The 57,671-nt window shown below is 63.8% G+C and carries 45 protein-coding genes and 1 pseudogene; 21 read left to right on the top strand and 25 right to left on the bottom strand.

Annotated features, from left to right (window positions below; translation table 11 throughout):
• Positions 1–49 precede the first annotated feature (49 nt).
• From C2R25_RS03190 to C2R25_RS03175, 4 genes and pseudogenes are all read left to right on the top strand, one after another.
• A pseudogene (locus tag C2R25_RS03190) lies at positions 50–1,172 on the top strand (IS3 family transposase).
• Between the two features lie 85 nt (positions 1,173–1,257).
• Positions 1,258–1,377 carry an acetate--CoA ligase family protein gene (locus C2R25_RS21260; RefSeq protein ID WP_103727851.1) on the top strand — a complete coding sequence of 40 codons (120 nt, stop codon included), beginning with the start codon at positions 1,258–1,260 and terminating at the stop codon, positions 1,375–1,377.
• A gap of 473 nt (positions 1,378–1,850) precedes the next feature.
• Positions 1,851–2,084, top strand: coding sequence for a hypothetical protein (locus tag C2R25_RS03180; RefSeq protein WP_103727843.1), 234 nt, complete (start codon positions 1,851–1,853; stop codon positions 2,082–2,084).
• Between the two features lie 69 nt (positions 2,085–2,153).
• Positions 2,154–3,770, top strand: coding sequence for a phospholipase D family protein (locus tag C2R25_RS03175; protein ID WP_103727842.1), 1,617 nt, complete (start codon positions 2,154–2,156; stop codon positions 3,768–3,770).
• A 40-nt stretch (positions 3,771–3,810) separates the two neighbouring features.
• Here the strand turns inward: C2R25_RS03175 and C2R25_RS03170 are convergent, their stop codons facing one another.
• Genes C2R25_RS03170 through C2R25_RS03145 form a run of 6 tightly spaced genes read right to left on the bottom strand, consistent with a single transcriptional unit; the run spans position 3,811 to position 11,626 of the window.
• Positions 3,811–4,848, bottom strand: a complete 1,038-nt coding sequence (locus C2R25_RS03170) for a c-type cytochrome (RefSeq protein WP_103727841.1) — start codon at positions 4,846–4,848, stop codon at positions 3,811–3,813.
• Positions 4,845–5,435, bottom strand: coding sequence for a cytochrome c oxidase assembly protein (locus C2R25_RS03165; protein WP_103727840.1), 591 nt, complete (start codon positions 5,433–5,435; stop codon positions 4,845–4,847). Before C2R25_RS03165 ends, C2R25_RS03170 begins: the two co-directional genes overlap by 4 nt.
• Positions 5,432–5,812 (bottom strand): hypothetical protein, encoded by a 381-nt coding sequence (locus C2R25_RS03160; RefSeq protein WP_103727839.1) that lies wholly within the window; start codon positions 5,810–5,812, stop codon positions 5,432–5,434. The genes C2R25_RS03165 and C2R25_RS03160 overlap by 4 nt, the downstream gene beginning before the upstream one ends.
• Positions 5,809–8,331 (bottom strand): cytochrome c oxidase subunit I, encoded by a 2,523-nt coding sequence (gene ctaD, locus C2R25_RS03155; protein ID WP_103727838.1) that lies wholly within the window; start codon positions 8,329–8,331, stop codon positions 5,809–5,811. The genes C2R25_RS03160 and ctaD overlap by 4 nt, the downstream gene beginning before the upstream one ends.
• Positions 8,328–9,317: a cytochrome c oxidase subunit II gene (gene coxB / locus C2R25_RS03150; RefSeq protein ID WP_103727837.1), complete on the bottom strand. Its 990-nt coding sequence runs from the start codon at positions 9,315–9,317 to the stop codon at positions 8,328–8,330. The genes ctaD and coxB overlap by 4 nt, the downstream gene beginning before the upstream one ends.
• Before the next feature lie 47 nt (positions 9,318–9,364).
• Positions 9,365–11,626: an acyl-CoA dehydrogenase gene (locus C2R25_RS03145; protein WP_103727836.1), complete on the bottom strand. Its 2,262-nt coding sequence runs from the start codon at positions 11,624–11,626 to the stop codon at positions 9,365–9,367.
• A gap of 227 nt (positions 11,627–11,853) precedes the next feature.
• Between C2R25_RS03145 and C2R25_RS03140 the strand changes: the two genes are divergently transcribed.
• From C2R25_RS03140 to C2R25_RS03130, 3 genes are read left to right on the top strand one after another with little or no spacing between them, the layout of a single operon-like run.
• Positions 11,854–12,387 carry a nuclear transport factor 2 family protein gene (locus tag C2R25_RS03140; RefSeq protein ID WP_199183752.1) on the top strand — a complete coding sequence of 178 codons (534 nt, stop codon included), beginning with the start codon at positions 11,854–11,856 and terminating at the stop codon, positions 12,385–12,387.
• Positions 12,384–13,280, top strand: coding sequence for an SDR family NAD(P)-dependent oxidoreductase (locus C2R25_RS03135; RefSeq protein WP_103727835.1), 897 nt, complete (start codon positions 12,384–12,386; stop codon positions 13,278–13,280). The genes C2R25_RS03140 and C2R25_RS03135 overlap by 4 nt, the downstream gene beginning before the upstream one ends.
• Complete coding sequence (locus tag C2R25_RS03130) at positions 13,270–13,824, top strand: nuclear transport factor 2 family protein (RefSeq protein ID WP_103727834.1); 555 nt, start codon at positions 13,270–13,272, stop codon at positions 13,822–13,824. The genes C2R25_RS03135 and C2R25_RS03130 overlap by 11 nt, the downstream gene beginning before the upstream one ends.
• A 29-nt stretch (positions 13,825–13,853) precedes the next feature.
• Here C2R25_RS03130 and C2R25_RS03125 read toward each other — a convergent pair whose 3' ends face one another.
• The 3 genes from C2R25_RS03125 to C2R25_RS03115 all read right to left on the bottom strand — a co-directional run bounded on the left by C2R25_RS03125 (position 13,854) and on the right by C2R25_RS03115 (position 17,779).
• The gene (locus C2R25_RS03125; RefSeq protein ID WP_103727833.1) at positions 13,854–14,708 is read right to left on the bottom strand and encodes an SMP-30/gluconolactonase/LRE family protein; all 855 of its coding nucleotides are present in this window, start codon (positions 14,706–14,708) and stop codon (positions 13,854–13,856) included.
• An 85-nt stretch (positions 14,709–14,793) separates the two neighbouring features.
• On the bottom strand, positions 14,794–16,602 hold the full coding sequence (locus C2R25_RS03120) for an IlvD/Edd family dehydratase (protein WP_103727832.1): 1,809 nt from the start codon (positions 16,600–16,602) through the stop codon (positions 14,794–14,796).
• Between the two features lie 22 nt (positions 16,603–16,624).
• Positions 16,625–17,779: an aldose epimerase family protein gene (locus tag C2R25_RS03115; protein ID WP_103727831.1), complete on the bottom strand. Its 1,155-nt coding sequence runs from the start codon at positions 17,777–17,779 to the stop codon at positions 16,625–16,627.
• Between the two features lie 175 nt (positions 17,780–17,954).
• Between C2R25_RS03115 and C2R25_RS03110 the strand changes: the two genes are divergently transcribed.
• Entirely contained in the window at positions 17,955–19,265 is a 1,311-nt protein-coding gene (locus C2R25_RS03110; RefSeq protein ID WP_103727830.1) for a sugar MFS transporter, read from the top strand.
• Between the two features lie 105 nt (positions 19,266–19,370).
• On the opposite strand, the gene C2R25_RS03105 is transcribed toward C2R25_RS03110, so the two are convergent.
• Complete coding sequence (locus C2R25_RS03105; RefSeq protein ID WP_199183751.1) at positions 19,371–20,090, bottom strand: FadR/GntR family transcriptional regulator; 720 nt, start codon at positions 20,088–20,090, stop codon at positions 19,371–19,373.
• 148 nt (positions 20,091–20,238) lie between these two features.
• Between C2R25_RS03105 and C2R25_RS03100 the strand changes: the two genes are divergently transcribed.
• The 8 genes from C2R25_RS03100 (at position 20,239) to C2R25_RS03065 (ending at position 33,064) form a co-directional block, all read left to right on the top strand.
• The gene (locus C2R25_RS03100; protein ID WP_103727829.1) at positions 20,239–21,768 is read left to right on the top strand and encodes an aldehyde dehydrogenase (NADP(+)); all 1,530 of its coding nucleotides are present in this window, start codon (positions 20,239–20,241) and stop codon (positions 21,766–21,768) included.
• A gap of 55 nt (positions 21,769–21,823) precedes the next feature.
• Positions 21,824–22,819: an AraD1 family protein gene (gene araD1, locus C2R25_RS03095; RefSeq protein ID WP_103727828.1), complete on the top strand. Its 996-nt coding sequence runs from the start codon at positions 21,824–21,826 to the stop codon at positions 22,817–22,819.
• A gap of 3 nt (positions 22,820–22,822) precedes the next feature.
• Positions 22,823–23,749, top strand: a complete 927-nt coding sequence (locus tag C2R25_RS03090) for a Gfo/Idh/MocA family protein (protein WP_103727827.1) — start codon at positions 22,823–22,825, stop codon at positions 23,747–23,749.
• A gap of 23 nt (positions 23,750–23,772) precedes the next feature.
• A complete protein-coding gene (locus C2R25_RS03085) occupies positions 23,773–25,338 on the top strand; it encodes an alpha-N-arabinofuranosidase (protein WP_103727826.1) in 1,566 nt (521 codons plus the stop codon).
• Entirely contained in the window at positions 25,335–26,342 is a 1,008-nt protein-coding gene (locus C2R25_RS03080) for an arabinan endo-1,5-alpha-L-arabinosidase (RefSeq protein ID WP_103727825.1), read from the top strand. Before C2R25_RS03085 ends, C2R25_RS03080 begins: the two co-directional genes overlap by 4 nt.
• A 66-nt stretch (positions 26,343–26,408) precedes the next feature.
• Complete coding sequence (locus tag C2R25_RS03075; protein WP_103727824.1) at positions 26,409–27,857, top strand: glycoside hydrolase family 43 protein; 1,449 nt, start codon at positions 26,409–26,411, stop codon at positions 27,855–27,857.
• A 187-nt stretch (positions 27,858–28,044) separates the two neighbouring features.
• The gene (locus C2R25_RS03070) at positions 28,045–30,876 is read left to right on the top strand and encodes a TonB-dependent receptor (RefSeq protein ID WP_103727823.1); all 2,832 of its coding nucleotides are present in this window, start codon (positions 28,045–28,047) and stop codon (positions 30,874–30,876) included.
• Positions 30,877–31,015: 139 nt separating this feature from the next.
• Positions 31,016–33,064, top strand: a complete 2,049-nt coding sequence (locus C2R25_RS03065) for a glycosyl hydrolase family 65 protein (protein WP_233203736.1) — start codon at positions 31,016–31,018, stop codon at positions 33,062–33,064.
• Positions 33,065–33,079: 15 nt separating this feature from the next.
• Here C2R25_RS03065 and fahA read toward each other — a convergent pair whose 3' ends face one another.
• From fahA to C2R25_RS03005, 13 genes are all read right to left on the bottom strand, one after another.
• Positions 33,080–34,381, bottom strand: a complete 1,302-nt coding sequence (fahA, locus tag C2R25_RS03060; protein WP_199183750.1) for a fumarylacetoacetase — start codon at positions 34,379–34,381, stop codon at positions 33,080–33,082.
• Between the two features lie 94 nt (positions 34,382–34,475).
• On the bottom strand, positions 34,476–35,777 hold the full coding sequence (locus C2R25_RS03055) for a HAMP domain-containing sensor histidine kinase (RefSeq protein WP_103727822.1): 1,302 nt from the start codon (positions 35,775–35,777) through the stop codon (positions 34,476–34,478).
• Positions 35,778–36,044: 267 nt separating this feature from the next.
• Positions 36,045–39,251 carry an autotransporter outer membrane beta-barrel domain-containing protein gene (locus C2R25_RS03050; RefSeq protein WP_103727846.1) on the bottom strand — a complete coding sequence of 1,069 codons (3,207 nt, stop codon included), beginning with the start codon at positions 39,249–39,251 and terminating at the stop codon, positions 36,045–36,047.
• Between the two features lie 83 nt (positions 39,252–39,334).
• Positions 39,335–41,755, bottom strand: a complete 2,421-nt coding sequence (locus C2R25_RS03045) for a TonB-dependent receptor (RefSeq protein WP_103727821.1) — start codon at positions 41,753–41,755, stop codon at positions 39,335–39,337.
• Between the two features lie 4 nt (positions 41,756–41,759).
• A complete protein-coding gene (locus C2R25_RS03040) occupies positions 41,760–42,713 on the bottom strand; it encodes a FecR domain-containing protein (protein WP_233203735.1) in 954 nt (317 codons plus the stop codon).
• 57 nt (positions 42,714–42,770) lie between these two features.
• Complete coding sequence (locus C2R25_RS03035) at positions 42,771–43,295, bottom strand: RNA polymerase sigma factor (protein WP_103727820.1); 525 nt, start codon at positions 43,293–43,295, stop codon at positions 42,771–42,773.
• Positions 43,296–43,403: 108 nt separating this feature from the next.
• Entirely contained in the window at positions 43,404–43,664 is a 261-nt protein-coding gene (locus C2R25_RS03030; RefSeq protein WP_103727819.1) for a hypothetical protein, read from the bottom strand.
• 64 nt (positions 43,665–43,728) lie between these two features.
• On the bottom strand, positions 43,729–46,254 hold the full coding sequence (gene ligD, locus C2R25_RS03025; protein WP_103727818.1) for a DNA ligase D: 2,526 nt from the start codon (positions 46,252–46,254) through the stop codon (positions 43,729–43,731).
• On the bottom strand, positions 46,251–46,403 hold the full coding sequence (locus C2R25_RS20345; protein WP_158250606.1) for a hypothetical protein: 153 nt from the start codon (positions 46,401–46,403) through the stop codon (positions 46,251–46,253). Before C2R25_RS20345 ends, ligD begins: the two co-directional genes overlap by 4 nt.
• A gap of 3 nt (positions 46,404–46,406) precedes the next feature.
• Entirely contained in the window at positions 46,407–47,330 is a 924-nt protein-coding gene (locus C2R25_RS03020; RefSeq protein ID WP_103727817.1) for a Ku protein, read from the bottom strand.
• Positions 47,331–47,436: 106 nt separating this feature from the next.
• Positions 47,437–48,843: a UdgX family uracil-DNA binding protein gene (locus tag C2R25_RS03015; RefSeq protein ID WP_103727816.1), complete on the bottom strand. Its 1,407-nt coding sequence runs from the start codon at positions 48,841–48,843 to the stop codon at positions 47,437–47,439.
• Complete coding sequence (locus tag C2R25_RS03010) at positions 48,840–50,081, bottom strand: putative DNA modification/repair radical SAM protein (protein WP_103727815.1); 1,242 nt, start codon at positions 50,079–50,081, stop codon at positions 48,840–48,842. The genes C2R25_RS03015 and C2R25_RS03010 overlap by 4 nt, the downstream gene beginning before the upstream one ends.
• A gap of 348 nt (positions 50,082–50,429) precedes the next feature.
• Positions 50,430–51,089 carry a response regulator transcription factor gene (locus C2R25_RS03005; protein WP_103727814.1) on the bottom strand — a complete coding sequence of 220 codons (660 nt, stop codon included), beginning with the start codon at positions 51,087–51,089 and terminating at the stop codon, positions 50,430–50,432.
• A gap of 288 nt (positions 51,090–51,377) precedes the next feature.
• On the opposite strand from C2R25_RS03005, the gene C2R25_RS21125 reads away from it, so the two are divergent.
• Complete coding sequence (locus tag C2R25_RS21125; RefSeq protein WP_103727813.1) at positions 51,378–51,740, top strand: DUF1622 domain-containing protein; 363 nt, start codon at positions 51,378–51,380, stop codon at positions 51,738–51,740.
• Between the two features lie 927 nt (positions 51,741–52,667).
• Here the strand turns inward: C2R25_RS21125 and C2R25_RS02990 are convergent.
• A complete protein-coding gene (locus tag C2R25_RS02990) occupies positions 52,668–53,477 on the bottom strand; it encodes a DUF2092 domain-containing protein (protein WP_103727811.1) in 810 nt (269 codons plus the stop codon).
• A gap of 437 nt (positions 53,478–53,914) precedes the next feature.
• On the opposite strand from C2R25_RS02990, the gene C2R25_RS02985 reads away from it, so the two are divergent.
• The 3 genes from C2R25_RS02985 to C2R25_RS02975 are packed head-to-tail and all read left to right on the top strand — an operon-like array spanning position 53,915 to position 56,000.
• Positions 53,915–54,388 carry a DUF4136 domain-containing protein gene (locus C2R25_RS02985; protein ID WP_233203734.1) on the top strand — a complete coding sequence of 158 codons (474 nt, stop codon included), beginning with the start codon at positions 53,915–53,917 and terminating at the stop codon, positions 54,386–54,388.
• Positions 54,385–55,041: a YidH family protein gene (locus C2R25_RS02980; protein ID WP_103727809.1), complete on the top strand. Its 657-nt coding sequence runs from the start codon at positions 54,385–54,387 to the stop codon at positions 55,039–55,041. The genes C2R25_RS02985 and C2R25_RS02980 overlap by 4 nt, the downstream gene beginning before the upstream one ends.
• A 38-nt stretch (positions 55,042–55,079) precedes the next feature.
• Positions 55,080–56,000 carry a formylglycine-generating enzyme family protein gene (locus C2R25_RS02975; RefSeq protein WP_199183753.1) on the top strand — a complete coding sequence of 307 codons (921 nt, stop codon included), beginning with the start codon at positions 55,080–55,082 and terminating at the stop codon, positions 55,998–56,000.
• On the opposite strand, the gene C2R25_RS02970 is transcribed toward C2R25_RS02975, so the two are convergent.
• Positions 55,991–56,866, bottom strand: coding sequence for a Na+-dependent transporter (locus C2R25_RS02970; RefSeq protein ID WP_103727807.1), 876 nt, complete (start codon positions 56,864–56,866; stop codon positions 55,991–55,993). The genes C2R25_RS02975 and C2R25_RS02970 overlap by 10 nt on opposite strands.
• A gap of 238 nt (positions 56,867–57,104) precedes the next feature.
• On the opposite strand from C2R25_RS02970, the gene C2R25_RS02965 reads away from it, so the two are divergent.
• Positions 57,105–57,671 (top strand): DUF3313 family protein (locus C2R25_RS02965; protein WP_103727806.1); only part of this gene is annotated, 567 nt, incomplete at its 3' end.

The raw sequence follows: 57,671 nt of genomic DNA, 5'->3' as shown, positions 1-57,671 counted from the left end.
TGCAAAGTTAGTATGTCCGGCGAATTTCCGAATGAAAGGAGATACGTCGATGAAGAGAAAACGGTTTTCTACAGAGCAGATTGTGGCGGTGTTGAAGCAGGCGGAACTGGGGCTGCCGGTGGCGGATCTGATCCGCCAGGTCGGGATCACCGAACAGACATTCTACAGGTGGAAGCGGCAGTATGGCGGTCTGGAATCGGATCAGGTCCGCGAACTGAAGCAGGTGACCGAGGAGAATACCCGGCTCAAGAGACTGGTCGCCGAGCTGAGCCTCGACAAGGCCGTTTTGCAGGATGTATTGTCAAAAAAGTTCCCCGGCCAGCGCTCATGAAGGATGTTGTAGCCTACGTCGTGTCATCACACGGCTACAGCGAGCGCCGGGCCTGTCAGGTGACGCGGCAACATCGCTCGACCCAGCGCAAGCCGAGTACGCGAGATCCAAGGACCGAGCTGCGCCAACGCATGCACGAGATCGTGGCGACGCGGATCCGCTACGGCTATCGACGGGTCCACATCCTGCTCAGGCGCGAAGGCTGGCAGGTCGGCCGCAATGTCGTCTACCGACTGTACCGCGAGGAAGGCCTTGCGCTGCGCACGAAGCAGCCGAGGCGGCGCAAGATGGTGGTGCACCGCCAGGTCCGGTGTCAGCCACAGGCACCTAACGAGGCCTGGAGTCTGGATTTTGTCCATGACCAGCTGAGCATCGGGCAGAAGTTCCGCATGCTGACGGTAGTTGACGTGTTCAGCCGCGAAGCGCTGGCGATCGAGGTGGGCCAGCGCCTTCGCGGCGAACACGTCGTGGAGGTTCTCAACCGCCTGGCCTGTCGTCGCGGACCACCGAAGTATCTTTTTGCGGACAACGGCTCGGAGTTTACCGGGCACCTGGTCGATCTGTGGGCGTACCACCATGGTGTCCGGATCGACTTCAGCCGCCCCGGCAAACCGACCGACAATGCGCATATCGAGACGTTCAACGGTCGCTGAGGGATGAGTGCCGCAACGTCCACTGGTTCGCCTCGCTCTCCGAGGCGAAGCGACTGATCGAGGCCTGGAGGCAGGACTACAACGTTAGTCGCCCTCACATGGGTCTTGGCAATCTGACGCCGGCGGAATATCTAGCCGGATCAGGATATTGTCCGACCACACCAGGGGCCGGACAAGCCGGAAACTAACCGTGGATCTGGACCACCAATCCCAAGCGCTTCAAACCGCCGGAACTCTAACTTAACCGGTGGACCACCCTAATGGGGCAGGTCACTGGTTCACCTACTGCCCGACATCAGTGAGCTCGACATCAACCCTCTGCTGGCAGACGCTGAGGGCGTGATCGCCTTGGACGCCCGGATAATTGTCCATCCGGAACCCCTGGCTCCCTAATGCGCGGTCACCACTAATCAGTTGAATCCGTAGATTTCTCCTATCGACGCAAGTTTGGGGCGTTTCGCCGCATTCCTGCGGAGCAGGGGGTATTGCTGGTGGTATTTCTTATTCTGCAAAAAAGTTTTTACTTTAAAAACAAAGCGAAGGATGTTCAGGAAAGATCCCTCCTCCGCTACCACCTTTCAAGTAATCTGCAGAATAGGGATGGCCGCTTACTGGTGCTTGGGCGCTGGGTGATGTGGCATTCTCTTCGGGTTTTCCTGCGGTCTGGCGTGGCGCTGTCGCCGCCGACATCAGGGGGGGGCGCCGGATTCGGGGCTCCGGGGCTTTCGCCGTGCGCTGCTCAGCCTCTTGCTGAGGAAGGGGCGTAGAAACATTTTCTTTTTCCACCTGCGAAGCCGCTGGTGGTGGAGAAAGGCTTACCGCCCTGATAGTAGCGCAGTATCGCAAGGCTGTGGCATGGAGTCAGGATGCCCGTTTACCAGTTCAAGCGCTTGAGCGCCGACGGCAGAGCCGACACCCGCGCCCTGGAACTTGAGGATGCCTCTCAGGCGCGCGCCGTCGCCCTGCGCTACTTCGCGGGGGAGGTAACCGGATTGGTCCGACATGACCCGGAATGCGATGATCTTCGCGTCCAGGTGACCGAGGGATCGAGACGCACGCTCTTCACGATCCAATTGACCGTGGTCGAGGGGGCAGGGTGACCGATCACCACTTCCTTCATTCGTTCGCTTACCGCCGTCCAGGCGTGTGACACGTCTACGGGAGTGAGGATGCCAGGACTGCGGCGATGGCAGATGACGCTGCTCGGATGCGGGGGCGTAATTGGCGCCGCTTATGGTCTCATGCGGGCAAATCGGCTGCCGCGTCGGAAGGAGGGGCCAGCCACGCCTCCACCGGCTTGTGGTGACACGACTCTGTCGCGGGTCGTGGCGGACCGTGCGGCGCTTCATCCCGGTCTCTCGGGTGTCCACCTTCTTGCCGATGCGGTCGACGCGTTTGCAGCCCGGCTGCTGCTGGTGCAGGCCGCGGAGTGCACGATCGACCTGCAGTACTACATTTGGCACGGCGACCGCACGGGCACTCTCTTGCTGGAAGCCGTCCATGAGGCGGCCGAGCGAGGGGTGCGGGTCCGGCTCCTGCTGGATGACAACGGTATCGCCGGTCTGGACGGTGTGCTGGCGGCCTTGAACGCACATGCGAACATTGAGGTGCGTCTCTTCAACCCGTTCCGGATCCGCTACCCGAAGTCGATCGGCTTCCTGCTCGATTTCGGCCGTCTCAATCGTCGCATGCACAACAAGAGCTTCACCGTCGATGGGGCGCTTACCATCGTCGGCGGCCGGAACATTGGCGACGAATACTTCGGGGCAGGCGACGGTGCGCTCTTCTCTGACCTTGATGTCCTGGCGATCGGGCCGGTCGCACGCGAGGTAGAGGCCGATTTCGAACGCTACTGGACCTGCGATTCAGCTTATCCGGCCCGGCAGATACTACCGCTGCTCGGTCGCCGGAAGAGAGCGAAACTGCGCTCGCGCGCGTCGGTGGTGCAAAGGGACGCATCGGCCCAGCGCTATGTCCGGCGCCTCCAGAACCTGCCGCTGCTGCGCCAGCTCATGGAAGGCCGCATGAGTTTCGAATGGGCGCAGGTACGCATGATCAGCGACGATCCCGCCAAGATCGTGCGCGACATGGAATACGAGAACCTCCTCGCCGGCAAGTTGGACGGTGCTATCGGCAAGCCGAAGCGGGAGATGACGGTGGTGTCCGGCTACTTTGTGCCGGGCGAGGAGGGTTGCCGCCAACTGGGAAATTATGCGCGTTCCGGCGTGCGCGTGGCCGTCCTGACTAACGGCTATTCCGCCACGGACGTCGCTCTCGTCCACGCGGGCTATGTGCCCTGGCGCAAGCGGCTGCTGAAGGCGGGGGTGCGACTTTACGAAACCGCAGCACAGGTGCGCGACGTGCCTTCGAAGAAGCAGCGGCGGGAAGGCGCGAAGCTCGGCATCGGCAGCCGGCTGCGGGCAACGGGGAGCGGGTCCTTCGCCGCCCTGCGCTCGGGCGCCTCGACCATTCACGCCAAGACGATCACCGCCGATAGGGAGCGGCTGTTCGTCGGCTCCTTTAACTTCGACCCGCGCTCGCTCCGTCTGAATACGGAACTGGGCTTCGTGATCTTCAGCCCCCGTCTGGCGCGACAGGTCGCAGAGGCGTTCGAGACGATCATTCCCGCAGCAGCCTACGAGGTCGTGCTCGAGGGTGAGGAACTGCGCTGGCTGGCGGGCCCGCCTGGTTCGGAGGCGCCGCTGGCCCGGGAGCCGGGCATGAGTTTGTTCGATCGCCTGATGATCGGCCTTGCGTCCCGCCTGCCGATCGGCTGGCTGCTGTGATCCGCCGAAAGCCCCGCTAGCCCGCGGGGAAGGCTCCCGGTCAGGGTGCCTTGACCGGCGCAGATCCGCCCTGCGCCAGCGATGTCGCTATGGCGTCGATCTCGTCTTCGGGAATCCGACGGGCAATCACGGCCATGGGATCCTGAGGTTTGCGCACGTCGACGACGGTCTCATCTCCCCGCCAGGCGCGCAGCCGCTCGGCAAGGTAGCCCGCGCGCTGCCCCTCGAGGAGCGGTCCCGGCCGGCCTGGTGTGTGGCAGTTGCGACAGGCGGGAAGTTGGTCGCCGGGCAGGCCGTTCTGCACGATCGGATGCGGAGCGACCGGCGGGGCATCCTTAAGCCCCGGCATCGCGGCGAAATGATCGGCTGCGGCTTGCAACTGCGGGTCCGACATGCCGGAAACGGCGGTCTGCATGATCGCGCTGAAGCTCTTGCGCGCCGCGTGCAGGCGCAGGGCATGAAGAAGGTAGTCGCGCTTCTGGCCCGCGATCACCGGCACGTCCTGCTGTCCGCGGCCGAGGCCATCGGTGCCGTGACACCCGGTGCAACGGGCGAAAGGACCGGGTTCCGTCGCCTGTGTCAGGGCGCGGTACTGCTGCGGACTCATCGTAGGCAGCTGCCGGACGAAGCTCACCATCCGGCGCACCTCGTCGTCGCGTCCGGTCTCCGGCCATGCGGGCATGCCGGTGTATTTGATGCCGTGCCGGATGATCCAGAACAGTTCGCGGTCGGTGTACTCAGCCGCTGTCCCTGCCAGATCCGGGGCGTGAGGTGTGGCTGCGTGCATCACCGGCGAGGGGGGCACGCCGGGCGCCCCGTGGCATACCTGGCAGGCTTGACGGAAGTGTCCTGCCGCACTGATGAGCCCGTCGTCATCGCGCACCTTCTCGGGTGTGTTAATCGCGCTGTAGGTGCGTGCGGAATTCTGCATGGTCCAGTGCAGGAACCAGGTAGTGATCCTCCAGTGACCGGACGATGCGGCGATCGGCACGAGCCCGAGCCATGCGACGGCCATACCAAGGGCTGCGACGGCGCAAAGCGCGAATACGACGCGCCGCCAGGTGATCTTCACCATCATGCGGCTTCGCTCCGATCTTCTTTCAGGAGGGCGCCAAGAAGCACCAGTCCGCCTGCCAGATAGCTGACGCCGCCGACGATCAGCATGACAACACCGCCGAGTTGCTGGTCGGAGAGGTAATCCAGCCCGGGCGCATGGTGCATCCCCGCGTACAAGGGCCTTGGCGCCAGCCCAATCAGTACGCCCAGAAGCGTCATGTGCATGGACGTCAGCAACAACGCGCCGATGCCGCTCGCCCGATTCGGAGCGTGGATTGCGGCAGTCCACAGGAACAGCCCGGCCGCAAGGAAGCAGGCGTGTTCAAGCCCGCTCACGAGGATCGATCCATGGGCCGCCGCACGCAAGGCGGGGAGATGCCAGGTCCACACGGTCACGAGCTCAAGCAGCATCGCCGTCATCGGGCTGGCCAGGAGGGGCCAGCGATGGGCAGGATCCATGGAGCTGCCCGAAAGTCCGTAGGCAAGAAGCGGCGCGCTGACCGCGACGGCGATCATATGGCCCGCCATGTGGCCTGTCATGCCGATACCGGAGAGGCCCCAACCGATCGGCAGCAGAACCAATCCTGCAAGCAGTGCCGCGCGCTTCACCGGCAGTCACTCAGGAAAGCGACGGGCAGGGCGCTGAACAGCACCGCAACGAAGCTCAAGCCTGCCAGAAGCAATGTCGACTTGGCGATGAAGCGCAGGCGGTCGATCTGCGTGCCGCTCTCGTGCGGGGGCGGATCGCCGGTCATCCGCTGCTGCTTCCAGGCGATCCAGCCGGATACGAGGATGATGGCAAGCGCCACAACGGTGCCTGCCACGAACAGGGTCGGGAAACGGGCGAAGGAGCCCACCTTGGCACACGATATCGACGCCCAGAGATAGGAGAACAGGAAGTGTCCGGCCCACACCGCCGGCGGAACGATGAGCGTCCACAAGCTGACGCGAAGCCGCTCGTGCCACTTGAGGGGATCGCGGTTCATGCCACCTCCGGGAACAGGCCGATGGTCAGGTAGGTGACGACGGCGGTCAATGCCAAGAAGTGGGCGTATACGGTGACGTTGCGGATCTCCGCATCGTGGCGCGGCGTCATCCGGCCGGCGAGGCTGCGGGCCAGCACATAGGCCAGCATGATGGCGGCGATGCCGGAGTGGATCGAAGTCCAGAGGGCGAGGACCCAGACGATGGCGGGGTAGCTGTGAGCCGCAGGGTCCATCCCTGACAGCCAGGGGCCGGCCAGCCCCGCGAAAATCCCTGCCATCGCCAGGACTATCGCCCCTGCCACAAGGGTGCGGGCGAGGTTCACGCCGCCCCGGGCATGGACTTCGCGTGCCGCCACCGTCGCTACCCAGGTCGCCACGCCGAGCGCGAGCGCGGCCATCGGCCAGAACAGACCAGGTGCGAAGTCCATTCCTTCGGGCGGGAAATCCTCGTGGCGCGTCCAGAAGAAGTAGTAGCCGAAGACAAGCCCCGAGAACGCTGTCGCGTCCGCCATCATTGTGATGAACATCGCCCACCAACCCGGTGCCGCGCTGCCGGAGATGTAGAGGGGCAGTTCAAGGCCGTGTCCAATCGGCTTGCAGGGCTTTTCCGGCGTTTCGGCGGTGCCGACCCACAGCCATGTCAGCACGAGTCCCAGCGTCGCGAAACTGGAGACCAGCGCCAGCCAGTAGAAGTGATAGGTCGTCAGGATAAAGACGCCGCCGAGCGCGAGGGCCGTGAGCATCGGCAGCCAGCTGGGACTGCCGAGGCGGATCACGGCGACGGGGCGGGCGTCCAGCACGGAGGTGACGATGGTCTCGCGCCGTCCTTCCTCCGCATCCGGAAGGAAGAAGCGCCCTTCGTCCACCTTTCGGACGAAATCCTCCTGATCCCAGATTGGATAGCGGCTCTCGATGAGGGGAATGGAACGTACGCCCCAGTTCTCGTCCTCCGGCTTGGCCAGCCATTCCAGCGTTCCCGCCTGCCACGGGTTGCGCGCTGCCTTGGGGCGCCAGGGAGACCGGCAGAGGTCCAGCACGATCACGGCGACGCCGGAGGCTATGATGAAGGAGCCGATGGTGGAAGCAAGGTTAAGTCCGCCCAGGCCCAGCTCTTCCGGGTACGTGAATACCCGTCGCGGCATTCCCTCAAGCCCCGACAGGTGCATCGGGAAGAAGCACAGGTTGGCGCCGACGAAAAGGAGCCAGAAGGCCGTGCGGCCGAGCCTGTCCGACAGCTTCTTGCCCGTCACCAGCGGCCAGTAGTAATACAGGCCCGCGAACAGCGGCATGAGCGTTCCGCCGATCAGCACATAGTGCAGATGCGCGACGACGAAGTAGGTGTCGTGGGCCTGCCAGTCGAACGGCGCGACGGCGACCATGACGCCGGTAAGACCGCCTATCACGAAGATCGCCAGGCTGCCCGTCGCATATAGCAGTGGGGTGGACCATACGACCCGGCCTGCCCAGAGCGTGATGATGAAGACGAAGATCTGGACGGCTGTCGGAATGGCTACGGCTTCGGATGCGGCGGAGAAGAAGGCGAGGCTGATCTTGGGCAGGCCCGTGGTGAACATGTGGTGCACCCACAGGCCGAAGGACAGGAAAGCCGTTCCTACCGCCGCCAGCACGATCCAGGGATAGCCCAGCAGGTGGCGCCGCGCGAAGGTGGGTACGAGCATGGCGAAAAGCGCTATGGACGGCAGGAAGACGATATAGACTTCCGGGTGCCCGAAAATCCAGAACAGGTGCTGCCACAGCAGCGGGTCGCCTCCGCGCGATGCGTCGAAGAACGGCCAGTCCAGCAGCCGCTCCATTTCGAAAAGGATGTCGCCCGCGATCAGGGGCGGGAAGGCGAACAGGATCATCACCGCGACGACAAGGATGTACCAGGCGTAGAGCGGCATGAGGTTCAGGCGCATGCCGGGCGGGCGGCACTTCAGCACGCCGACGATCAGTTCCACCGCGGCCGCAACCGATGACACTTCGATGAAGGAAAGGCCCAGCATCCAGATGTCCGCGCCGAGGCCGGAAAGATCGGTGCGGGTGGTCAGCGGCGGATACATGAACCAGCCGCCATCCGGCGCAGCGTCAAAGAAGATCGATCCCGAAACGAAGAGCCCGCCCAGCAGGAACGACCAGTACCCGAAGGCGGAGAGGCGCGGGAAGGGCAGGTCGCGCGCGCCGAGCAGCTGCGGCAGCAGGATGATCGACACGGCCTCGAACATCGGCACCGCGAAAAGGAACATCATCACCGAGCCGTGCAGCGTGAACAGCTGGTTGAATGTGCCCGGCGTCACGAGGTCGTTTTCCGGCACCGCGAGCTGCGTGCGCATGATGAGCGCCAGTACGCCTGCGAACAGCATGAAGCCGAAGGCCGTGAGGACGTACCAGACACCGACCTGGTTGTTGTTCGTGTCCGTCCATCTCAGGAACAGGCCCTTGGGCGGCTCCCATACGGCGCGGAGGCGTTTCTCCTGCGCGGCGCGCAGGGCTGGGTCGTCCTGATCGTGAAGGCTCATCGGCCGGCCTCCCCGTCCGCGGATCTGAGCCAGCGAGCGATTTCCGTGGCGTCCTCGATCGGCATGGCGGAGTAGGCGGGCATTCGTGCTCCCGGTTTGAAGCGGCTGGCGTTGCGAATGAACGCGGCGGTGCTTTCGAGTGTTGGCGGCAGGGTGCCGGCGGCGAGGCTGCGCCTTTCGCCCAGACGGGTGAGATCGGGCCCGATCATCGCGGTGTGGGGTGTTCCCTTGACGGTGTGACATGCTCCGCAGCCGTTCGCACTGAACAACTCGGCGCCGCGACCGTCTGCTCGAGCCGGAACGCCGCGTGCCGACGCAAGCCACGCATCGAAGGCAGACGGCTCCATCGCGATGACGTCGAACGCCATGAGGGCGTGGCTGAGGCCGCAGAACTCGGCGCAGACGCCGCGGAAGATACCGGGCTTGTCCGCCTTGACGACGAGGCGGTTGATGCGGCCCGGGATCATGTCCATCTTGCCGCCAAGGCCTGGTATCCAGAAGCTGTGGACCACGTCCGTCGCGGTGACGTCGAAGACCACCGTTCTGCCTACCGGCACCCGCACTTCGTTGGCGGAGATTACTCCGGGTCCGTTTCCATCCTCATAGCGCAGTCGCCACCAGAATTGTTCGCCCTGCACTTGGATGCGCAGGTCGCCCGATTGGTGAGGCAGCGGCCGCATGGCCGGAAGCGCCCACAGGAGCAGAGCTGTCAGCACGACTGTCGGGAAGATCGCTCCGAGCCACAGGACGAGGCGCATGCCTCCGACGTGGTCGAGCTTGCCCTCCGGCGTGCGGACGGCGATCACGTAGACGGCAAGCACCAGCAGGGCGATGACTGTCGCACCGATGACCAGTACCGACGTGAGGTGCATCGTCGAACGCGCCTCGACCCCGAACGGTGCCAGAGTTGACTGCCGCGCGTTGCAACCGGCGAGTGCCGCTGTCGCCAGAATCGAGATGTGCCGCCACCGGCTTGCCCCTGCCATGCCCGAGCAAACGCATCAGACGCGGAAGAGTTCTGGCTGAAGTTCCGTTACAAACCGTTGCTGTCCGATCCTGGCGCCGATGAGGTCGTGCTGGTGCGATGCACCAGTTCCTCCGGAGCAAAGTCATCGACGGCGATAACTTCGGCCACGGCCTCGTCCGCTCCGCGCAAGCGCTTCAGTTCCTCGTCTGTTATCAGGCCCCGTTCGCGGGCGACCTGAGGGTCCCGGACGCGGGCTCGCTTCATCCTGTCGTGGATGGGCTGCGTATCGATGGTCTTGCGAAAGGCGTCCGTCAGCCGCGCCACAGCCTCATCCTCGCCCCCAATGTAGACGTTTTCGATCAGGCGATCGCGCGAAGGGCAGGGCTCCAGGAGGATATCCGCGCATTTGCGGATCGTGCGGTCGGAAGGGCCTGTGCGTCGCCGACCGTATGGCATGATGAACAGGCGCAGCATCCACCCGACAGGACGTGCGGGGAAGTTGGCGATGAGTTCGGCGAAGCGCTGCTCGATCGTGGCAAAGCCGGATTCCATGCACCAGTCGAGCAGCGGCAGGTCGGCGTCCTGCCGGCCTTCGTCCTCCCAGCGTTTCAAGGCCCCCGACAGCATGTAGAGCTCGGACAGGATGTCGCCCAGCCGCGCCGAAAGAAGCTCGCGCCGCTTGAGCTCGCCGCCCAGCGTGAGGAAGGCGATGTCCGAGCAGAAGGCGAAAGCGGCCGCATAACGGCTCATCTGGCGGTAGTGGCGGCGTGCCTTTCCGGCGTTCGGTGCGGGCGCGAACAGGCCGCCGGTCCAGCTGCGGGCGAAGGCGCGGATCGCTGTCTTCAGCGCGTGGCCCACATGCTTCCAGAGCACGCGGTCGAATTCCGCGAGGGAAACCTTGGTGTCGTCCTCACCGACGGCGCGGATCTCTCGCAGCAGGTAGGGATGGGATCGGATCGCACCTTGCCCGAAGACCATCAGGCTGCGGGTAAGGATGTTCGCACCTTCGACGGTAATGCCGACCGGGATGGCCCGGTAATGGTTGGCCAGATAGTTGCGCGGACCTTCGATGACGCCCTTGCCGCCATGCACGTCCATCGCATCGTTGACGACGATCCGCATCCGTTCGGTGGCGTGCAGCTTGAGGATGGAGGAAATGACGGCGGGGTGATGGCCCTGGTCCAACCCGGCACAGGTCAGTCGCCGCGCACCGTCGAGAAGGTAGGCGTTGCCGGCAATCCGCGCGAGCCGTTCCTGAATGCCTTCGAAGCGTCCGATCGGCAGGTTGAACTGAGAACGAACGCGCGCGTAGGCGCCCGTCGTGTGCGCGGCGAAGGCACCTGCGGCTGCGGAAAGCGAGGGCAGGGATATGCCCCGGCCTGCGGCAAGCGCGCTCATCAGCATCTTCCAGCCCTGTCCCACGCGGTCCGGGCCACCAATCACGTTGTCGAGAGGTATGAAGACATCATGGCCTTCGTTCGGCCCGTTCTGGAATGCGTGCATCGACGGCACGTGGCGGCGACCGATCGTCACGCCCGGCAGGTCGGCCGGCACGAGGGCGACCGTGATGCCGATGTCCTCCCGCTCGCCCAGAAGCCGTTCCGGATCGCGCAGCTTGAAGGCAAGGCCGAGAATGGTCGCGACGGGGCCAAGGGTGATGTAGCGCTTGCGCCAGTTCAGGCGGATGCCGAGCACCTCCTGACCCTGCCACTGCCCCTTGCAGATCACCCCTTCGTCCACCATCGCCGCGGCGTCGGAACCGGCTTCCGGGCTGGTGAGGCCGAAGGCGGGAATCTCCCGCCCGTCCGCCAGCCGCGGCAGCCAGTGTTCTTGCTGTGCCGGCGTCCCGAAGCGCAGGATCAGTTCGCCGGGGCCAAGAGAATTGGGCACCATGGCGGTCACCGCTGCCGAGACAGACCGCGTGGCGATCTTTCGGACAATCTCGCTGTGCGCGAAGTTGGAGAAGCCAAGGCCGCCGTACTTCGGGGGAATGATGATCCCGAAGAATCTCTCCCGCTTGAGGTAATCCCAGACTTGCGGCGACAGGTCGCGGGTTTCCCAGGTCATGCGCCAATCGTCGATCATGGCGCAAAGCGTTTCCACCGGGCCCGAAAGGAAGGCCTGCTCTTCCGCAGTCAGCCTGGCGGGAGGAACCGCCAGCAGGGCGTCCCAGTCGGGGTTGCCGGTGAACAACGCGGCCTCCCACCATGTATCGCCCGCATCGATCGCCTCGTTCTCAGTGGCCGACAGGGCTGGCAAGGCCGAACGTACCATCGACAGGACCGGGCGGGTGAGTATCTGGCTACGGGCGGTGGCGGCGAGCGACATCGTGTTCAGGCTCCTAGTTTCCGAAACAGCAACGCCCCAGTGCCGGAGAGGCTCCGTCCAACCGGGCGTATCGGGCGGAGATGAGCCTTGGCGGCGACCGGTGCGGAAGCGCGCAGGCCACACCACGCGCGGGCGATGAGTGGCCTTGGGAAGTCGCAAGGGTGTGGACGCCTCCGCCCTTCAACTGGCTTAACCTCTCCGACGGCAGGCCATGGAGGAGAGCACCGGTGGATCACGATCTGCAGGCGATGATCGATCGCGAGGCGATACGAAACTGCGTCGCGCGGCTCGCGCGGGGAGAGGACAGGCGCAGCGCCGCTCTCATACGCGCCTGCTGGTGGCCGGACGCACGGTTCGACTACGGCGTTCACGGCGGAGACTTCGACGCCTATCTCGCATGGGTCGTTCCCGGCGCGGACGCGATCAAGAACACACAGCATCTGCTGGGGCAGACTTACATCGAACTGGCAAGCCGCGATCGCGCGCGCGCCGAAACGCATGTCTTCTCCTACCACCGCGTCGACATGGGCGCGGGGGACAGGGATACCTGCATCGGCGGCCGCTATCTCGACACCTTCGAGAAGCGGAACGGCGAATGGCGCATCGTTGGCAGGATCATGCTCTACGACTGGGAGCAGGACTGGGGAGCGGCCGCGGACTGGTCGAAGGGCGTGATGGGCTACCCTTTCACCGCCGACCATTTCCCGGGACGAGCAAAGAACGACTTCAGCGAAGGCTGGTTTTCGGGAGAGTTGAAATGAGTGCACCGCTTGCAGGGAAGGTGGCACTCGTCACCGGCGCCAGCCGAGGTATCGGGAAGGGCATCGCCCTGGCCCTGGCTGAGCAGGGGGCCACGGTGTACATCACCGGGCGCACGGTGAAGGAAGGCGACTACTATCTTCCCGGCACGGTCGGCGGCACCGCTGCGGAGTGCGACGAACGGGGTCGCGAGGCCGGAGGGCGGGGTATCGCGGTGGCGTGCGACCACAATGATGACGAAGCCGTTGCCGCCTTGTTCGGGCGCATCGCCTCGGAACAGGGTCGCCTCGACGTTCTCGTCAACAACGCCTTCACCATTTCGGAAGACCTGCTGGAGCCGAAGGGTTTCTGGGAAAAGCCGCTGTCCAACCTCGAGATGTGGGACGTGGGGGTCAGGTCGAACTACATTGCGGCCTGGCATGCCGCGCAAATCATGGTCCCGCAGAAGTCGGGCCTCATGGTCGCGATCTCGGGCTATGCGGCGGTGACGTATACCTACGGGGTGGTGTTTGGTACTTCGAAGTCGGCGGCGGACCGCATGGCCCGTGACATGGCCATCGAACTGGAGCCGCACGGGGTGGCCTCGCTCACGCTCTGGCAAGGGCTGACTCTTACCGAGAAGGCTCGCGACAATCTCGCCCGTATGGGTGACAAGATGACCACCACGATCACCTCCATGCAGGGCAGCAGCGTGGAGCATCCCGGGCGCGTCATCGCGGCGCTTGCCGCCGATCCTGCCGTGATGAAGCGGTCGGGCGGGCAATTCATCACGGCGGAGCTTGCTCAGGAATACGGCATCACCGACCTTGACGGCAGCATCATCGCCTCGGCCCGCGAACGGCGAGGCTCGCCCATCTGGAAGCCGATCTGCGAGGTGGACTACCGTGGCAAGTGATCGCGCCGCTCGCCTCGAGGCGATGCTAGACAAGCACGAGATCCGCGAGTGCCTTGAAGCTTTCTCGCGCGGGATGGATCGGTTTGATCGCGCAACCTATCTGTCGGCCTTTTGGGAGGACGGAGTCATGGCCGCCGGCCCCTTCGTGGGCAGCCCTGCCGCGTGCTGGGACTGGGCTGTCCCGATGCACGAGGCGGGCCAGATACTGACGCACCACGCGCTGTTGCAGTCGAACATCGATGTCGAGGGCGACACCGCGCATGCGGAAACGTACTACCAGTTCATCGGCCGCAACCGCGACGAGAGCCTCTGGATGGCGGGAGGTCGCTATATCGATCGGCTGGAACGCCGCGAAGACATCTGGAAAATCGCGCTGCGGACGAACGTGATCGAATGGAGCTGCCTGCCCCCTCCGATGCCGGTGCCTTTCGCCGACGTGGCCGACATCGCCCTGAACGGCGTCTCCTCACGCAGCCTAGACGACCCGTCGTACCAGAGGCCGCTGGTGAACCGCCGGGAGGCCGCCGTTCCGGCTGCAAACTGACGCCGAAACGTTCGACTGACGCGCGCGCCTCAGCCGTGATACGTTCCGGCCGGGTTGCCAGTCACGCCGGCCTCGACCTCGAACAGCGCGCCATCGTAGTCCGATGGCGGCAGGCCCGTCGCGGCGGAGGTCACGAACATGCGGTCGAGGTTCTCACCCGCGAAAGCAATGTTGGTGATGCGGCGGGCGGGCAGTTCGATCGACCGGTCGCGCGTGCCGTCGGGAGCGAAGCGGGTAATCCGGCCGCCATCCCAGTGGGCGACCCAGAGGAAGCCTTCGGCGTCGGTGGTCATGCCATCCGGGTAGCCATCCTCCTCGGCGAAGCGGATGAACTCCCGTCTCTCCTGCGCGCCGTTCTCGTCGAGCGTAAAGCGGTAGATCACGCGCCGGCCGGTGTCCGCGTGATAGAGCCAGCCACCGCAAGGGGAGAAAGCGGGCCCGTTAGGCACCATGTAGCCGCTGTCGATCACCTGCCATTCGCCGGTGGGAGACAGCCGGTACAGTGACCCGTTCGCCTCTTCCTCGGCCATGTCCATGGTGCCGCACCAGATAGCGCCGTGCCGATCGGCCTTGCCGTCGTTCATGCGGTTGCCCGGGAGATGCGGCTCGGGATCGGTACGCTCGTCCACATGGAACGGGTCGAGGGCGATGGCCGCGACGCCATCGCGGAAGCCACCGATGAGCCCGCCGGACGCCCGGGCCGCTACCCAGCCGAGCGGTGCGGGCATGTCCCAGCGCTGGATCGATCCGTCTGCCAGGATCAGCCGATTGAGAGCGGGAGCGAGAATGTCGACCCAGTAGAAGGCGCCGTCGCGCACGCTCCACATTGCGCCTTCGCCCAGCGTGTCGCGCACGTCGCGCTCGATCTTGCGCCAAAGGGTCATTGTCTCGTCCCGTCCCGTGTCGTCTTGTGAAAGCCCCCCCCCCCGTCGGCCGGCTCCGGGCCGCAGAGGAGGGGTACTCGCAGGCTTAGTGGTTGTCGCGGGGCAGACCCATGGTCTGCGCGATCCGCTGGTACTTTTCCGAGCCTTCCAGAATGGCCCCGGTGTCCATCTGGCCAACGAGCGCACGCTGGATTTCCTGCCACGGCGTCTGCGAGGCGGGGTACTTGTAGCCGCCAGCGGCCTCCAGAGCGGCACGGCGCGCGGCCAGTTCCTCATCCGAGATGAGCACGTCCACGCGGCCCTTCTTGAGGTCCATGCGTACCCGGTCGCCGGTTTCGAGAAGTGCCAAGCCACCCATCGCCGCCGCCTCTGGCGAGGCATTGAGGATGGACGGGCTGCCCGAAGTACCGGACTGGCGACCATCGCCGATACAGGGCAGGGCGCTGACGCCTTCGGTGATGAGGTAAGCTGGCGGACGCATGTTCACCACTTCCGCCGCGCCCGGATAACCGATCGGGCCGGCGCCGCGCATGAAGAGCAACGTTTCGGGCGTGATGCCGAGCGCGGGATCATCGATGCGGTGATGGTAGTCCTCCGGCCCGTCGAACACGACGGCGGGGCCTTCGAATGCGTCCGGATCTTCCGGGTTCGACAGATAGCGCGTGCGGAACTCATCCGAGATCACGCTGGTCTTCATGATCGCGGCGTCGAACAGGTTGCCCGAGAGCACCAGGAAGCCGGCCTCCTCGACCAGAGGCGTGTCGAAGGTCTTGATGACCTTGTCGTCCTCGATCGTGGCATCGCGGCAGTTATCGCCGATCGTCTTGCCGTTGACGGTCATGGCGCCTTCCTTGATCAGGCCCTGGCCGATCAGCTGCGCCACAACGGCCGGTACGCCCCCGGCCCGGTAGTAATCCTCGCCCAAATACTCGCCCGCCGGCTGCAGGTTCACCAGCAGCGGGATCTTGTGGCCGTAGGTTTCCCAATCCTTGAGCGGGAGGTCCACGCCGATATGGCGGGCGATGGCGGCCAGGTGGATCGGCGCGTTGGTCGACCCGCCGATGGCGGCGTTCACCACGATGGCGTTGTGGAACGCCTCGAGCGTCAGGACGTCCGAAGGCTTCAGGTCTTCGTGCACCATGTCGACGATGCGCTTGCCGGTGTGATAGGCGCATTCCTGACGGTCGCGGTAGGGTGCCGGAATCGCCGCCGAGCCGGGCAGCATCATGCCAAGCGCTTCGGCAAGCGAGTTCATCGTCGTCGCCGTGCCCATCGTGTTGCAGTAGCCGGTCGAGGGTGCCGACGAGGCGACGAGCTTGATGAAGCCGTCCGCATCCAGTTCGCCCGCCGCCATCATCTGGCGACCCTTCCACACGATGGTGCCCGAACCGGTACGTTCGCCCTTGTGCCAGCCGTTCAGCATCGGGCCCACGGACAGGGCGATCGCCGGGATGTTCACCGTCGCGGCTGCCATCAGCATTGCCGGCGTGGTCTTGTCGCAGCCGGTCGTCAGCACGACGCCATCGAGCGGGTAGCCGTACATCGCCTCGACGAGACCGAGGTACGACAGGTTGCGGTCCAGACCGGCGGTCGGGCGCTTGCCGGTTTCCTGGATCGGGTGAACCGGGAATTCCAGCGCGATGCCGCCCGCTTCGCGAATGCCTTCACGGATACGCTCGGCCAGCACCAGGTGATGGCGGTTGCAGGGCGACAGATCGCTGCCCGACTGGGCGATGCCGATGATCGGCTTGCCCGAACGCAGTTCCTCAAGGCTGAGGCCGAAGTTCAGGTAACGCTCCAGGTAGAGCGAGGTCATGTCGATGTTGTCGGGATTGTCAAACCACGCGCGGGAACGCAGCTTGCGACCAGAGGCTTCAGGTTTCGTGTCGGTCATGGAGTGTTCGTTTCGCTCTGGTTCAACGCGGGTTGGTGGTGACGCGGTAGATCATGACGTGCCGGTACGGCTTGTCGGGATCGACGCGCGTGGAAGGGAAGTTCGGGTGATTGGGCGAGTCAGGGAACCGCTGCGGCTCGAGCGCGATGCCGTCGCCCATACGGTAGAGGTGGCCCTGCTTGCCGATGTACGTGCCATCAAGGAAGTTGCCCGAATAGAACTGGATGCCGGGCTCGGTCGTCAGCACTTCGAGAACGCGTCCCGAGGCGGGATCTTCCAGGCGGGCGGCCAGTTCAGGCGTCTTCGTCACGCCCTTGTCGAGCGCGAAGTTGTGGTCGAAGCCCCGCCCATAGACGATTTGCTGGTCCGTGCCGTCACGAAGACCCATCGCCACCGGCTTGCCCTTACGGAAATCGAAGGGAGTGCCCTCGACGCGGCGCAGTTCGCCGGTCGGGATCAGCTTTTCGGTAACCGGCGTGTACGCGCTTGCCGGGATCGTCAGCACGTTGGTCATCGCATCGCGCTCCGAACCCTCACCCGCCATGTTGAAGATGGCGTGGTTGGTCATGTTAAGCACGGTCGGCTTGTCGGTCGTTGCATCGAAGACGATCTTGAGGTTGCCCGCCTCGTCCAGCGAATAAGTGACCTTGGTCCTGATGGTGCCCGGATAACCCGAGTCGCCATCGGGGCTGACCAGCGAGAAGACCGCAGTTGCGACCTTACCGGACTTCACCGATTCCAGCTTCCAGTTCTGGACATCGAAGCCCTTGCCGCCGCCGTGCAGCGACTGCCCGTTGTCATTGCCCGGGAGCTGGTAGGTCTTGCCGTCCAGCGTGAACCGACCTTCGGCGATGCGATTGCCGTACCGGCCGATGGTTGCACCCCAATAGTTGGGACGCGTCTCGAAATCGCTGATCTTGTCGTAGGCAAGCAGCACGTCGGCCACCTTGCCGTTGCGGTCCGGCACGTCGAGCTTCCACAGGGTGGCGCCGAACGTCAGGATCGTGGCGGAGACGCCGTTTTCCGCCTTGAGAGTGACCGCCGTCACCGCCTTTCCGTCCGAGAGCGCGCCTGCAGGAGCCTGGGTCGCCTCGACTGCGAGTGCCGGGTTCGCTGCCACTGCAAGCGTCAGCGACGACGCCGCTGTCAATACGATGCCCTTGACCGTATTCCTCATTCCCTTAGCTCCCGCTTGCTTCTGCGTGATTCACGTTTTCTGAATAGTGTTCGCGCCGTAGCCATTGACGGCGTGCTGCTCGGCATATAGTCCGACAAATAGAAAGAGCGCAAGCCGGTTTGCTGAAGTGTGGCTGGCACGCCGTCAGATCGGCTCGGTTTACGAGAGGAATAACATGCCGCCAGTGGTCTCGTCCGGAGACGCCCCCGTCGTCTACACTCCTGCGGCAGGCGTCCGCTATGGGCCGGCGCTTGCGCTGCTCGCCAGCCTGTTCTTCATGTGGGGCTTCATAACCGTCATCAACAACACGCTACTGCCGCATCTGCGCAGCGTGTTCGAGCTGACCTACACGCAAACCACGCTGATCGAGTCGGTGTGGTTCATCGCGTACTTCGTTGCTTCCATTCCTTCCGCCAAGCTGATCGAGCGCATCGGGTATCAGAAGTCGCTGGTCACCGGCCTTCTGGTCATGGCTGCCGGCGCGCTGGGCATGATGCTCGCAGCAAGCATTCCGTCCTATGGCGTGACGCTGCTGATGCTTTTCGTCATCGCAAGCGGCATCACGCTGCTGCAGGTGGCGGCCAACCCCTATGTCGCGGTGGTCGGCAAGCCGGAGACGGCGTCGTCTCGCCTCAACCTCGTGCAGGCCCTGAACTCGGCCGGTACGATGCTGGCTCCGCTGTTTGGCGCCTATCTCATCCTCGGCCGCTCGAAAGGTGGCACGTCGACGGCGGGAACCGTGCTGACCGAAGCCGAGCGCCTCGCTGACGCGCAGTCGGTCATCCTGCCTTATGGGCTCGTGGCAGCAGCGCTGGTGGTGCTGGCCGTGGTCATCGCAAAGTTCCCGCTTCCGGCGATGGGTTCGGCAAACTCGCGCCTCGCGAAGGAGGAGCGCAAGAAGCATTCCTTGTGGAATCACCGCAACCTCGTGTGGGGCGTTCCTGCGATCTTCATTTACCTGATCGCTGAGATCGGCGTTGCCAACCTCTTCGTGAACTTCGTCAGCCAGCCCGAGATCGCCAACCTCACGCATGAGCAGGCCGGCAAGTACCTGACGTTCCTGTGGGGCGGAATGATGGTTGGCCGCTTTGCCGGGTCAGCGATCATGCAGCGCTTCGACGCAGCCAAGGTCCTGGCCTGCTTCTCGATCGGCGCGTTCGTCGTCATGCTGGTCACTGTCTTCACGACCGGTCCCGTCGCGATGTGGGCGCTGATCCTGGTGGGCCTGTTCCACTCGATCATGTTCCCCACCATCTTCACCCTTGGCATCAAGGGCCTGGGTCCGCTGACGGAAGAAGGTTCGGGCCTGCTGGTCATGGCGATCGCCGGCGGTGCGCTGGTCGTGGTGCAGGGCTGGCTTGCCGACAGCTATGGGCTGCAGACGTCGTTCCTCCTCACGGCGGCCTGCGAACTCTACGTCCTATTCTACGCCCTGTGGGGCAGCAAGCCGACAAACGCCCTGCCTGAACTGCAAGCCGCCGAATAAGCGGCCTGCCTCGGCAGTGCACGGAAAAAGGCCCCGGCGAGACTTTTGCCGGGGCCTTTTTCGTTGCCTGCGGAAGTGGTGCCTGGTGAGTTGAGCGCCTTGGCGTCAGTCCTCCATCGAACTCCTCGTGTCCTCGAGCGCGAGATCCACGAGCGCGTTCATAGCCTCCGCGGCTGCGGCACTGTCACCCGCGGCGATGGCGTCGTAGACGCGGACGTGGTCGGGGATCGGGTTGCGGGGCAGGGCGCGGGCGCGCTGCTTGAACTGCGTCGTCCAGTTCACGGCCGCGCCGATCGATGCACTGAGAACGAGCAGGGCGTCGTTGCGGGTCGCTTGAAGGATGGCCTTGTGGAAATCCCGGTCGGCGGCGCGCCCGGCCTCTGTCGTCAGGGTGTGGCGGCGCATCGCGGTGAGTGCGTCCTTCATCGCCTTGAGATCCGCCTTGTCGCGGCGCTGGGCGGCGAGGCGGGCGGCTGCCGGTTCGACAATGGCGCGCAGTTCGAAAAGGCTGCGGACAAATTCGATGTCAGGCTCGGCCGCAAAGGCCCAGCCGAGTACTTCCGGGTCGAGCAGGTTCCACCGGTCGCGAGGCAGGACGCGGGTGCCCGCCTTGGGTCTGCTCGCCACAAGGCCCTTCGCGGAGAGGACCTGTATCGCCTCCCGGTAGGCGCTGCGCGACACCTGTAGCTCCTCCGAAAAGGCCACTTCGCCGGAAAGGATGTCGCCAGGAGCATATTTGCCTGACAAGATGGCCGTCCCCAGCTTGTGCGCGATCGCTCCGTGCAGGCGTCGCCCCGGCCCCCGAGCCTCTTCACCTGGTTTCATGTTCGCTTCGCTGTTTGAAAATTCAACATCTGGCACTGTCGGCAACTCCTCCTGCAGGGAAACTAACAGTGGTTGCCATTCGAAGGAACGACAAACATTGCCTTTCTGTCCTACACAGAATATGTCGGAGTAAATAGGGAGCCTGCAAATGACCGAATTCCGATCCATCAACGCTGCCACCGGCGAAGCTCACGGCGATCCCATCGCCATCAGCACTCCGGCAGACGTGGCGGCTGCCTGCGAAGCAGCGGCTGCTGCCTTCGACACGTACCGCGCGACCGACCGCGAGACGCGCGCGGCGTTCCTTGAGCGAATCGCTGAGGAAATCCTTGCCATTGGTGAGCCGCTGATCGAAGCCTACACCGCCGAAAGCGGCCTGCCGCGCGCACGCGGTGAAGGTGAGCGGGGTCGCACCGTGGGCCAGCTTCGTCTGTTCGCCGATGTTGTTCGCAAGGGCCAGTGGCAGCAGATCCGCATTGATCCCGCCATGCCCGATCGCGCGCCCCTGCCGCGTCCTGACCTGCGTCTGCGCATGATCGCGGTCGGCCCCGTCGCGGTGTTCGGTGCTTCGAACTTCCCGCTCGCGTTCTCGACTGCGGGGGGTGATACGGCATCGGCGCTGGCCGCCGGTTGCCCGGTGGTGGTGAAGGGCCATCCGGCTCATCCGATCACCGGCAGCCTCATCGCCGCCGCCATCACCAAGGCCGTCAGGGATGCGGGCCTGCCCGAAGGCGTGTTCCAGCACCTCGTCGGTCCGTCCAACGAACTCGGCGCCGCACTTGTCCAGGATCCGCGGATCATGGCGGTTGGCTTCACCGGTTCGCGTGCGGGCGGTCTGGCTCTCGTCAAGCTTGCTCAGGCACGTGAAGTGCCGATCCCGGTCTATGCCGAAATGTCGAGCATCAACCCTGTCGTGCTCCTTCCCGAAGCGCTGAAGGCACGCGGCGAGGAGCTTGGTACGGCATTCGTGGGCTCGCTCACGATGGGCGCCGGGCAGTTCTGCACCAACCCGGGCCTGATCCTCGCCGTCGAAGGCGACGGCCTGGACGCGTTCGTCTCCGCAGCCTCGGCGGGCGTCTCGGGTGCCAAGCGCCAGACGATGCTGACCACCGGCATCGCTTCGGCCTATGCCAAGGGCGTGCAGACCCTGTCGGCGCTTCCGGGCGTCGAGAAGCTGGCCGAAGGCGAACTGGGCTCCACCACCTGCGGCGGCGCCGTCCTGTTCCAGACGACGGCCGAGAAGTTCCTTGCCGACAAGGCCATGGGCGATGAAGTATTCGGCGCGTCCTCGGTGATCGTGCGCTGCAAGGACGAGGGCGAACTGCTTGCGGTTCTCGAAGGTCTCGAAGGGCAGCTCACCGCAACGCTGCACATGGACGACGCCGACGAAGGCACGGCTTCGCGCCTGCTTCCGGTGCTTGAGCGCAAGGTCGGTCGTATCCTCGCCAACGGCTGGCCGACCGGTGTCGAAGTATCGCATGCCATGGTGCATGGCGGCCCGTTCCCCTCGACCTCCGACCCGCGTACCACGTCGGTCGGCAGCCTGGCGATCGACCGCTTCCTGCGTCCCGTCAGCTACCAGAATCTTGCGCAGGGCCTGCTGCCCGCAGAACTGCGTGACGATGCCTTCGGCGACGGCGCTCCGCGCCTGATCGACGGCAAGCTTACCCTCAACTGATCCAGCCAACCTCGCGGCGCGTCCTGAAGAAGGCGCGCCGCGTTGGGAGAGTTACATGTCTTATCTTCGACTGCTCCAGCATCTGAGCGCCGATGGCGTGCGTTCGGTCATCCTTGCCGAAGGCGAGGCCGCTCATTTCCTTCCCGGCGTTGCCAGCGTTCGCGAACTCGCGCTGGGCGCGATTGCTTCGGGCCACACCCTTGCCGAAGCCGCGAAGGCGGCGGGGCAGGGCGAGGCGGTGGACATCGCTGCCGAATTCGCGGCCGGGCGTCTGCTTGCCCCGATCGATCACGAGGATGGCGCACACCTCCTGCTTGCCGGCACCGGCCTCACGCACCTCGGCTCCGCCGAAGGGCGCGACAAGATGCACAAGGCCGCGGAAGCGGGTGAGCATGTGACCGATTCCATGCGCATGTTCCTCGAAGGCCTTGAGGGCGGCAAGCCGGCGGCGGGTGAAATCGGCCAGCAGCCGGAGTGGTTCTACAAGGGCGACGGTTCGCAGCTCGTCGGACCGACCGACGACCTTGCGATGCCCAGCTTCGCCAAGGACGGCGGGGAAGAGCCGGAACTGGCCGGTATCTACCTCATCGGTGAAGACGGCATCCCTTACCGCCTCGGCCTTGCTCTTGCGAACGAGTTCTCGGACCACGTGACCGAGCGCCACAACTATCTGTGGCTCGCTCATTCCAAGCTGCGGCAGGCGGCTCTCGGGGCGGAACTGCTGCTGGGCACGCCGCCCTCGCACATCGAAGGTACCTGCAAGATCCTGCGTGGCGGCGAAACGATCTGGGAGAAGCCTTTCCTCTCCGGCGAAGGCAACATGTCCCACAGCTTCGACAACCTCGAGCATCATCACTTCAAGTACGACCTGTTCCGCCGCCCCGGTGACGTGCACGTGCACTTCTTCGGCACAGCGACGCTGTCCTTCGCGGATGGCGTGCAGACCGAGGAAGGCGACGTGTTCGAGATCTCGGCCGCTCCGTTCACGCTGCCCGTCGCCAACAGGCTGGTGCGCGCGCAGGAACGTGCGGTCTCGGTCAAGGCGCTCTGAGCGATGGATCCGATCCGTATTGCCGTGGTGGGCGTGGGCAAGATCGCCCGCGACCAGCACCTGCCGGCCATAGCCGGCAACAAGGCGTTCAGCCTGGCTGCCACGGTCAGCCCGCATGATCCGGGTGTCGAGGGTATTCCCCACGCGAAGAGCCTGGAAGAGCTGATCGAGAACGGCCCCGCTATCGACGCGGTGGCTCTCTGCACGCCGCCGCAGGTGCGCTACGATCTGGCGGTGCAGGCTCTTCGCAAGGGCATGCATGTGTTCCTGGAAAAGCCCCCGGGCGCCACGCTGGCCGAAGTCGCCGCGCTGTCGAGCCGGGCCGAGAATGTCGGGGTGACGCTGTTCGCGGCCTGGCACTCGCGCTTTGCCGCAGGGGTTGCCCCGGCCCGGGCGTGGCTGGCCGAACGGCGAATCGAGAAGGTCTCCATCGTCTGGCGCGAAGACGTGCGCGTATGGCACCCGGGTCAGGCCTGGATCTGGCAGCCCGGTGGTCTCGGCGTCTTCGATCCGGGCATCAACGCCCTTTCGATCGTCACGCACATCCTGCCGCGTCCGATGTTCCTGAAGACGGCAACGCTGGAGATCCCCGCGAACCGGGCGGCGCCGATCGCTGCGGATATTCAGTTCTGCGACACGGCCGGTGCGCCCATCCACATGGACCTCGACTGGCGCCAAACGGGCCCGCAATCGTGGGACATCGTGGTCGAAACCGACGCGGGCACGCTGAAGCTGTCAAACGGGGGCGCGGTGCTGACGCTGCCGAGCGGAACCGAGCATAACGAGGACATGGAGTATCCGGGCCTCTACGCGCGGTTTGCCAATCTCATCCGGGGTGGCCGCAGCGATGTGGACGTTTCCCCGCTTCGGCTGGTGGCCGACGCGTTCCTGCGCGGACACCGCAAGGTCGTCGACGAATTCCACGATTGATCATCCCTAGGGAGGGGTATGAAATGATGAAAACTATCCGTCGCACGTCGCTCGCCATGCTGATGGCGGCGACGGCTCTCTCGGTGCCGGCCCAGGCGGACACCAACGGTCAGCCGACCACAGCCACGATCGAGGCTTCCAAGCCGGGTCCGGTCTACCAGAAGGAAATCTTCACTCAGTTCGCCGAGCACCTCGGCACCGGGATCTATGGCGGCCTCTGGGTCGGCAAGAACAGCAAGATCCCGAACACGAACGGCTTCCGCAACGACGTCGTAAGCGCGCTTCGGGACCTGTCGGTTCCCGTTATTCGCTGGCCCGGCGGCTGCTTTGCGGACGAGTACAACTGGCGCGAAGGCATCGGCGCGCAGTCGAAGCGGCCGGTCAAGATCAACACGCACTGGGGCGGCGTGACCGAGCCGAACACCGTGGGTACGCACGAGTTCTTCGAGCTCATCCGCCAGGTGGGCGCGGAAGCCTACGTCGCCGGTAACGTCGGCAACGGAACTCCGCGAGAGATGGCCGAGTGGGTCGAGTACATGACCTCTCCGGCCGGTTCGCTCGCGGATGAGCGCGCCAGGAATGGCCACAAGGAACCCTGGAAGGTCAAGTACTTCGGTGTCGGCAACGAACTGTGGGGCTGCGGCGGCAACATGCGTCCGGAGTTCGCTGCGGACGAGACGCGCCGTTACGCGACCTTCATCAAGGCTCCGGCGGGCACCAAGATTCTGAAGATCGCCGCTGGCGCCAACGTCGATGACTACAATTGGACGGAGACGATGATGCGCGTCGCGGCGCCGCAGCTCGACGGCGTCTCACTCCACTACTACGTGCACCCCGCCGGTGGCTGGCCCCCGCGTGCACCCGCCGTGGACTTCGACGAGAACGGCTGGGCCGATGCGCTGAACGGCGCCCGCAAGATGGACGAACTGATCACCAAACATTCGGCCATCATGGACAAGTACGATCCCGAGAAGCGCGTCTTCCTTGCCGTGGACGAGTGGGGTTCGTGGTACGCTCAGGATCCAGGCACGCACCCGGGATTCCTGCGCCAGCAGAACACCCTGCGTGACGCCTTGATTGCGTCGGTGCATCTCGACATCTTCGCCAAGCATGCCGATCGCGTCCGCATGACCGCCATCGCGCAGATGGTGAACGTGCTGCAGGCGATGATCTTCACCGAAGGCAATAAGATGGTGCTGACGCCCACCTATCACGTCTTCGAGATGTACAAGCCCTGGCAGGACGCGACCGTGCTGCCGATCACCATCAAGTCGCCCTGGTACTCGAAGGACCAGTTCACGATGCCGGCGGTGAGTGGCTCGGCTGTCCGTGGCAAGGATGGCAAGGTACATGTTGCGTTGTCCAACCTGGACCCGAACACAGCGAACAGCGTGACGATCAATCTGGACGGCGTCAGTGCCTCGGGCGTGACCGGCCGCATCCTGACGGCATCGGCAATCAACTCGCACAACACCTTCGACGCTCCCGAGGTGGTCAAGCCTGCGGTGTTCTCGGGTGCGACGGTGCAGGGCGGGCAGCTGTCCGTCACGTTGCCGGCCAAGTCGGTCGTCGTGCTCGAACTGCAATGAGGGGGCTGCTTCTCACAGGTCTCGCAGCGCTGGCTTTCGCCGGCGCTGCACAGGCCCAGCAGGTAGGCGAAAAGGGCGCCGGGACGCTGAATGCCCAGCTTTCCGGTGATCTGACGGTCCACGACCCGGTTATCATTCGCGCCGATGACACGTATTACGTGTTCAGCACCGTGGGAAAGTACATCGGTATCAAGACGTCCACGGACCTGAAGAGCTGGAAGGATGCCGGTGCGGTGTTCTCCCAGATCCCGGCATGGGCGAAGCAGGCCATCCCGGGCACTGACGGCTTATGGGCGCCCGACATCTCCTATGTGAACGGCGAGTACCGCCTGTACTACTCCGTTTCCACCTTCGGATCCAACCGCTCCGCCATCGGACTTGCGACGAGCCCCGTGCTTGGCGCGAAGGCGAAGTGGAAGGACCGTGGCCTCGTGGTGATGTCGACCAAGGAAGACGACTTCAACGCGATCGATCCTAATTTCGTGGTCGACGCCGAGGGGCGACACTGGCTGTCGCTGGGCAGCTTCTGGAGTGGCCTCAAGCTGTTTCCGCTGGACCCGAAGACCGGTAAGGTCGCACAAGGTGCGGAGCCTTACTCCATCGCCCGTCGCCTGGCGCCTGCGGGCGGACCTGCGCCGGTGGAAGCGCCGTTCATCATACCGCACGGTGGCTGGTATTACCTGATCGCGTCCTATGACTACTGCTGCAAGGGCGTGAACAGCACCTACTACACGGTCGTGGGCCGCGCCAAGAAGATCACGGGGCCGTACTGTGGCAAGGATGGCAGCGACATGATGATGGGCGGAGGCTCGATCCTGCTGCGCTCGGATCTGCAGGAACAGCAGCGTTTCCGTGGTCCGGGGCATGCAGGCGCCTTTACCGACAAGGATGGCACCACCTACCTGGCTTACCACGCATACGACAAGCAGGCCGATGGACGGCCGACCCTGCGCATCGCCCCTTTGCGCTGGGATGCGGATGGCTGGCCCATCGCCGAATACTGACACCCACCCTGGCGCCCCGGTGCTGAGCCGGGGCGCCTTTTTTCCATAAACCGGAAGAGGACCGCCATGAACTTTCCGCTTTCGCGCCGCGCCTTCGCCGCTGGCGCCGCCATGCTTCCGATCGCCTGTTCGCCCAATGCGCGGGCCGGTTTCACGAGCCCTCCCGGCCCGGGCGCGGCGACGTCGAGCCTGCGGCTCGCCTCGAACCCGCTCGTGCGGCAGCGCGCCGACACTCAGATCTTCCGCCACGATGACGGCTGGTACTATCTGATCGGCTCGGTACCCGAGTACGATCGACTTGCCCTTCGTCGCTCGCGGACGCTCGCCGGACTGGCCGATGCGGAAGAGCGCGTGCTGTGGCGGCATGAGGCGAGCGGCCCGATGTCCGGTTTCCTCTGGGCGCCGGAACTGCACTATGTGGACGGCCGCTGGATCGTCTACTTCGCGGCCGGGCCCAGCGGTGGGGGCGAGGACGTGTTCCGTATCCGCACGTTCGCGGTTGTCTGCGACAGCCAGGATCCGATGACCGGCAACTGGTCCGTCCTCGGAGAGTTCAAGGCGCCCTGGGACAGCTTCAACCTCGATTCCACGATCTTCACCCATCGCGGCGTGCGCTACTTCTCCTGGGCCCAGCGGGAGCCCGGCATCGACACCAATTCGAACGTCTACATCGCGCGCATGAAGGATGCGCTGACCCTGGGCTCCGCCCCGACGCGGCTGACGGTTCCGACGCTCGACTGGGAGATCCGCGGCTTCAAGGTGAACGAGGGTTCGGCGTTTATCGTCAAGAACGGGCGCATCTTCATGACCTATTCGGCCAGCGCCACCGATGCCCGCTACTGCATGGGCCTTCTGACGGTCGATGAAGGCGCGGACCTCCTCGATGCGCGCGCCTGGACGAAGTCGCAGGAGCCGGTGTTCGAGACCTGCCGGGAAACCTCGGTCTACGGTCCGGGGCACAACAGCTTCACCGTCGACGAGCAGGGCAGGGACATACTTGTCTATCACGGCCGTGACTACGAAGCGATCCAGGGCGATCCGCTGTTCAACCCGGATCGGCACACGCGCATCCAGCGCCTTTATTTCGGCGCCGACGGGAGCCCGGATTTCGGCGTACCGGTCGGGAACGGTCCGCTGCCGGAGCGCTTTTCTCCAGCGGTGCGCCGCGCCGCCTTCCTGGCCCACGCGGGCGAGCGCCTGATGGTGGGCAGTGCACCGCTGGCGCAGACGCAGTTCCGTTCCGTCCCCACGGGAGACGGCAGCGTTCGGCTTTCGCCGATCCTCAAGCCGGATCACTGCCTGGTCGCTAAAGCGGACGGAACGGTCAGCCTCATGGCGCAATCGGCCGTAGCGACGAGCGGCGGTTCCGACCGGTTCCGGCGCGAGGAGGGAAGCGCGGGTGGAACGGTTCGCTTTATGTGCCAGGCGTTTAGCGGTCGTGCTCTGGCGCATTCGTCAGACAAGGTCACGCTTGCCGCTGCCTCGGACCCGGCCGCAGTCTGGCTTCTGGACTAACTTAGAAGGTCACTTAAGGTGCGGAAAACCGCGGTTTTCCGCACCTTACGCGTCATCTAGGCCACACTGCAGCATCTTTTTTCACGGTGGCATCTATTTCCGCTTGCACCTCAATTGTCTGACTAATAATCAGCACGCGTAGTGTCGGGGCATGGTAATGGGCCAGCCCCCATGGGAGGGATGATCCATGGCATTCAAGCCATTCGTTTTCTGCACCGCATCTGTATTCGCACTGAGCTTTGCCTCGGTTGCTCAGGCTCAGGACGCAGCGCCGCAGGCGACTGCCGATGCCGAAGCCAGCGCCGAAGACATCATCGTGACGGGTGTGCGTGCCTCGATCGTCGGCGCCATCAACAGCCGCAGGGAAAACGTCCAGATCGTCGACTCGATCGTTGCCGAGGACGTGGGCAAGTTGCCTGACAATAACGTCGTTGAAGCGCTGCAGCGTGTCACCGGCATCCAGGTGACCGACCGTGCGGGCGGTGAAGCCGCCGTCATCACGATCCGCGGCCTGCCCGATCCGGTCACCACCTGGAATGGTCGCAACATCTTCACGGCGGCAGGCACCTCCTTTGCCCTGCAAGACGTCTCGGCGAACCTCGTCAAGAAGATCGACGTCTACAAGACGCGCTCGGCCGACCAGCTCGAGTTCGGCCTCGCCGGCCAGATCGACGTCCAGACCCGCCGCCCCTTCGATTTCGACGGCCTTACCGTTTCGGGTCTCGCGCGCGGCATCTACAGCGAGCTCGCGGACGAGGTGAACCCCAACGCCGCGCTGCTCGTCAGCGATCGCTGGGAGACCGGCATCGGTGAGATCGGCCTGCTGGTGAACGCCAGCTACACCCGCTACAAGTACCGCAACCAGAACGTGCAGGCGGGCGCTCTCGTGCCCTTCGCCACCGAGAACCCGCCGGAGGGGACCTGGCTCACGCCGCTCCAGCGCATCTTCCCGAACACGGACCCGAACAACCCGTACTGGACACCCGGACTCAACGCCGGCCTGCCGACCACGCCGGGCTCGACGCTGAACATCGACGGCGTCCAGGTGCCGTACTACCTCTCGCGCGACGCGGTCATCAGCTCCGACCTCTACGGCAAGCGCGAGCGTCCTTCGGTCAACGCGGCGCTGCAGTGGGCGCCGAACGAGAGCTCCACTTACACCGCCGAGTTCTACTACACCGGCTTCCGCGGCAGCACTTTCAACTCGCTGATGTTCAGCTATGCCGACTGGTGGGGCAGCCTGGGCGACAACCCGGGTGACACCTTCGAGCTCTACGACGGCACCAACATCATCAAGTCGCGTCGCATGGGCGACGTTGCCGGCTTCAACAGCGGCGATTACGCGACCAACCGGACGGACAGCTACGTCTATGCGCTGAACGCGGATTGGGATGTGGGCGAGCGCGGCAAGATCACCGCCGACCTGACTTACCAGGACAGCAAGAACGAGACCTCGTTCTTCGCGATGCGCACCAACCGTGGACCGCTGGACCTCGACGTCGACTTCAACGCCGGCGGCGGCATCCCGTCCTACAGCTTCGGTACGCCCGAAGTGCTGACCGACCCCAACGCCTGGACCGTGGGCGACCTGTTCGACAACGGCAACAAGGCCAAGGGTAGCGCCTGGACGTTCATGCTCGACGGTCACTACGACTGGGACGAGGGCTTCCTGCGCCGCGTAAAGGCGGGCTTCCGCTATGACAACCGCAAGGCCAGCACCTTCGTGCGTGAGCAGAGCGCTGGCGCGCTCGGCGGCACCCTGGCCTCGCTCGGCAGCCAGTATGCCTTCACCAACAGCGGCTTCTTCGACGGCCGCGCGGACGTGCCGACCAGCTGGGTGCTGGCGAACGGCCCGGCGCTCTACAAGAACGCGGACGCCATCCGCTCGCTGTACCAGACGGTGAATCCGGCCCTGCTGCTGTCGGACCAGATGTCCTTCGACAGGGTCTTCGACATCAACGAAGTTACCATGTCGGCCTACCTGCTGGCTGATGGCGAGGTCGAGGTCTTCGGTCGTCCCCTGCTGGTCGAAGGCGGCGCCCGCCTCGTGGCGATCGATACCGACTATAACTACTTCGACCGCTACAACGACATGGCGCGCACCAGCGTCTCGACCGGCCAGGTCAAGCTGCTTCCCAGCTTCACCGCCCGCTACGAAATCACGCCGAACCTGCGCGTGCGCTTCAACTACGGCCAGACGCTGCGTCGTCCCGCCTTCGCTGACCTCAACCCGAACGTGAGCCTGACCGGCGACCTCTCGGGCGTGGGCTTCGGCACCGGCGCTGCAGGCAATGCGAACCTGCGCGCGACTGAGTCGAAGAACTACGACCTGGCGTTCGAGTGGTATTTCGAGCGCAACAGCGCGATCTACGTGACGGCCTTCCGCCGCGAGATCGAAGGTTTGGTGGTTCCGCTCACCACGCTTGAGTACATCCCGGACAACCCGATCGTGGGCGGCACGGCAACCGACTACTTCCAGGTCACTCGTCCGACCAACGCGTCCGACGGCGTTCTCAAGGGCGTGGAAATCGGTCTGACCTATTTCCCGACGTACCTGCCAAGCATCCTCGACGGCCTCGGCTTCCAGGGCAGCGCGACGATCCTGGACTCCGAGCAGACGATCCCGGAGACGGACGCGGCAGGTAACACCGTGCTGACCCGCTCGGCGTTCTTTGCGGTGTCGAAGTTCTCGTACAACGCCACGCTTGCCTACGAGCGCGGTCCGATCGGAGCCCGCCTCTCGTACGTCTGGCGCAAGGGCTTCCTTAACAACAACGAGGCCCGTGCCTTCGCCAACCCGATCGGCATGTGGCGCCAGCCTGAGGACAGCCTCGACCTTCAGCTGACGCTGAACGTCAACGAAGACATCGCCGTCACCTTCGACGCGGTGAACCTCACCAAGTCGAAGCAGCAGAACTACTACAAGTACGGTGATGCCGGCGGTGCCGACCTGATGAACTCGAGCACGCTCCTCCTCGACCGGACGTTCGCCCTCGGCGTGCGCTTCAAGTTCGACTGACCTGAACTGTCCGACCAGCTGTGACGGTATCGCCATTCCGTCGCAGCTGGCACAGGGCGGCCGTTTGTCTTCCGTGCTCCTCCCAACATTCGGAGCAAACGGCCGCCTTCTTCTACGGAATAGCCTGAAGGGGACGACATTGCGGAAGATCCATGCGCTGGCCGCGCTCCCCCTCGCGGCGCTGATGCTGGCAGCCGCCGGACCCTACAGCCCGCCGCAGGGCGAAGTGTCGACAGCGGCCGCTTCCCGCGATCTCGACCGGGTGGCGATTGCCAAGGCGCACTTCGGAAATGACGCAGAGTGGTTTGAAGACCGCATACCGTTCTTCGAGTCCTCTGATTCCAGGATCGATGCCGTCTACTACTATCGCTGGGGGCTTTTTCGTGCCCATCAGCGGGATCTCGGCGCGCATGGCTACATCACGACGGAGTTCGCGGACGACGTGGGCTGGCAGCGGGAGCCGTACGCGAGCCTTAATGACGCAAGCGGCTTCCATATCGCCGAAGGTCGCTGGCTGAACGATCGCCGCTTCACGGACGATTACATCAATTTCATGTACGAAGGCGGAAACGACCGTCATTTCACGGACCACATGGCCGATTCCGTCTGGGGCCGGTACCTCGTGGATGGCGATCGCGAAGCGCTGCTGCGGCACCTGAAGGTGATGCGGCACATCTATCGCCTCTGGGACGAGAAGTTCGATTTCACCAAAGGCCTCTACTTCGTAGAGCCGCTTCTGGATGCAACCGAATATACGGTTTCCTCCATCGATGCGTCTGGCGGCAAGGACGGCTTCCGGGGAGGGGATGCGTTTCGTCCTTCGGTCAACAGCTACATGTTCGCGAATGCGCGCGCGCTGTCGAAAATGGCGGCGATGGCCGGCGACATGGCGATGGCAGACGAGTACGCCCAGCGAGCCGAAGCCCTGCGCGAGCGCGTGCTGGCGGACCTGTGGAATCCGCGTCTCGAGCATTTCACGGATCGGCACCAGATCACCAACGAGCACGTGAAATACTGGGATCCGATTCGCAACCGCGAGCTCGTGGGCTATCTGCCCTGGATGTTCGAACTTGTGCCGGACGACCCCGGGTTCGCGAAAGCCTGGGCGCACCTCCTGGATCCGCAGTCGCTTGCCGGGAAGGCCGGAATGCGGACGGTCGAACAGAACTACGAATACTACATGCGCCAGTACCGCTACCTCGGCCCGGCTCCGGAGTGCCAGTGGAACGGACCTATCTGGCCCTACCAGACGACGCAGGTACTGACCGCGATGGCCAACCTGCTCGATCATTACGACCAGCACGGGCCCGTCACGCGCGCGGACTGGATGCGCATGCTGCGCCAGTACACGCAGCTTCATTACCAGGGCGACAAGATCGATCTGGAAGAAGACTATCACCCGGAAACCGGTGCGCCCATCGTGGGGTTGGATCGCAGCCATCATTATTTCCACTCTGGTTATATCGACCTGATCCTCACCGGCCTTGTCGGCATACGACCGCGTGAAGATGACGTCCTGGAACTCAATCCACTGCTGCCCTCCGACGGCGGGGTGGACTGGTTCCGGGTGGAGCGCGTCCCCTATCACGGCCGGCAGGTGACGGTGACGTGGGACGCAGACGGCAGCCGTTACGGGCGCGGTAAGGGCCTGTCTGTGGAGGTGGACGGCGCGGAAGTGGCCCGCCGTGCCGACTTGGGGCGGCTTCAGATTCCCGTCGCGCGCAAGGCAAACGCGCCGATCACGCGCGAAGCCAACCTCGCGGTGCAACTCGTCCGCGGGAACTTTCCCCGGCCCAGTGCGTCGTCGGGAACCGATACCGAGAAGCTGCACGATGCAGTGGATGGGCGTACCTGGTTCTATCCGGAGCTGCCCAATGGCTGGGATTCCGACAGCTCCGCGAAGACGCAGTGGTATGCGCTCGACTTCGGGCGCGAAGTCACCCTCGGGAGCGCCGAGCTTGCCTTCTTTGAAGACGGCAAGCGCTTCGCCGCACCCCGACAGTTCGCAGTCCAGGCATGGCGCGATGGCCGATGGCAGCCCGTGGCGTCACCGACAGGCCGTCCTTCGGCCAACGGGGTGACGCGGGTGAGCTGGCCTGCGCTGAAGACGCAGAGGATCCGCGTGACGATGGTCTCGACGAAGGGAAGAGCCATTCGTCTGGCGGAGGTCAAGGCCTTCGCACGCTGAAGGCCTCGGCCCCGCTCAGCGAGCGGGGCTGATCCGCGCCCGGCATTCGCCGAAGCCAATCGTTACACGCCCTTCCGCCGAGGCAGAGGCGGTGATGATGACCTCGTCACCGTCCTCCAGGAACGCGCGCGTCTCTCCGGTGGGGAGGTCCAGCGGCGTCTTGCCCCCTTGAGAAAGTTCCATGAGGCTGCCGAAGCCCGAACGCTCAGGTGCCGAAATGGTGCCGGTGCCGAGAAGGTCGCCTGTGGTGAGGTTGCAGCCGTTCGAGGCATGGTGAGCGACCATCTGGTTGACGGTCCAGTACATGTTCGTCGCGGGGCCATGGCTTAGCCGATGGGGCGGCAGGCCTGCCTCGCGCATTGCCTGCGTGCTGAGGTGAACCTCGAGCGTCACCGCAAGGGCGCCGTGCGCCTGATCATCGGCATCGAACAGGTAGGGGAGGGGCTGCGGATCACCTTCGGGACGAGGCGGCTGGGCGACGCGGAAAGGAGCGAGCGCTTCCGGCGTCACGATCCAGGGTGAGATGGTGGAATGGAAGTTCTTCGCGAGGAAGGGGCCGAGGGGCTGGTATTCCCATGCCTGAAGGTCACGTGCGGACCAGTCGTTGAGGAGGCAGAAGCCGGCGATATGGTCTGCCGCCTGGGCAATGGGCACAGGCGCTCCCAGTTCGTTGCCCGGGCCGATCCAGACGCCCATCTCCAGTTCGTAGTCGAGCCGCGCGCTCGGCGCGAAGACGGGCGTGTCGGCTTCGGGAGGCTTTCGCTGCCCACGCGGACGTAGGACGGGGACGTCGGAGGGCCGAATGGAGGAGGAGCGCCCGTGGTAGCCGATGGGCACGTGCTTGTAATTGGGAAGCAGCGGATTATCCGGCCTGAACTGGCGGCCGATGTTGTTCGCATGATGTATGCCGACATAGAAGTCGGTGTAGTCGCCGATCCGCGCCGGCAGATGCAGGGCGCAGGCGTCGGCAGCGTGCAGCATTGGCTCCACCTCCGGGCGACGATCGTGCGCGCAGAGAAGGTCCGAAAGCACGCGGCGCAGGGTGCGGCGGTCCGGCGCCGGCAGAGCGAGGATACCTGCAACGGTATCTTCGCCGCAGGCGGCGGCCAGGGACTGCGGCACAAGCCCTGCTTGGGCGAGAGCACGAAGATCGAGTATCCTGTCGCCGATGGCGACGCCGACCCGCGGAGTGGCTCCTGCCGGAGAGAAAAGGCCGAAGGGAAGGTTCTGGACCGGGAATTCGGTATGATCCCTTGCGCTTTCCACCCAACTCATGCGGGTCGCGTCATGGGTTTCGTCGATGGTCCACCAGTTCACGTGTCGCGTTCCTTCTCCAGCATGGCCACTCCGGCGGGCAGCCTGACGCCCGCTTTGCGATATTCGCGGTGGCGGAGCAAGCGAAGTCCGATGGTCAGGCAGTGACGGGTTCCGGAACGTCCAGGCAGGCGATGAGGCCGCCCTCCGGCGAAGTGCCGAAGGACAGCTGCCCGTCGAAACGCGCCATCAGGCGGTGAGCGGTGGGTATGCCGAGGCCGAAGCCCTTGGTGTCCCGCGCGCGGGCTTCGTCCAGGCGGAAGAAGGGGTCGAGCACGGCGTCGAAATACGCAGAAGGGATGCCGGGGCCGGGGTCCGCAATCTCGATCCGCCACTTGCCGTCGTGACGGCGGATCGTGACGCGAGCCTCTCCGCCGAACTGGACGGCGTTTTCCACCAGCGCCTGAAGCGCCAGAACCAGCGGCTCGCGAAAGGTGTTGGCCATGGCCGATGCAGGACCGAGCACCTTCGCATTCTGATTGAAGGGGTGGACGACCTGTTCGGTGAGTTCCCGCAGATCAAGCATCTCCGGCTCGGCTGTCAGGTGCTGCGCCCGCAGGAAGCGCTGGAGCGAGGCGAGAAGGGCTTCCATCTCCTCTGCGCTGGCCACGATCACATCGCCCAGCTCACGATCTTCAAGCAGTTCGCCAGCGACCTTCTGGCGCGACAGGGGCGTGCGAAGGTCGTGGCTGATCGCCTCGAACGAACGGGCCTGATCCTGCAGCAGCCGCGCTATGCGTTCCTGCATGATATTCATGGAGTGAGCGAGCTTGCGCAGATCCGGCGGACCCGTCTCGCGGATGGTGACGTGACGACCCCGACCGATCGCATCCGCCGCATCGCTCATGCGCCGCAGCGGCCGTGTCAGGACGTGGAGCACCGCAAGGCCGAGAGCGAGGAAGCCAAGCGTCGTCGCAAGTGTGAGAACGGAGGCTCGCAGCGCGACCGGCCACATCGCGTTGATGTCGCGTGAGCGGAAGTTCAGCCAATCCCCGTGCGTGAGGCGGATGGAGCCGACAAGATCGCGGCTGCCATTCCCGGCATCGTCCATCGCAAGCCGCAGGCTACGGCCGGCCAGGGTGGGTTCCCATTCGACGATTCGCTGTTCGATGTGAGTTAGCGACTGGCCCGAGGTGGGAGAGGTGACGGCGGGAACGCGAGCCACGGCGGCGGCGAGATGACCCGTGGTCATGGTGGGCGCCGTCAATTCCGGGTCGGCGGCGTGGATGCGGTCGCTTACGACGAGAAGTTCGGCGATCCGGCGGGCATGGTCTTCGTCAAGCGTCTGGCGGTCTATGGCCTGATAGAACAGGAGACTGGCGGCGAGTTCCATTACGCCCAGCACCAGGAAAACCACTGCAACATAGACCGCGAAGCGCGGCGCGAAGGGTCGTGCCACCTCTTGATCCTCTCCTATGACGCAGCGGCTTGGCGACGACGCCCCTTTGTCTGTGAGGGTTCGCTCACACCGTGCGTCGTCCACGTCAACCGCATGATCGCGGCAGCAATCATTTGATACGTACGGAAGAGTGATGAAGTTGGACGGGCGTCCTGTCGAGCGGGGATGAGGCCGAAAGCTGGACGCCTGAAATGGACGTGCCCGGCTGCACGAGGCAGCCGGGCACTGGAACGAGGCGCAGCGGGGGGCTTTCGCCTCGCCCGAAAGTTACCAGCCGACGGTGATCGAGGCGCGCATCGCGAGGTCGACGCGGCCGTGGCGGTCCTCGGCGGAAAGTTCGCCACCCATGGTGAAGCCGGCGGCCCCGCCAATGGCGCGCAGGCGAGCGAACCAGCCGCTCGTTGCGCTGTCGCCCTCAAGCGTGAAATTCTCACCGTCCCGGAAATGCGCAGTGGTGGAGCCGATGCCGCCACTTACGATTTCGCGCCAGCCGCCTTCGGTTTCCACGCGGAACCAGTTTTCGTCACGCGCCTTCATGCCGAGAAAGTCGACGCCGACGGTCAGGCTGGGGTTGACCGCAAGCTCATCGCTCGTGCGCGAGGCGACTGTCAGGTTCAATGTCTCGCCGCCCGTTTCGGTGTAGCCATCTTCCTTGAGGCGCACGTAATCGACCGTCACGCCCGGGCGGAAGAAGAAGAACTGCGATCCGCCCTCGATCGAAAGGCCGCCGGCGGCCGTAACGAAGTTGCCGTCCCAGTCCGCGTTCATCGTCCGGCTCGCCGTGGTTGACCCGGTTGTGCCGAAGAAGCTGCGCTCACCGTCGAAGTCGGCCTTGCCGATGGAGCCGCGGGCGAACCCGCTGACCGGCCCGAACTTGCCGCGCCAATGGCCGGCCAGCTCAAAGCCGGTCGACTTCACCTCGGAGACGGTGCCGTTCTTGTGGTTGTTGTCGATGTACGACAGCGTGGCGCCGAAGCGGCCGGCGCCGGTCTGGTACTCGCCCGTAGCCGACCATGCGTAGCCATTGAGTTTGTAAGCGGCGCTTTGGCCCGTTTTGCGGTCGCTGCCCCAGATCGCCATGTTGAGCGTGGTGCTGAACCGGCCGGACGAGGTGATCGGGCCCTGGGGATCTTGCATCTGACGGGCCAGCGCCCGTGTTCCGAGACTGATGCCCTCGAACGCGCCACCGGCGTGATCCGGCAGCATCTGCCCGACGGCGGCGCGGAAGGCATCGCCGTTGGTGATGCCAAGGAAGACATCCTCGATCTTGTCGTCCTGGCCGAGCTGCTGGAAGACTGCGTCATATGCGGCCGCGCCCGAGCGATTGAGGCCGAGTTCGTCCACGGTACGGCGGGAGACGTCGACGACGATCGCGTTGGCGGCGGAGTCCTTGTCGAGTTCCGCCTTGAACATGAACGGCACGAGATCGGTGCTGGCGACCAGCTTGTCGCGGCCCGAAAGGGATCCGGCCGTCAGGACCTGGTAGCTGCCTTCTGCCGTGGACACGTCCGCCAACCGGATCGCGAGCTTGGCGCCCTCGGCAAACGTGGCATCGCCGCTCACGTTATATGCCGAACCGGCTCCGGCAGCCTTGTCGAGAGTGACGACGAGAACGCCTGCGGCACCCACGTCGAGAGAGGCCATAGCGGCCGGCTTGCCGAGGTCGAGCGTACCGCCCGCCACCGAGACTGCAAGGTTTGCCGAGTTGCTGATCGAGCCTGCGAAGAGGGAGCTGCCGGCAAGGGTCAGCACGTCCCCACCGCCACCGAAATCGACAGCCCCCTTGAGGGTGCCCGTACCGGCAAGGGCCACGGTATCCACGCCGCCTCCGAAGCTGACGGAACCGGATTGCGCCGCGTCCCCCGAAAGGGCCAGCCTGTTGTTTCCGTCGCCGAACGACACGTTGCCCGCAAGGGTGCCGTCGGCAAGGTCGAGAGTGTCGTTGCCGGCCGCGAAGCGAACGTCGCCCGTTATCGAAGGAGCCGTGTTGCCGGTGGCAACCTGGGTCTGCCGGATCACGCTGTCGCCGGTCGCGCGGGAGAGATCAATCGCGACGTTTCGGCCGCCTTCCTTGGCTCCGGTGGCCGAGATGGTGCCGGCGTTCTCCACAAGGGCGAGGGTGCCGCTGGCGTCCCTGATGGCGGCGGAAGCGCCTTTTTCGCCGGCGACCGCCTTGATCGTGCCGCTGTTTTTGAGCGTCGGCAGCGAAGCACCGACGTCAATCTGGACGGCCGTGGCGAGGGCGGTGTCCGCATTCCCGGCGGTGGCTCCGATGGTGCCTGTGTTCTGGAGCAGCGGCGTCGTTGCACCTGACGCGAGCCGATAGGCCGTCGCGCTCGCGCCGTTCGAGGCCGCGAGTACCGAACCCGACACCCCGATGCCGTTGACGATGGACACGGCGCCACCGCGACCGCCGATGACCAGACCGTTGGCGGCAACACCCGAGTAGAGGCCGTTGCCCTCGACGGACCCTTCAATGATGAGGCCGAACTTGCTGGCCGTGCCCGTCACTTCCCCGATGCTGATGTCGCGATCGGCGGAACCGATCTGCATCGCCGCTGCGCTGCCGTAGGATACGACTTTGGCCGTGCCTTCCTTGGCATCCTCGAGTCCATCGCCGTCTTCATCCGGCTTCGCGGTATCGGCGTCCTTGGGGGCAGCGGCCAGGATGATGCCACCCGTGACGTTGCCCTCCACGAGCAGGGCGGAGCCGCCTTGCAGCAGGTCGTCGGCGTCGAGCTTGGACGGGTCGGAGGGCGGCGCGGTGTAGCGGTAGCCCGTGGAAGCCACGGTGCCCTGCACGACCATGGCGCCGTTCACATCGCCTGCGAAACGGGCGCCGATGGCGTTCAGGCCCTGCGCCGACACCGATCCGGCGAGGCGGACCGATCCGTTTATCCCCTGCGCGGACACGCCGATCGCCCGATCGCCGACCACGGTGGTGGTGCCGTCATGAGTGAAGGCCCCGGTCAGAGTGCCGCCCAGCACGACGCCTGCTGAATCGTTGCCCTCGACTTTGATCGTTCCGCTCTGGACGAGCTTGCCGGAGTGGTTACCCTCGGTGCGGATGCCGGTGCGACCCGAGCCAAGCGCGAGCGGACCATCGAGGTCGCCATCCTTGTCCGTATCCGTCGCGGTGTAGGTCTCGTCGATGGTGATGGTACCGGTGTTCGTGATGTCGCCGTTGGCGCCGGCATGCGACAGGATGCCGGTGGCACCATCGGCGTTCGTGATGGTGATTGCGCCTGCAGTGGAGACAGCGTGGCTACTGTCCTGCGTCACGGCCGTTCCCGTAGTGAGGACGACGGATCCCTCCTTGGTGATGGAAATGGCGTCGGCGGTGCCGTTCTTGATCGTCGACGTGCGGATGTGCGCGGTCAACTTGGTCTTCACGTCTTCGGCATGCGCCGCCGTGGCGATCGCAAACGCCGCCGTGGTGACAAGGAGGGTCTTGGCAGTCATGTGGGAAGGCATCATCGTCCCTTTGAGGTCAGCAGTTGAACCTCGAGACGGAGACCTTCGGGCGCGACCTTGAAAAAAGTTCCCGCCGCTCGAAATTAAAAGCGCGCGTCCAGCCCGATGCGAAGGGTTCGGGGCCGAAGCGGCGTGGTCTGATCGCGACCCGACCCGAAGGGTGTGCCGAGCGAAAAGCGGTTGCCTCGCGAGTTGGCGAGGTTCGAGAGGGCTACTGTCACGCCATGCCGGTCCGTACCGACGCGCAGGTTTGCTCCGCTGTCCAGGTAGTCGCCTTGAAGTTCCCCCAGTTCCGGACCGATGCCGAGCCGAGATTTGCCGACGTAGCTGGCCCAGGCATTGGCGGAGAGGCGCAGGTCGGTGGTTAGTTCCCGCTGCCATTCAAGGCCGACGCGGCCGGAAAAACCGGCGATGTTGGGGACCTGCATGGAGCGCGCCAGCGTTTCCTGAAGGAGCGAGGCATAAGCGCGCTGGTCATAGGCGCGGGCCACGAGGGCGAGCAGATCGACAGGCGGCTGATCGACCGTGCTCTTGTTCCATGTCGCACCCGCTTCGAAGCGCACACCAGGCATGATGGTGACCGCGCCCGAAACGCTCGCGGACCACACCTGTCCGTCGCCGATGTTGGCGGTGCTGGGCAGCCCGGCGTTGTCGATGAAGTCGGCCTGGATGTCGGTCCATCGGGTGTAGGACATATTGGCAGAAACATCGAACGTGCTCTCGCCGGGTGTTCCGTGCCTTAGGCCCAATTCCCACGTCTGTGTATGATCGCTCTTGAAGCGACGAACGAAGTCGCTCTCGATGGCAAAGCCGCCGGGTCGGAAGCCTTCCTGATAGCGCGCGTAAAGGACAGTCGCGTCGGATACCTCGACCGTCAGGGCGAGGGAGGGGAGAACCGTCGACGTGTCCCGGTCTGCCGTCATCTGCGCCCGCAGCGAGGCCATCGCGGGTGAAGCCGCAGGCATGACGTCCTGTCCCGATCCGCTCAGGCGGGAGTAGGTGAAGCGGCCCCCGGCGGTGGCCGTCAGTCCCCGGCGCAGCCGCAGGCTGACTTCGGAATAGAGTGTCATTTCGTCGATGGTGTTGCGCACACCGGTCGTTGCCTTGCGCAGCAGGTTGTCCTCGAAGCTTCGCCGCAGGACCGTGTGGTTGTGCGTGTAGCTTGCGCCAACCAGCCAGCCGAAGCCGTTCGTGACCGGCTGCCAGACGCATGTCTCATGCGCGATCATCTCGGTATGGTTTTCCTGCGAGAAGCGGCGCGGCGCCTCTGGATCGACCGTGGCATCGTAGAGCTCTTCCAGTTCCTGCCGTACGAACCCCGTGGTGGAGCGCAGGCGAGCGGGGCCGATCCGGCCTGACAGGACCAGCTGGCCCATCAGGTAATCCGAGGTCGCACCTTCCTGCACTTCGGCGTTGCTGGTGAGCGGGGGTTGCGCGTTGCGGCCGGCGTACTGGCTGTCGCGCGCGTCGATGGACTGGCCAAGGCCCATGACGTCCGTCGTCCAGTCGGGTGCGATCTGCACACGAAGGGTGGCGCGGCCACCAAGAAGGTGGGTGCGATTCACGTCCCGGCGGTCGAGCAGGGGCTTGTCGATGTAGCCGCCCAGTGTCGCAGCATCGAGATTGGCCCTGAGAGCGGCGCTCTGCCCCAGAGGCAGGTTCACGGTGGCAGCGGCGTCACCGCCGGGCGCGCCCTCCTGCGTCAGTGAGCCGCCCAGGGCGAGGGACCCGCTTGCTTCCTCAAGGATCGGGGGATTGGGCACCAGCCGGATGATGCCGCCCAGCGATCCGGCACCGTAGAGCGTGCCCTGCGGTCCTTCCAGAACTTCTACCTGCGCCATGTCGGAAAGCCGCAGGTCCGGGTCCGGTGCGTTGTAGCTCAGGCGGAGATCGCCGAGGTACTGGCCCACCGTCGCCTGAGTGGGTCCGGTGAAGCTGGAGTCCGCGATGCCGCGGATGAACAGCTTGTTCCTGCCGCTCCCCAGGTGCGTGGACGTGACGGTAGAGACGCGCTGAATGATCTTCTCGGTACCGCCGATGCCGCCGGCTTCCAGGCTCGCCTGCTGGAGGACGGTGATCTGGGCGGGAATTTGCCGGATGGTAAGATCCCGCTTCGATGCCACGACGATGATGGGGGCGGACGGCGTTTCCGGCAAGGGGAGCGGTTTGCTGCTGTAAGCGGCTGCGGGGGGCGGCGCAGCGTGGCGCGTGGGCGCCGCCGCTTCGATGCGCCAGCCCGCCGCGCCGACAGCCAGCGCGTGCCCGCCCGCTTTTCGAGCGAGCACCCGGACCGCTTCCGCAGCGTTCATCCGACCCTTGATCGCGGACACCATCCTGTTCGCGATAACCGGGTCCGCAACGACGATGCTGGAGCGTGTCTGCCGGGCAAGGTCGATGGCGATCTGTCCTGCAGAACCGGCGCTCGTCCGCACCATGGCTTCCCGAGCCAGGGCTGCGGTCGGCAAGGCCGCCGCGCACGCAAGCATCAGGACGGCGCGGCGCATCGGATCAGCGTGAACCTATGATCCAGCGGCGGCCCTCAGAGCGGACGGTCACGCCGAGAAGCGGGCCCACGGTCGCCGGGTCATCGCGCAGGGCGCCGACGAGAATCGATCCAGACACCGCGCCGGCGCTGCCGGGGGCTGCCACGTAGTCGAGACCAGTGGCGCGCCGCAGTTGCGCCGCAACTTCGCTTAGCGAAGCGGCGTCAAACGTCAGGCGTCCTTCGCGCCATTCGCCGACCTGTTCCTCGGGAATGCGGGTGAGGGTATAGGCCGAGCCGTTGGCCTCACGGCGCAGGATCTCGCCCGGCGAAATGCGCACCGCGACGCCTTCGGGGTCATATTGGACGGTGCCCTCGGACACAGCCACGCTCAGGCCTTCATCGTCATGACGCACGTCGAAAACCGTGCCGAGGTCCACCAGCCGTTCGTCGGCAACGTCGACTTTGAACGGAGCGGCCGGATTATGTTTGACGGTGAACAGGGCCTGGCCACGTTGCAGTCGGGCGTAGCGTTCGTCCTTGCGGTCAAATTGGACGGCAGTGCCCCCGGCAAGTTCGACATGGGTACCGGGTTCGAGCGTCACCACCTCGGTCTGTCCAAACGCGGTTTCCACGGTGTAAAGATCCCGGCCGGAGCCTTGAACCACCCAGATCGCAGCGACGGCAGCGAGACTGGCGGCAATGGCTCCGGCGAGCCAGACGGGCCTGCGACCGGATCGAACCGCAGGTACATCGTGGTGCTCCTCCGGATTTTCGTTCGCCGGGGTAGCCGTGGCAAGGTCTTCGCTCGCTTCGCCCACAGCGGCGGCGATGTGGTCGTACGCGAGGGGGTGCCGGGGATCGGCCTCCAGCCAGAGTGTGAAGCCGTCCCAGTCGTCGAACGCAGGATCGCCAAGGCGCACGGCCCATTGCAGGGCCTGCTCCCGTATGATGCCCTCGGTCGTCATGTCATCCGCCATCGGGCGCTCCTTCCGGCACGAAGACGAAGTCAACCGCGTGCAGCCTCATACGCGGGCTCATCTTGATTTCTCCTTCCACTCGGCCAGCGCGCGATACGCGGCGCGCAGATCGCTTTCCACCGTGCTGATGCTGATGCCCAGTTCAGCGGCAACGGCCTTCTGGGGCGTGCCTTCCACGCGATGCTTGCGGAAGATGAGCGAGGTCCGTGGGCCCAGTTTATCGAGCAGTGCCAGCAGACTGGCCGCTTCCTGCGCGGCGGCAAGCCGGCGTTCGGCCGAGGGCTCCGAAGACACGCCGGGAGGATCGCCGGCGTGGAGCTGTGTCCAGTCGCGATCGCGGGCACTCGCCTGCCGACTCGATCGGAAGCGATCGATCATCAGCAGGTCGGCTGTGCGGAAGAGATACGAGAGAGGAGACGCCACCGGACCACGGCGACTGGTCGAGATCTTGAGCCAGATTTCCTGAACGAGATCCTCGGCCGCATCGCCGGCACCGCGCGCCCGCAGAAAACGAAGAAGCTTCTCCCGATGTTCGAGAAAAGCCGCTTCCAGGCCAGCGGGAGGTGAGGGTTCTGCGGTCACGAAGAAATGCGGCTGCCTTTGTGAGCCGCCTGATAGACGTTCGGCGTCCTTTGGGAAAGGGTTAGCCCGCCAGAGTCACGTTGCGGGACGTCGACTCCCTTGATGGCGTCAGTTGATGGCGCGGATGCGTCCGTTCGTATCGTCGCCCAGCAGGACGGGTGCCGGAGTCGCCACCATCGCGTCGTGTTCGGCAAAGACCCGCTCGATCTCCGAGCGCTTGTCGAAGATCATCCGCGCGACCCCCGAGGTCATACCGCCTTCATCGCCGACGCGCCCGAGAACGCCGGCCAGGTCTTCAAGCGTCGCACGCTCGGGGCTGCTGTGAAGTCCGCCTTTGGAATCGCGGAAGGCGGTGCATTCGCTGGCCATGTGCATTCCCCTTTAAGGATAGTATATGGAAAATGCTTCGAAGCCGCTTGGGTTGCAAGGACAGCTAAAACCGCGGCAAACACTGATCGGCGAAACCCCATCCACGCAGATGGCTGGCCCTTTGCACCAGCGCGTCCGCATCGTTGATCGAGTAAAGCTTCGCCGTTTCCAGACCCTCAAGTTCATCCCACGCGATTGGAACGGCCACCGGCGCGCCTTCCCGGGCGCGGGCGGAGTAGGGCAGAACGGCCGTCGCGCCGCGCTGGTTTCGAAGCCAGTCTATGAAGATTCGCCCCTTTCTCTTGGCTTTGCTCATCGTTGCCACGAAGCGTTCCGGCTCCGCTATGCTCATGGCTTCCGCAAAGCGGTGCGCAAAGTTCTTGTGCGTTTCCCAATCGTGCCCACGCTTGAGCGGCACCACTACGTGAACGCCCTTGCCGCCGGAAAGCATCGCGAAAGTCACCAGACCAAGATCGGCAAGCCTAGCCCGGAGGTCCAGCGCCGCTCTGGCACACTGGCGAAAATCCAGCCCCTCGTCCGGGTCAAGGTCAAAAATCATGCGGTCTGGCTGCTCGACAGCATCGGCGCGGCTGGCCCAGCCGTGGAATTCTATCGTGCCCATCTGGACGCAGGCGATCAGCCCTTCCGCATTCTCGACGAAGAGGTATTCCTCGGTCCCGCCATCCTTTTCCTTTATGGGGATGCGGTGGACGTGAGGCCCGAAAGTCCCGCTATCGTGCTTCTGGAAGAAGCACTTCTTGGACCGGCCCTGCGGACAGCGGACCAGGCTTATCGGCCGATTGCCGGTAAACGGCAGCATGAGCGGGGCGACGGCGGCGTAATAGCTCGCGAGGTCGCCTTTCGTCTCGCCGCTTTCGGGGAAGATGACTCGTTCCGGATTGGAAATCCTGATGTCGATGGTCGCTTCCGGGGTTTTCTGAGGCGTCTCGGCCGTGACGGTCTTCGCCGCCTTGTCGCCACGCAGCCCGAGAAAACTTCCGTGCCGAACGCGGCCTTCTGCCGTCAGCTCGGCGAACGCCACCTCGGCGACGAGCTTGGGCGTGACCCAACTCGCGCCCCGCGCTTCAGTGCGCTCGACCTCGAGCGCCGGCGACTTGCGTGAGAGTTTATCAAGTTTCGTGGCCATGTCGGCAAGAGTTTGCGCGTTAAATCCCGTGCCGACCTTGCCGCGATAGACGAGCGTATCGCCTTCGTACTGGGCGAGGAGAAGGGAGGAAAAAGGTCGGGCCTTCGCACGCGATTTCGTCCAGCCCACGATCACGAATTCCTGTCGACGGGTGCATTTTATCTTGAGCCAGTTCTTCGTTCGTCGCCCGGCATAGGAAGCATCGATTCGCTTGGCGATCACCCCTTCCTGCCCGGCCGCGCACATGGCTTCGTACAGGGGCTCGCCTGCTCCGATCACGTGGTCGGCCACAAAGATCGGGGAAGTGGCTTGAGAGAGCAGGGCTTCCAGCCGTTCCTTGCGCTCGATGTTGGGCAGGGACGCCAGGTCTTCACCGTCGAGTTCCAGCAGGTCAAAGGCATGGAATTCGAGCGCGTCCTTTTCACTCTGGCTGCCGTGCCCCCGCTTCAGCACGTTCTGCAGCGTGGAAAAGTCAGGATTGCCCGCCTTATCGCGGGCGATGACCTCCCCATCGATCAGGCATGGCGGCAGTTGCAGCGCTGCGAGGTGAGCCGCGAGCGGACCGAACTTGTCGGTCCAGTCAAGACCGCTGCGGGTGTGAACGACGACCTTGTCTCCCGCTGCGGCCACCAGCGCGCGGTATCCGTCGAACTTGATTTCGTGCATCCACAGGTTGCCCGTGGGGACGGTGTCCACAAGGGTGGCCAACTGCACCGGGCGGAACTTGGGCGGCGCCCCTGAGCTCTTGCGCTTCGGTTGTGCCTTTGCCGCGTTGCGCGTGGCGTTCTGTTGCATGGCCTTGGTGAAGACATCGCCCTCCTTGCCCTTGAGGGACACGGCGCCGGCCCGGTCAGTTTCGATCTCAGCCATGGTGCGGCCGGTGAGGACACTGGTCAGCCCTTGCTCGACCAGAGTGTCGCCTCTCTCGGCGAACTCGTCCTGCACCTTCCGCAGCAGCCAGTTCTCCCGCTTCTCGCCGGGCCGGCCCTTCATCCGCACCAAGAGCCATTCGCCCTTCATGCGCTCGCCGTCCAACGTGAAATGCAGATGGCCCTCGTCGAGATCGCTGGCGCTTTTCCCTTCAATCGGCGCCCAGGTGCCGCGATCCCACAGCATCACGGTGCCGCCGCCATACTCTCCCTTGGGGATGATCCCTTCGAACTCTCCGTAGGAAAGAGGATGATCCTCTGTGCGAACCGCGAGGCGCTTGTCCGCAGGATCGGGGCTGGGGCCCTTCGTGACGGCCCAGGATTTCAGCACGCCGTCCACTTCGATGCGGAAATCCCAGTGCAGGCGGGTCGCAGCGTGTTTCTGCACGACGAAGCTGTTGCCGCTCTTGCTGCTGCGCCGTTTGCCGGAAGGTTCTGCCGTCTTCGTAAAGTCCCGCTTGCGGTTGTACTCGGCCAGCAGGTCAGCGGCCGGATCTGCCTTGCTCTTGCTCACGCCCCGTCATACTCCTTCGTGCAGCTCCGATGGTCGAAGGCCGAGGAGCGTTCGGGTTGGCCGGTGTCTTGTCGGGGGGCCGCCTGCGCCGGGCCGAACGGCCTGTCGCAGATGAGCCGGGCGATGGACGCGAAGGCGACGAAATTCATTGTTCAGGCACGTTTGCGGCCGCGGGTGCCGGAGGAGGTGGTGCTCGCGGCGGTCTTGCGCCCGGTTTTGCCGCTGGTCTCCGCCTTTTCGGACGACTTCGCCGGTGCCTTGGCCGAAGCCTTTGTCGCAGACTTGCCATTTTCCCCGAGGGACTTCTTCAACGCCGCCATGAGGTCGATGACGTTGCTCTTGCCGCTCGCCGGTTCGTCCGCGTCTTCGATGATCCGCTTGTTGCTTCTCGCTTTGGCCTTCTTGTCGATCAGGCGGTGAAGGGCATCGACGTAGCGGTCGTGGAACTCAGCTGGGTTGAAGGGGGCCGTCTTCTTGTCGATCAGGGTAGTCGCCAGATCGAGCAGGTCGGCATCTGGCTTCGTGTCCTCGATGTCCCGGAAGTAGCCCTGCGCCTTGTGAACCTCGTCGGCATAACGGAGCACTTCCATTATCAATCCGCGGCCACACGGCTTGATGGAGACGAGTTGCTCCCGTCCGCGCACCGCCAGCTGGCCGAGGCCCACCTTGCGGGTTTTGCGAAGAGCCTCGCGCAGGACGGTGTAGGCTTCCTCCGCCAGATCGTCCGCCGGGACCACGAAGTAGGGCTTCTCGTAGTAGAGCACGTCGATCTCGTCGGACTCAACGAACTGCACCAGTTCGAGCGTCTTGCGGCTCTCGATCTTGACCGCTTCGATCTCTTCCTCGTCAAGCAGTACGTAGTTGCCCTTGGACACCTCGTAGCCCTTGATGATCTCGTCCCGATCGACCGGGCCCACGCCGGGCGCCACCTTCTCATAGCGGATCCGCTTGCCGCTCGGTTCGTGGATCTGGTGGAAGGAAATCGCGGCGCCCGATCGCGTGGCAGGGTAGACCTCGATCGGGATCGAGACGAGGGCAAGCCGGATCTGACCCTTCCAGTAGGCGCGTGCAGGCATGAACGGCTCCTTCCTTGCTCAGGAAAGCGGCGGAAGGGCAGGGTGGTTCCCGATCGAGGCGAGGGCGTCCGCCTTCATCAGGCTCTTTGAGAAGCGGCTTTGCCGATCAGGTGCGATGTTCTGTTGCGAGCACCCGGGCGAGGCCGGCAAGGTCATCGGCGAAGCGGCCATGCTCGCGCTCGCGCGCTTCGCCGTCCAGGCGCAGCAGATAGCTGGGGTGCGCCGTCAGCCAGACCAGGGTGCCATCGGGTTGCGTGATGGCACGGCCGCGTTCCTTGCCGATGGAAGGTGTGCGGCCGAGAAGCCCCCGTGCTCCGCTCGCTCCCAGGGCCAGGATCACCTTCGGCTTGATGAGAGTCCGTTCTCCGTCGAGCCACCAGCGGCAGATGTCGATCTCGCCGGCGGTGGGATTCTGATGCAGTCGCCGCTTGCCACGAGGCGTGAACTTGAAGTGCTTCACGGCATTGGTGACGTAGGCGCTTTGACGCTCAACCCCCGCTTCCTGCATGGCCTTGTCAAGCAGTTGCCCCGCCGGCCCGACGAACGGCCGGCTTTCACGCTCCTCCGTATCGCCCGGCTGCTCCCCGACGATCATCAGGCGCGCATCGGGCGGACCTTCGCCCATTACCGCCCGCGTGCCGTTGCAGCCGATCGGGCAGCGACGGCACTGTACGATCCCTTCGGCGATGGCTTCGAGGCTTGAAGGTGCGTTCTCCTGCTCGAAAAGACTGGTTCCCGTCGCGATCATGGCGGCCTCTCGCTTGTGTGCCCCGGCGACGAGATCCGAAATCTCGCGCGCTTCAGGCAGGTTCTTCCAGTACCGACGCGGCATCTCCTTCAGCATCATGCCTACTTTCAGCCGCGCCGGGTTGAAGATCGAACGATAATATCCGAGCCACAGTTCCTCCGTAGCGTCTTCGGCGGGAGCATCCCCTCGCGATGCGGGCGGCCCTTCCATGAGCGAGTCCCCGTCCCAATGGAGCGAGAGGCGGGGCGTCAGGATCGACCATCTCTGACTCGCGAAACGGTTCACGAAGAAGTCGGCATTGGCGCGCTCGATGCGGTGCTCCGGTTCGAACCAGGCCACGTACCGTTCATCCCCGACCTCATCGATCACCGACCGAAAGCGTACGAAGGCCCGCATCTTGTGGATGTCCCGTCGCACCTGCTTCGCCATCCGTTCCAGGGCAGCGACGTCCGGATCGGCGGCGTCGTCCAGCAGGCGCGGGTGCTTCTGGAGCCTCCAGAGCGCGCGGTAGAGCAAGTTCAGCCGCTCCGCGTCGGAATGCAGGATGACGCTGCGCGCAATGTCGATGAACTTACGGCTCGCCCGCACCTCTACCGGCGCTGTTCCCCTGTCGTTGGAGAACGGCGCAGAGGCGAACAGATCGCCCACTCCGCTGCCGTCGCTCCACATAACCGCCTTCGGAGAAACGCCTCGTCCGGCGAGCCTTCGCGCAGCGTCCCGCCATTCCTCGAAGTCGTCCGGGACCGCGAGGGTGATCGCGATCACCCGAATAATTCCATCTGCTGCGCCGGCGGTGCAAGACGCGCCCGCAGATCTGCACGGTCGGTGAGGAGCGTCGGGCGCCAGTCCGCCGTGACGATGAAGGGGCGCAATTTGCGAACGGACACCGTCAGCCGTGCCACGTCATCCAGCCGGATGGTCCGATGTCGGCGGCCCATGATGATGGCATCAACCGCCTTCACCCCCAGTCCGGGCACGCGCAGCATGGCTTCACGGGGCGCCCGGTTCAGGTCCACGGGGAAGCGATCCCGAAATTTCAACGCCCACGCCAGTTTCGGATCAATGTCCAGAGGCAGCATTCCGTCCTCTTCAGTCGCCTGCTGAACTTCTTGCGGTGCGAAACCGTAGAAGCGCATCAGCCAGTCGGACTGGTAGAGGCGGTGCTCGCGCAGCAGCGGCGGACGCTTCAGCGGAAGGACCGCGCTGGCTTCGGGGATCGGGCTGAACGCGGAGTAATAAACCCGCTTCAGCGCAAATCGATCATACAGCGTGCTGGCCTTGCCGACGATCTGCGCGTCGCTCGCACCATCGGCCCCGACGATCATCTGCGTTGATTGGCCGGCCGGCGCAAAGGAGGGCGCCTTTCGAAAACGCTTCCGCGCATCATGCGCTTCAGTGATGGCGCTGGACAGCTTTCCCATAGCGCCTTCGATGGTGGCGCCATTCTTGTCAGGTGCGAGGCGCGCAAGACCGGTGTCTGTCGGAAGTTCCACATTGATTGACACGCGATCGGCCCAAAGCCCGGCCTGTTCCACCAGTTCGGGATCGGCTTCCGGAATTGTCTTCAAGTGGATGTAACCACGAAACTCGTGCTCTTCCCTCAGGATTCGCGCAACTTCTATCAGTTGTTCCATCGTGTGGTTGGACGATTTCACAATACCGGATGAAAGAAACAATCCTTCGATATAGTTGCGCCGGTAGAAGGACAGAGTGAGATCGACAACCTCCTGCGGCGTGAATCGGGCCCGGCGGACATTGGAGCTTTTCCGGTTGATGCAGTAATGGCAATCAAAAATGCAGTGATTGGTCAGCAGCAGCTTCAACAGCGAAATGCATCGACCGTCAGGGGCATAGGCGTGGCAAATTCCCATCCCCTCCGTCGAACCCAGCCCCTTGCCATCGCGACTGTTGCGCTTTGCCGTTCCCGATGAGGCACATGACGCATCGTACTTGGCCGCATCAGCCAGTATTTTCAAACGTTCCAAAACCGGGGGATGAGACATTCGTTCTTTATATGTTCCAGTGAGGCCGCATGCAAGGTGCTACTCCTTCCGGGAGGGCGATTTCCGCAGGAAGAAATCCGGATTGGAAGCGCAAGGCTATTCAAGCAAAAGCGTGCCGCTGCCGAAGGGTCAGCCATGTGCCAACCCCCTGTCAACGGCAGTGGTCGCGGCGGCCCCGCCCCGGTCGCCGCGGCTTTTTTCCGCCTACCCTGATCCCGAAACGCGATTGGCGAGGCAGCAATTGCCCCAACCGGAACTGGCGCGAGGCGGTCCTTCTTCCACCTTTCGATCAACCGAACGGCCATCCACAGTCGAGCCGGTACGCCTGACGCTTTCTCGAACGGACTTTCAGGGCTCCACGATATTGTTTCGCACTGCATAGAGTACAAGCTCGGCAGTGGACTTGATCTTGAGCTTGTGCATGGCTGCGGAGCGGTGCGTTTCCACGGTCTTCACGCTGATGGAAAGCAGATGTGCAATCTGTTTGTTGAGTTTACCCTCCGCGATGAGCTGGACGATTTCGCGCTCCCTTGCCGTCAGAACGATCCGTCCGTCTGCGCTATGGTCGCTATCGATGAAATGCTCGAGCAGCGTCTCAGAAATCGCACCTGAAAAGTAAGGTTTATGCTTGGCAAGGGCAGAGGCAGCCGCAACGAGGTGAGCTCCGCTGTCTGACTTCAAGACGTAGCCACGCGCGCCTGCCCGGAGCACATCGACCAGGACGCTTTCGCGATCATGCATCGTGTAAATCAATATTTCTGTCCGAGGCAGTTCGTGCTTAATTGACCGCGTAAGCTCAAGACCATTCATCAGCGGCAACGAGTAATCGAGTATTGCGATGTCGGGCTTGTTTTCAAGCGCAAGTCGCAAGGCCGCGCGGCCGTCACTGGCCTCTGCCACAATATCGTAGCCCGGGTGCGCTTCCAGCAAGCCTCGCACGCCCTGGCGTATCGCGTGATGATCGTCAGCTATCAGTATCTTGCTTTTCAATGGCGGCGTGCGATCCATTTCAGCTCTTCTTGATAAGATCTTCGGGGTCCGTAGACACGCATCATCGCGGTAGTTCTGCTTCATTCAATCAGGATTTTCCCCATTCCACGGTGCATTGAGGCAGCTTTACCGAGCGCATTCGTCGTAGTGTTTGCGCGTCGGCCACATTCTTTTGAGGGAGGTGATTCTATCCGTTTTAGTGAAGAAGTTGGCATATCGGGTTCCCTCTGCAAATACCTTACTTCCTATCTGAATATCGGTGTCTGTACTGATGCGAAAAGGGCACTGTTCCTGCCAAGATGAAGCATGGAAGATTGGCTGGAAAGTTTCGCTGCCTTCTCCGCGCTTGCGCTGGAGGGGGTCGTCGTGCTCACGGTACTGATCGGAGGTGGCGAAACCTGCGTTCGAGTGATTGTCCGCTTCGCTCGCGGAAATGCATGCACGCGGTCTCGCAGGGAAATCTGGATGCGTTTCGCCTCCTGGATTCTCCTCTCGCTCGAGTTCGCGCTTGGCGCCGATATCATCCGAACAGCAATTGCGCCGACATGGGATGACATTGGCAAGTTTGGAGCTATTGCCGCCATCCGCACCGGTCTTGGATTTTTCCTTGAGCGCGATATCGAGGAGATCGGTGCACCAAGCCGCGATAGCGGGGGACCGGAAAGCTAGGCGGCAGGCTGTATGGCGAGAGGAAGCGCAGGAGTGCGCCGGCCAATTCGATCCTCTCCACTGTCGCCCGTTTGTCGCTCGAGAGACTATTCATGATGGCGATGTCGCCGCATCGCAGTGCAGGCACGAGAACCTGTATCCCACAGGGTTCGAACCAGTCGTCGCCGGGGCGTTCCATAGGAAAGGAACGCTCCGGCGACGGACGGGGTGGAGCGATAAGTCTATCGCGGCGGATTAACTATCACATAGGTCACGCCTGAAGACTGATACTGCGGAAGATACCATACATTGTTGCAACTGTAGTAGGTGACCGACCCCCGAATGACTTTGGGGCAGCTCGCCGGGAGGCTGTAGACCACGGTTCCGACTGCTGTGCCGTCTACATAGACGGTTGTCGGATTTGTCGCGCTCGCAACAACGGAAGCGGTGGTACCAGCGACGACGCCGATTGCGGCGGCATCCCAGAATGGATCATCATCCCAGCCCCAACCCCAGGCATAGCCGGGCGGTGGAGGGGGCGGTGGAGGGGGCGGTGGGGGTCCCGGGCGGGGCCCAGGTCCTGGACCGGGGTGAGGGGCTGACCCCGGACCGGGATGCGGGGCTGGCCCTGGTCCAGGATGCGGAGATGGACCAGGGCCTGGATGGGGCGCTGGTGCGGGGCCGGGGTGGGGGGACGGTCCTGGACCCGGATGCGGCCCGCCTCCGGCTCGAGGTGGTCCGGCGTTGATCGTTCGCGTGTGTACTCCGGCACCGCCGCCGCCCAGGGGGCGGATGTTCACCGGTGCGTGAGCGCGCAAGCCACCGGCGCCACCAAGGTGTAAACCGCCTCCGAACCGGTGCTGCGCTTCGGCTGGTGCCGCGATCGTGCCAGCCACGATCATCGCAGTGGCTCCGCCTAGAACGCCCCAGGCGCCAAAACCCTTCATATCACTTCTCCTCGGTGTTCTTGGCTATCTTGATCGGTGTCGACTGAGCATCTGGCGTGAAGGCGAAGTCGCGGGCCGTGAGCTGGGGCGAGGTGTTCCAGGTCAGTTCGGCTTGATAGGACGGCCGCAAAGTGTCGGTACGGTCCGTGATGACGATCTTCAGCGGGACGGGCACTTCTCCGCGCGCAATCCACAACTGCCAGTCGAGGTCTGGGCCGCGGTAGGCGAAGTGGTCGGTCTCGCGTCCATTGATCTTTGCAAAGCCGACCCGGATCGCTGTCTCTATACCGTCAAGACCGGGATCTTCTGCCCAAGTGAAAAGGTCGATCAACGGGAGCGATATTCCGTAATCGACGTCAGCTACCCGGATCATTTGCGCGATCGTTGACGGCGCAGCGACGGTAGAATGGTAGTTTTGACGCGGTACGTTGACCGTGAAAGTTTTACCGTCATAGAAATACTGACGGATAGTTCGATCAGACTTGAGTTCTACATAAAACTTGTTCGGGCGCTGGACGCGATAGGTGCTTTCATAGCCGATGTGGACCTGCAGATCCATGTCTCCCAACCCGGTCTGAGCTGAGGCGGTCGCGTGGAGTTCGAAATTTTGGAGCGTGTTTAGATAATTCCCCATAGATTTCAGCGCCTCCAGCGCCAAGGGATCGACCGTTCCTTTGACAGTCGTTCCGCTCGGCGGAGTCGCGGTGGCGGATGTAGATTCCTGAGCCAGAGCAGACGGGGTTTGCGCGCAAAGTGCCATCATGACCGCAGCGCCCGCGGTTGAGAGCAGTCGAGACGTTCGCACATTCATGGTGTGCCTCCTGGGTGTTTACCGCGATGAACATCAGGCTCCGGCTGCGCAGGCGAAATCAGGAGAAACCCTTTGGCCAAAGGGGATTTGCCATGATCTTGACACAGGCCCCGCGAATGTTGCGGTGCTTCAAAACGTCATCGCAAGCGGCTGCCGCGAGCAGGGTCTCTGATTTGCCCGTTCTACCGTGGCATTGTGCGAAATGCCTGAAGCCTGACTGTCAAGCTAAGCTGGATTCCTCGGCTCGTGACTGCCGCCAGGAGTGCCCCTGCAACTCAGGAGCGGCATCGCGTTCACCTAGGGAGAATCCCAATAGATGGGCTCTTCGCGCGAGAGGATAGTCGCGGTGTTTTGCAACAGGAGGCAATCCGATGATCTTACGCGCCGCTTCAATATCTTGCTTGGCGCTACTGACGGCTTGCACAACGACTCCAAAGGTGAGTTTCGATGCAGACCCGCAGGCAGATTTCAGTCGCTACCGTACTTACAGCTGGGCCTATGATGCTGCGCCGCAAGGCAGCAACCCTTTATTGCGACAGCGGGTCAGGGCGTCGATTGATCGATATCTCGCGTCGCGAGGCTATACCCAAGCAAGACCGGGAAACTTTGCGGTCGGCTTTACGCTCGGGGCACGCAATCGCGTGACGTTGACCCAACTGGGTACATACGGACCCTATTACCGACCGTGGGGTGGATGGGGCGGGTGGGGCGGCTACGGCCAGATTGACGTTCGCAACGTCACCGACGGATCCCTTGTAATAGATATCTACGACACCGCGAGCAAACGGCCTGTCTGGCACGGAATGGCCACCCAGGAGGTGTCCGGGGATATCGTCAAGCAGGAAAAGATTGACGCCGCAGTCAGCGCGGTCCTAGCTCATTTTCCTCCTTCGCCAGCGCCTGTGAAATGACGACCGACCGCCCTGAAGGCGCTGCAAAGGGACAGCGACCGGATCGAGCCACGTTGCCGCAGCTGCCCGAAGTTCCTTCTCAAGGGCCCCATGACGCCGACGACCCTGCGGTCGAACTGTCGCGCTACCGCAGCCGGCTGTCGCATCTCCGCACAGGGCTTTCCGAACACCGCACCGATCTTTCGGAGTTCCGGACCGATCTGTCTCAACATCGGACGGAACTGTCTGATCACAGGACCGAAATGTCGATGCGGCGAACCGGCATGTCCTTTCACCGGACGCGGATGAGCGCGGACCGTACGCTGATGTCGGAGATGCGGACCTCGCTGTCCCTGATCGGGTTCGGATTCACTATCTACCAGGCCTTTGAAAAGCTTCATGAGGCGGATGTAATTCATCAAAGCAGCGCCCCGCGAAACTTCGGGATGGTCTTGATCGTATTGGGCGTGCTCCTCCTCATAGGAGGCATTTTTAGGCACTTGCAGTTCGCATCTGAACTGCGGGCTACTCGCCACGCCATGATGGAAGATGGGCTCGTCCATGGCGAAACCCGGTTCCCGATCTCCATGCCGCTTATAGTGGCCGCTCTCCTGACCCTGCTGGGCGTAGCGGCTTTCGCCGGCATCGCTTTCGATCTCTCGGTGGTACGCTGAAGATGACACAGAAGAGCCTGACGGCTGCAAAACGCTCGATGGTGTGGATACCCGGCGGGTCATTCACCATGGGTTCGAACAACCACTATCCCGAGGAGCGGCCGGAACGCCCTGTCGAGGTGAAGGGTTTCTGGATCGACCGCTACCCGGTGACGAATGATGATTTTGCAAAGTTTGTCGAGGAGACGGGTTACACGACCGTTGCCGAAATCGCCCCTGATCCGGCAGCTTACCCTGGCGCCTTGTCGCAAACCCTCGTTCCGGCATCGTTGGTGTTTGAAGCGCCCAGGCGCGCCATCGATCCGAATGGATCAGTCGCCCAGTGGTGGTGCTACCGGCCCGGTGCCGACTGGAGACATCCCGAAGGGCCCGAGAGCGGCATCGAACATCTCGGCGACCATCCGGTAGTCCATGTGGCCCTGGCCGACGTCGAAGCTTACTCGGACTGGGCGAATGCGGCGCTACCCACAGAAGCGGAGTGGGAGTTTGCAGCTCGCGGCGGTCTCGAAGGAACGGAATTCGCCTGGGGAGACACTCTTGTTCCGGACGGCATTCATCAGGCGAACACCTGGCAGGGGTTGTTTCCCTACGCGAACTCGCTGGAAGATGGCTGGCTTCGCACTTCGCCCGTCGGTCATTACCCGGCCAACGGCTTTGGCCTCCATGACATGATCGGCAACGTCTGGGAATGGACCGCCGACTGGTGGGCAACGGCCGGGGACACCGGGCTGGCAGGGAAATGCTGCGGAACCCGGCCCGGCGTGCGCAAGAATGAAAGAGCGAGCATCGATCGCAATGACCCTGCAGGAATACCGCGACGCGTCCTGAAAGGCGGGTCGCACTTGTGTGCGCCGAATTACTGCCGGCGTTATCGACCGGCGGCGCGCCACGCGCATCCGGTCGATACGTCCACTTCCCATATCGGATTCCGCTGCGTGGTGCGGGGCGATCACCCCTGAGTACCGACAGGGAGCCGCTTAAGGCGCCTGTTCAGAAACATCTGATAAGGCACGAGCACGAGCAGTCCCACCAGCAGGAAAAGCAATACCGCTGCGGTGACTGGTTTTGCCGCATGGTTTGCACCGGCCAGCGCCAGGGCTATGCCGGGATGGCGGATCGCAGCGGTGAATGCGAGGGTTGACCGATCCCTCAGTTCAGGGCCGCCGAGAATATGTCCCCCAAGCAGGCCGGCCACGACGACTGCCGCCATGGCAACGACGGTCCCGTTGCCGATAAGCGCCATTATCGCTGGGGTCTCCGCGACGAGCAATGGGATGAAAGCAAGCACAAGAAGCACGTTGGCGATCAAAGTGATGGTGCGCGGAACGGACGGTGAAACGCCGGGAAGTACCCAACGACCGACAATCAAACCGATCGCAAGCGGCACGACGAGGCCAATAAAGATGTTACGTGCAACGACACTTACGGGAAAGTGAGCATCTACCCCGTATATGGACGCCCCCACCAGGCCCAGCAGGGGAACCATCACGAGCGCAAGTACCGCTCCAGCGCCCTGAAGTCCGTAGACGTAGCCTGCGGATCCCCCGAACTTCAGCGCTCTGCCCGGCATGAGGGGAGGCACGGGGGAAATTGCCATCAGGAAAATACCTGCCTTGGCGGAGTGTGACATCGGAAAGATCAAAATGACTATCAGAGCGACGATCGTCGGCACGATCATCACCGCGACGAGGGCTTTGGCAAGCAGTCGGGGGCGACTGATGACATAGGCGAAATCGCCTCGCGAAGAGGCAATACCAGCCGCAATGACCAGAAGCCCAAGGCTTACTGTCAGCAAGAGGGGGATGATGGTTTTGGCGATTTCCATGGATGGCTCCTCGTTCTACCACCGCGATCATCGGGCTTTCCTACGTTGGATTTGATCGGGAATACCCCGCATTCACTGCATAGATTTCATCCAGTTAAGTCATAGCGGAAGCTGGATCGTGCGTGAGCCACGGAGATATCCGAGGCGTAATGCGGGACAACCCCGATGGCGCACGGCAATCGGAAGCGAGACCTTACCGAGAATGGGCTTGCTGCCTGGAACCGTCATAGGAGGCTGTATGAACCGTATCGTGACTGGAATCGGGTTGGCTGGCCTGCTCGCAAGTACGCCGGCTCTGGCTCAGACGAATGACAATGCGCCGGAAGCTCTCTCCTCGGCTCCGGAACTGAAGCACGACAAGAAGGAGTCTTGGACTTACATCAAGCCGGGCTTGAATCTGGCTGGTGTTACCGCAATGCAGATCGAACCGACCGCAGTCTATCGCGGTGCGGATGCGCAATTCCATGACGTATCGGAAGCAGATCGCGAAAAGTATGCTGTGATCATGACCGAAGCTCTTCAGGAACAGATGGGCAAGTCCTTCCAGCTGATTACCCGGCCGACCGCGAATGCGATCCGTTTGAAGCTGACCCTGATAGGCGCGTCGAAAACAACGGGTGGGCTAGCGACGGTGTCGTCTGTCCTGCCGATCGGTCTGCTGACAAATGCGGTCAAGAGTGTCAACCGGCGCGCAAAACTGACCCCCTATCGGCGTCCAATATTGACCCCACCTTTCGGTAGTCTGGCGGTTATCCCGGTAGTCGATAGGAGGGGCCCACGGACGACGACGCGCACCGTCAGGTGT

Origin of the sequence: Novosphingobium sp. HII-3 (assembly GCF_002916655.1) — a bacterium.
GTDB lineage: Bacteria > Pseudomonadota > Alphaproteobacteria > Sphingomonadales > Sphingomonadaceae > Novosphingobium > Novosphingobium panipatense.
This window is presented reverse-complemented; position numbering and strand designations above follow the sequence as displayed.

Coding starts and splice junctions, on each gene's coding strand:
- C2R25_RS03180 (WP_103727843.1), top strand. CDS start 1,851: ATGCCCGTTTACCAGTTCAAGCGCTTGAGCGCCGACGGCAGAGCCGAC.
- C2R25_RS03175 (WP_103727842.1), top strand. CDS start 2,154: ATGCCAGGACTGCGGCGATGGCAGATGACGCTGCTCGGATGCGGGGGC.
- C2R25_RS03170 (WP_103727841.1), bottom strand. CDS start 4,848: ATGATGGTGAAGATCACCTGGCGGCGCGTCGTATTCGCGCTTTGCGCC.
- C2R25_RS03160 (WP_103727839.1), bottom strand. CDS start 5,812: ATGAACCGCGATCCCCTCAAGTGGCACGAGCGGCTTCGCGTCAGCTTG.
- ctaD (WP_103727838.1), bottom strand. CDS start 8,331: ATGAGCCTTCACGATCAGGACGACCCAGCCCTGCGCGCCGCGCAGGAG.
- coxB (WP_103727837.1), bottom strand. CDS start 9,317: ATGGCAGGGGCAAGCCGGTGGCGGCACATCTCGATTCTGGCGACAGCG.
- C2R25_RS03145 (WP_103727836.1), bottom strand. CDS start 11,626: ATGTCGCTCGCCGCCACCGCCCGTAGCCAGATACTCACCCGCCCGGTC.
- C2R25_RS03135 (WP_103727835.1), top strand. CDS start 12,384: ATGAGTGCACCGCTTGCAGGGAAGGTGGCACTCGTCACCGGCGCCAGC.
- C2R25_RS03125 (WP_103727833.1), bottom strand. CDS start 14,708: ATGACCCTTTGGCGCAAGATCGAGCGCGACGTGCGCGACACGCTGGGC.
- C2R25_RS03120 (WP_103727832.1), bottom strand. CDS start 16,602: ATGACCGACACGAAACCTGAAGCCTCTGGTCGCAAGCTGCGTTCCCGC.
- C2R25_RS03115 (WP_103727831.1), bottom strand. CDS start 17,779: ATGAGGAATACGGTCAAGGGCATCGTATTGACAGCGGCGTCGTCGCTG.
- C2R25_RS03110 (WP_103727830.1), top strand. CDS start 17,955: ATGCCGCCAGTGGTCTCGTCCGGAGACGCCCCCGTCGTCTACACTCCT.
- C2R25_RS03105 (WP_199183751.1), bottom strand. CDS start 20,090: ATGAAACCAGGTGAAGAGGCTCGGGGGCCGGGGCGACGCCTGCACGGA.
- C2R25_RS03100 (WP_103727829.1), top strand. CDS start 20,239: ATGACCGAATTCCGATCCATCAACGCTGCCACCGGCGAAGCTCACGGC.
- araD1 (WP_103727828.1), top strand. CDS start 21,824: ATGTCTTATCTTCGACTGCTCCAGCATCTGAGCGCCGATGGCGTGCGT.
- C2R25_RS03090 (WP_103727827.1), top strand. CDS start 22,823: ATGGATCCGATCCGTATTGCCGTGGTGGGCGTGGGCAAGATCGCCCGC.
- C2R25_RS03085 (WP_103727826.1), top strand. CDS start 23,773: ATGATGAAAACTATCCGTCGCACGTCGCTCGCCATGCTGATGGCGGCG.
- C2R25_RS03080 (WP_103727825.1), top strand. CDS start 25,335: ATGAGGGGGCTGCTTCTCACAGGTCTCGCAGCGCTGGCTTTCGCCGGC.
- C2R25_RS03075 (WP_103727824.1), top strand. CDS start 26,409: ATGAACTTTCCGCTTTCGCGCCGCGCCTTCGCCGCTGGCGCCGCCATG.
- C2R25_RS03070 (WP_103727823.1), top strand. CDS start 28,045: ATGGCATTCAAGCCATTCGTTTTCTGCACCGCATCTGTATTCGCACTG.
- C2R25_RS03050 (WP_103727846.1), bottom strand. CDS start 39,251: ATGCCTTCCCACATGACTGCCAAGACCCTCCTTGTCACCACGGCGGCG.
- C2R25_RS03045 (WP_103727821.1), bottom strand. CDS start 41,755: ATGCGCCGCGCCGTCCTGATGCTTGCGTGCGCGGCGGCCTTGCCGACC.
- C2R25_RS03040 (WP_233203735.1), bottom strand. CDS start 42,713: ATGGCGGATGACATGACGACCGAGGGCATCATACGGGAGCAGGCCCTG.
- C2R25_RS03030 (WP_103727819.1), bottom strand. CDS start 43,664: ATGGCCAGCGAATGCACCGCCTTCCGCGATTCCAAAGGCGGACTTCAC.
- C2R25_RS20345 (WP_158250606.1), bottom strand. CDS start 46,403: ATGAATTTCGTCGCCTTCGCGTCCATCGCCCGGCTCATCTGCGACAGG.
- C2R25_RS03020 (WP_103727817.1), bottom strand. CDS start 47,330: ATGCCTGCACGCGCCTACTGGAAGGGTCAGATCCGGCTTGCCCTCGTC.
- C2R25_RS03010 (WP_103727815.1), bottom strand. CDS start 50,081: ATGTCTCATCCCCCGGTTTTGGAACGTTTGAAAATACTGGCTGATGCG.
- C2R25_RS03005 (WP_103727814.1), bottom strand. CDS start 51,089: ATGGATCGCACGCCGCCATTGAAAAGCAAGATACTGATAGCTGACGAT.
- C2R25_RS21125 (WP_103727813.1), top strand. CDS start 51,378: ATGGAAGATTGGCTGGAAAGTTTCGCTGCCTTCTCCGCGCTTGCGCTG.
- C2R25_RS02990 (WP_103727811.1), bottom strand. CDS start 53,477: ATGAATGTGCGAACGTCTCGACTGCTCTCAACCGCGGGCGCTGCGGTC.
- C2R25_RS02980 (WP_103727809.1), top strand. CDS start 54,385: ATGACGACCGACCGCCCTGAAGGCGCTGCAAAGGGACAGCGACCGGAT.
- C2R25_RS02975 (WP_199183753.1), top strand. CDS start 55,080: ATGGTGTGGATACCCGGCGGGTCATTCACCATGGGTTCGAACAACCAC.
- C2R25_RS02970 (WP_103727807.1), bottom strand. CDS start 56,866: ATGGAAATCGCCAAAACCATCATCCCCCTCTTGCTGACAGTAAGCCTT.